The following is a 57,671-nucleotide window of genomic DNA, read 5'->3' as shown; positions in this document are numbered from 1 at the left end:
CGTTCAACACCTGCCGCGCGCGCAGGATCAGGTCGTCGAAATCCAGCCAGCCGCGCAACTGCTTGCGCCGTTCATATTCCGGCAGGAAGGCTGCGGCAAAGCGGTGCAGAACCGCGGTTTTCTGCGCCGCGACCAGCGCCAGACGTTGTTCACGCGCGGTTTCGATCCGCTGCATGAAGGCCTCGATCTGCGGCATCCGGTCGGCCAACACACCTTCGCGCAGGGGTTTGGTGGGAAAAGCGTTGAGTTTGGCCGTGAAGGGTTCCTTTGCGCCCTTCCCTGTCAGAAACACGCTTTCCAACATGGGTAGATGTATCAATCTGGCTTCGTTGAATGCGGCCAGTTTTGCAGCGGCCTTGGCATTGTTGCCTCCGCTTTCGGTCAAAGCGGGCAGTATGGACTGGATGAGTTCGACTTCGCCACCAAGAAAAACCCGGGCAAGCAGCGCTGTTTCGTCAAAACCGGCGGGCAGACCGAAGCGTTGCAGCAGATCGGACCATTCGAGCGGCTGCGCAAAAAGACTGCGTTTTTGCGTGATCGCAGCGGTCAGTTTATCAAACCCCGTGTCCGTGACGAACCGGGCCACATCTTCAATCAACCCGGCCTGCGGGCCCGCGGCGAAATCCTCGACAATTTCCTCTTGCAGCAAGGCTGCTGCGCGGTCTTCCATTTCGGTGAACTGCGGGCTAACGCCAGCCTCCAGCGGAAAGCGTCGCAACAATGACGCGCAGAACGAGTGGATGGTCTGGATTTTCAGACCACCCGGCGTTTCGATGGCGCGGGCAAACAGGGTGCGTGCTTGCGCCAACCGGTCCGAGCCGATTTCGCCGGGTACACCCAGGTCGGTCAGCTCCTCCAACAAGGGGGTATCATCCAGCATGGCCCATTCGCCAAGGCGCTTGAACAACCTGTTCTGCATCTCGCTGGCGGCGGCCTTGGTGTAGGTCAGGCACAGAATGTGCTGAGGCTGGACCCCGCCCAGCAGCAGACGCGCCACACGGTCGGTCAGAACCCGGGTTTTGCCGGACCCGGCGTTGGCCGCCAGCCAGGTCGAGGCATCGGGGCGCGCGGCCTGTACCTGCCGTTCGGTTGCGTCGTTGCGCGGGCTCATGTCAGATCCTCGGGGTATGTTTCCGATGTCCGGTCCCATTCGCCGAACCGCGCCAGGTGATCATAATCACCCATATCCGTATCCTTGTGCAGCATGCGCCGGGACGAAAACCCCTGATCAGGCTCTAAATAGGCGGAAATCAACTCTTTCAGTTCGGCAAGAACCTTGTCGGTCGGTTCTTTCGCCAGGGGCGCCGCAACCTCCTTATAGCTGCCACCCATACCGATGAAGATGGCTTCGGCCACGCTTGTCGGGTCAAGGCCCTCAATCCCGCCCTGCTCGGCCATGGCCGCCTCGATCAGCAACTGCTTGTCAAATTTGGATTGCTGGCTTTCCGTCGGTGGTGCGCCGGTTTTATAGTCGATGATGCGCAACGCGCCCCGGCTGTTGCAATCGATTCTGTCCGCGCGCCCGACAATGGTGAAATCCAGGGGGCGCAGCGCCAGTTTCATCACCGCCTCAAATGCGACGGGGCCACCATCCTTCCGGCGCGCGAGCTCTGCCCCGAGGAAATCATCCGCGATCCGCTCAAGCCGGGCCAACCACAGTTTACGGGCCGTCGGCCAGGCGACGTGTTGATCCAACAGAGCATGCGCCCGTTTCAGGAAATTGTCCCGCGTCAGCAAAGCGCTGTCGAGGACGCTGTCCTTGATGAAATGCTCGAGGATTTCGTGAATCACAATGCCTCTCAGCAAAGCATCGGGGGCCTGTACAAGCGGATCTAGCGGTTTCAGCCGAAGCACATGTTTGGCGTATATCGCGTATGGATCGCGGATCAGCCTCTTTATCTCGGTCACAGACAGACGGCGCGGACGTGCGGCGGCCGGTGGGCGCGGAGAAGGACGCGGTGCGGGGTCGATCGGCGGCGCATCTTCCAGTGCCTTGGACCAGTTCAACCATTTTTCGCCGTGAGCGCGCATTTTGGCCAGAGCTTCGGGGCCACCCTGACCCGGCAAACCCTGCAAAAGGTTGGTCAGTCGGTTCAGCCAGCGCGACGGAACCGTCTCGGCATCATCCGAGCGGATCGCGCGGGACAACCATACTTCGGGTGCGCCGATGGCCTGCTGGAAGTCATGCGCAGACAGGCCGATCCGGCGTTCGGGCAGCAACAAGCCGGCTTTGTCACGCATCTGCCGGTTCAACCAGGGATCGGGCGTTGGCGCCTCTGGCCAACTTCCTTCATTCAACCCGCCAAGGATCAGCAGGTCGGCGCCCTGCACCCGTGCCTCGAGCGTGCCCCAGATCATGATATGCGGATGCGGCGCATCCCGGTCACGAACCTCTTCACCCGCAAGGAGAGCACCCAGCAGATCGGCAAAGTCATGGGCCGTCATCAGGCCGCCATGCTGCGCCTCGGCCCTGAGAGAACTCAGCACCTCCAGCGCCTTTTGGCCTGCGTTTTTGTCCCACAGAGTACCTGTTTCACCCGTGCTGCCGGCCGAGATCGCCTCGGCCAGTGTCATCAAACGCTCCACCCAGTCTGCGAGGTGTAGTTCACTGGTGATCTGCTGTTCGCAGAAATGCTGCTCGACCCATTTCACCCAGCTTTCCTGGGCCTCTTTACGCACCGCAAAAGCCGCAAGGCTTGCACTGTCAGGAAAGGGCGGGCCGTGACGGCGCAAGTCAAGTTCCAGGTCACGCGTGTGAAGCAAATGAATTCCGCGATCACCGCCATCATGACATAGCGGGTGCTTCAAAAGGGTCAGCAGCGCCTCGCCTTCCAGACGGCGTGTGAACAGGTTGGCCACATGGCGCAGAAAACGTCCCGGCGGGGAAAGTTGTAGCGGCAGGCCCGCACTGTCGTCCGGCACGATGTTCCACCGATCCAGCGCGGCGCTGACCTGGCGGGTCAACATGCGATCCGGCGTGATCAGAGCGGCGGTCTGTCCTGTTTCCGCCGCTTGCCGCAGGCGCAGGGCGATGGCCAATGCCTCGGCGCGAGGCGATTGAGCCTCGACCAGCGTCAGGCCGTCGGTTGCGCCTTTTATATCGGACAGTCCGGGGCCTTCGGTCATCCAGGCGTCAGTGACGGGCGCCGGACGTAAAGATAGTGATATCAAGCGGTTACGCGAGGGTGAGGGGGCCGATAAGTCCGTCCATGGGGTGATCTGACCCGGTGCAAGTTCCAGCGCGCGCATCAACTTGCGGAAACGGTATTGTGGGTGATCTTCAGACGTCAACGCATCATCCAACCCCTGCCAAACGTGATCCGGCTGGTCGAAATCAAATCCGGGCAGCACCAATGCCCCTTGCGGCAGGCGCGCGATGGCTTCCATCAACATCAGGGTGGTGCCACGGGACCCGGTAGAGCCCGCCAGAATGACCGGGTGTTGCGGGGGGGCAATCTGCCATCGCGTGGTCAGGTTTTCGACCACGCGGCGCTGGCGGGCCTGTGCATCCATCGCCTGCCTGCCGGTGTCGATGAATTTATCCGCGATGCCGATAAAGGCTTGTGCCCGCGACCAGTGTCCGGACATGTCGCTGACGTCCAGCTGCCGGATCGCTTCGGGCGATACGCCTTCGCCCTGCATTTCGTCAATCAGCGCGGCCAGACTGTCGGACAGGTCAAAGATCGATGACCGGGCGGCAAGGTCCGGCTGTTGCTCCAGCAGTTTGGATACAAGCTGAGTCAACTCAAGACGCCGCCGCAGAGGCGGGATAGCAGGCGGGATCCGCGCCAGATCAACCCTTTCACCCAAGTCCGTCACCAACGATAGACAGGGCAGAAGGCAAGGTGGCCCCTGATTGAACAGATCGCGGACGCGCCGTTCCATGCGTCGTGTGTTCAGCACCAACTCTACCCGCGCCAAAGCGTCGGGCGGGCCCGAACAGCGCTGCCGCAGGCCATCGACCAATGCCTTGGGGAAATCCGTGCCGGGAGGCACGGCAAATACACGGGGTAAGGTGCCGGATTCAAACATCAGCCAGCAAACCCTCGGCCAGCGCGATGCCTTCCGGACGACCTACATCGCACCAGCGTCCCGGGTATTCGACCGCAAAAAGCCGACCTTGATCAAGCATCTGGTTCCAGAGCAGGTTGAGTGAAAACGCAGTTTGCGAGAACGAATGCAAACCCTGGGCCCTGAGGATCTGGGCCCCGCCGTAAACCAGACCAGGACCGCGCGTGATCCGTCCATCTTTTCCAGCGGTGAAATCACCCGATCCAATATGACCAACGGTTCGCGCAACTGGAACACACATCAACAGCGCATCCATACGACCCGGGTCCCAGGCGTGCTGCAACAGGGTCAAAGGGTTTGGTCCGGACCAGATCGCGTCCGTGTTCAACGTGAATACGGGGTCGGTGCCCAGCATCGGCAAAGCTGCCCGCAATCCGCCACCTGTTTCCAGAATTTCAGGGTCTTCCCGAGACAGCAGAACGCCCTTGGGGCCGAGATGCGCCGCGAGTTGATCAGCGTGATAATGCAGGTTGGCAACGGTACGGACGGGATCAAGATCTTCGACAAGACCCAGCGCATGATCAATCAGTGGTCGCCCCGCCACTTCGATCAATGGCTTGGGCCGGTCTTTGGTCAGCGCGCCCATACGGGTGCCGAACCCGGCTGCGAACAGCATTACGGCAAATGGCGATCCGGTCATTGCGTTCTCAACTTGGCCAGGTTGTCCGGTGTGGGTCTGGGCAAAGCTTCGTGCAGCAGGGACGCCACCGAAACCAGGGCAGGGTGATCCAGATCGCGCATCAGATGTGCCCAGACGGCCGGGATCATGTCCACATAGTGAGGCTTGCCATATTCCGTCGCCAGACGTGCGAAGACGCCAAGGATACGCAGGTTTCTCTGGGCCCCCAAAACACTGTAGGCCGTGCGGAATTCATGGTCGTCCATACCTGACGCAGAGATATAGTGGTTGATCATCTGCATTTCGATCCCGGCCGAGACATCTCGGCGTACATCCTGTAGCAGAGACACCAGATCGTAGGCCGGGTGCCCCAGCATGGCCAACTGAAAGTCCAGCAACCCGACGCGCTTCACGCCTTCGCGCTGCGGCAGCCACAACAGGTTTTCTGCGTGATAATCCCTGAGAATGACCACTTTCGAACCGGATGTTTCACGATGCAGGATATCCGCGAACCGGTGCTCGAACCGGGACAGGGCGTCTTCATCACATATTCCCAGGATACCGGCCGCATACTTGGTGAAAGCCAATGCCGCCAGTTCCGTCATCAGGGACGGATCATAAGACGGCAAGGCAAGAGAAGGCGCCCGATGCAGGTGGAGCAGCACGTCGGTGGCGGCGCGGTACAATTCGCGCTCTTTGCCCGGGTCTTTTTTCAGGACGCGCGCAAAAAGGTCATCACCCAGATCTTCCAGCAACAGAAAACCGTACTGGGCATCTTCGGCGTAGATTTCCGGCGCGCTCAGACCAACCGATCGGAGGTATTCGGCGACCCGCACAAAGGGTTCAACATTATCACTTTTTTCAGGTGGCGCGTCCATCAAAACCGCAGTGCGCCCGTCGGTTGGATCAATCAACCGTTCGTATCGCCGGTTCGAAGCATCGCCTGCCAATGGCGTACGTGTTGCTCCGGCCCAGGGTGTTTGTGCAATCAGGGCCTCGGCCAGGACCGTCCTGTTGGTCATGCAGTTCTCTCCAGTTTTTCCGCCCATTTCGGAGCAGTCCAAGACAGGGTCACACAGCGGAAATCGATATTGTTAGGGTCTGTTTCAAAGGTCAACGTCAACGCACCTTGGGGCGCCAACGGGCCCAGCTTGTCCGGCCATTCCACAAGGCAGATTGCGGTATCGAAAGCGTCCGTCAGGCCCAGTTCGTCAACTTCTTCGGCCGCGCTCAGACGATACAGGTCGCAATGCCATATTTCCCCTGATGGCGTGTCGTAAGCCTGGACCAAAGTGAAAGTTGGCGAGGGCACATCTTCGGGTTCTGCCATCAATGACTGAATGAGGTTGCGCGCGAAATGCGTCTTGCCGCTGCCGATCGGGCCCTCCAGCAGAACAACATCGCCCGGGCGCAGTGATGTTCCCAGTTGGCGTGCGAAAACTGCGGTTTCTTCGGGCGATTTGAAAGTCAGAGATCGGGCGGTCTGTGTCATGCCGCCACAATGGCCTTGCGCCTGACCGGCTGCAACCCGGTTCAGGAGCTGATCTGTTCCATCGCGGTGGATTTCGAGGGAAACTCGGATTGCGTAAACCGCACGATTGTCGCGCCGTTATGAACCGGTGTGACGGTGCAATCCACGGTTATGCCGGTTCTCATCTGGATTTCAGCTGTCCATTCGGCGCGGTTTTCCCGCATTTCGACAAAATCCCGTACCTCACCCAAAACCGGCGTCGCAATACATAGGTCTTGCCAGCGTCGCGTGACATCGGTGACCGTTTCGCTTTGGAACCCGACCTCGTGCGCGTCTCCCCACAGCTTTTGATACGCATAGTTGGTGAAGGCCAGCGTACCGTCATCTGCAAAGACGGCAATCGCGTCCGCCAGTTTGTCCAGGATGGACTGCATCAGATCCATTTCTGATCGAAAGCGCCGCGTCAGGGTGATTTCGGCTGTGATATCCTCGAATAGAAACGCCACTGCGCCGTCCGGGTGAGGGCGGCCGCTGACGGAATAGACCGATCCGGATGGCAGCGACCACGTCTCGTGGTAGTTTCCATCTTCAGCCGCTTCGAGAAGGTCGTTCATCTGACGCCGCCAGCTGCGGTAATTCTTCGGTTCGGGCATCATGTGTTGATCCCGCAAGCGGTCGAAGAAACTGCTCAGGCTGGGGCGGCAACTGAGGAAATCGGGCGGCAACGTGGTCAGATCGATCAGGGCCGGGTTGAACAGGGCCAGTTGCCGATTGCGGTCAAAAATGGCGAGACCAATGGACAACTGGGCAAAGGTCTTGGTCATGGTCTGCACGAATTTGCGCTGGGCGGTTTCCGCCTCGACAATCGCGTTGACGTCAACGGCATAGCATAGATGACCGTTCTCGTGTTCGATCCGAGTCAAATCGAACCAAAGCTTGCGATCAGTATCTGCAACATCCACCGACACGCGGGTTTTTCCGGTAGGTCTTGTGGCATCCTCCGGGCTTTCAAAAAGCGGCGCAGTCAGATCGGTGTCCTGATCACGCGCCTTTTGAACAAGTGCGACATAGGCGGCATTGCACCATTGCACCCGATTGTCGTTATCCGCCAACCATACAGGGTAAGGGGCCAGATCCATTGCCAGACGAGTCGGTTCGCCTGGGGTAACCGATCCGGCCGAGGAGGTCCTGGCGCATTCGCAAAGTCGAACGCGGACGATACCGTCGATCCACTCACACACGACTTCTCGTTCAATCGTGCAGTCAATGGCCGATACCAAGATTTTGCCCTGATCGCGCACTTTGTCGGAAGTTTCGGGAAAGGTGGGGAAATCCCTTTGCAACAAGCGCCGCAGGTCCAGCCAGTTTTCAATATGCTCAAACCCGGCCAGTGCGAAATCAGAATGGCTGATCAGTTGGTTGCCATCGAACAGGAATACGGCATCAAACAGCGAGGTGTTCGAAAACAAACCAAAAGCCTTGTCGCGCTGAGCCCGGCGTGGCAACAGCCACAGAACGGCGAAACAGCACGAAACAAGACTGATCGCGGCCAGAATAATCCAATCGGCCATCAAATTCCCCAAGCCTGAACGATACAAGGACAGACTATGCGTGGGATTGGTTAACGGTCTCTTAATTCACACCTGGATGCGCGTGTTGGATCCCGACGGGACCGGGGTGTCACCCTTCTGTGCATCGATCAGTTTGCGTGGCCAGGTCACCTTGACGATTGCCCCGCGCCGTTCAGGATTGTCGGTCAGATGCTGGTAGGGGTCCGAACCATTGGCGAATTCCAGTTCGGCGCCGCTGCGTTCCAGCAGGGTTTTGGCGATGAACAATCCCAGGCCCATCCCTTCGTATTCCGGGCGTGCTCTCTGATCGGATTCTGCCCGTCTTCGGCGCATAAACGGATCGCCGATGCGTCCGATCATGTGGGGCGGATATCCCCGCCCGTCATCCATGATGCTGACGGTGATCCTGCTGTCGGTCCATTCGGCCTCGACCCAGACATTTGCGCGGGCGAAATCCACGGCATTCTGAATCAGGTTGCGCAAACCGTGAATGATCTCGGGTTTGCGCAGGATCGAGGGCTGCTGAACATCCCCGTCCTGCGCGGGGCCTTCAGAGAAATGAACCTCTTTGCCGCGACCGACATGTGGTTCGGCCGCTTCGTTCACCACTGTCGAAAGCGGTGCCTGCCGCAGGTGCAGATCATCTTTGCCCGCCCGCCCCATGTCGCGCAGAATGTCACGGCAACGGTCTGCCTGCTCGCGGATCAAAGCGGCGTCATCTTTCAGGTCCGGACGGTCGTCCAGTTCTTCGATCAGTTCCGCGCTGGTCAGTTTTATCGTCGCCAGAGGCGTGCCTAGTTCATGCGCGGCAGCGGCGACGACGCCGCCCAGATCGGTCAGCTTCTGTTCGCGCGCCAGCGCCATATGCGTGGCGGCCAGCGCTTCGGACATGGATTGGACTTCGGAACTGACGCGGTGGGAATAGGCGCCGATGAAGACGATGGCGATGATGATCGCGGCCCAGTTTCCAAACAGAAGGATATCGGGGATATCCAGAACAAGCCCCAGACTTGTCCGCAACGGAAGGTGAAATTCCGCCAGCACAGTTGTCAGAACGATTGCGACGGCGCCGACAATCAGGGTTGATCGTGTGCTCATGACATTGGCTGAAATCGTGACCGGGCCCAGCAGAAGCAGCGCAAACGGATTGTTCAGCCCGCCAGTCAAGTACAGCAGAATTGACAATTGCAGCAGGTCGAACAGAACCATCAGGAAGTTTTCAAACTCGGTCAGGCGCTTGTTTTGCGGAAACAGCAAAATGGCGGTCAGGTTGCCCATGACCGAGATTCCGATGGCCAGGTAGCACAGGCCCAGTTCCAGCTGCACGTCATAATATCGCTGGGCCACCGTGATTGCGGTGAGCTGGCCGATGATGGCCACCCATCGCAAAAGGATCAGGGTTCGCAGGCGAATCCAGCTGCTGCGTTCCTGGCCGCGCCAAAAAGTCTGATTGGATTCTGCCATCGGTCGCTTATGTCCTGTTGCATCGGCTGGTCATCTTGATAGGTGTCCCGGCCGGAACGATCAACAACCCCCTGAGACCGGATAATCGAAATGACCCGCCTTCTCGCAATTCTCGCAACTCTTGTTCTGGCTATCGGACTTGGGGCCATGTGGATTCTGACACGGGGTGGCGGGTCCGATGACAAGTTCGCACAATGTCGGTCCAGCCAGATCGCCGGGGGTGCCGCCGCAATTGGTGGACCATTTGAACTGGTGAACGGTAAAGGCGAGACGGTTACGGACAAAGATGTGATTACCGAACCGACGCTGGTTTACTTCGGATACACGTTCTGCCCGGACGTTTGCCCGTTCGACATGTCCCGCAACGCCGAGGCTGTCGATATTCTGGCTGAACGCGGGCTGTCGGTGACACCTTTGTTCATCTCAATTGACCCGGATCGCGATACGCCCGAAGTCATGGCCGACTATGCTTTCAATCTCGGGGGCAAGACGATCGCCCTGACCGGCTCGCCCGAACAGGTCAAGGCGGCCAGCAAGGCCTACAAGACCTATTACAAAGCGCATGACAAAGGCGACGAATTCTATCTGGTTGACCATTCCACCTTTACGTATCTGGTTACACCCGAAAATGGATTTCTGGAGTTCTTCAAGCGCGAAGACACGGCCGAACAGATGGCGGACAAGGTTGCATGCTTCCTGGAACAGGCCGCGTCGTAACAAGGTTGTTTGACCTTTGTTCCCGCGCTGCTATTACTCATGTTCGAGCCAAAGGCATGAAATAGCGAAAGACCTAACATATGGCAGACACTTCTCAGCTTGACATCGGCCCTGACAAATCCCTGCTTTTGGTTGATGATGACGAGCCGTTTCTGAGACGTTTGGCCAAGGCCATGGAAAAGCGTGGCTTCGAGGTTGAGACAGCAGGATCCGTCGCGGCAGGGCGCGCGATATCCACCGCCCGGCCCCCGGCTTATGCCGTCGTCGATCTGCGGTTGGAGGATGGCAACGGATTGGACGTTGTCGAGGTATTGCGGGAAAAACGCCCCGACAGCCGAGTTGTTGTTCTGACCGGATATGGTGCGATCGCGACCGCCGTCGCGGCAGTCAAGATCGGCGCGACCGACTATTTGTCAAAGCCAGCGGATGCCACCGACATCACGAACGCATTGCTGGCAAAGGGTGACGAGATGCCCCCGCCGCCGGAGAACCCCATGAGCGCGGACCGTGTGCGCTGGGAACATATCCAGCGCGTCTATGAGCTGTGTGACCGGAATGTCTCCGAAACCGCGCGACGGTTGAATATGCATCGGCGGACGTTGCAGCGGATACTGGCGAAACGCAGCCCGCGTTAGGTCTGCCGGCCGCTCGATGACGGTTTAGTGACTTGTAACCTTGGACCCTGTCGAGGACTGTTCGGCACATCTGGAATCTTTTGTCAGAACAGGACCACTTTATGATCGGATATGTAACCGTTGGCGTTTCGGACATGGCGCGCGCCAAGGACTTCTATACCAAGCTTTTCGCGGACAAGGGCGCGAAAGTGGTTATAGACGCAGGCCGGATCGCGTTCATCGGCAACAAACCCGACGCGCCGATGCTGGCGGTGTGCGAGCCCTATGACGGCAATGTCTGCGCCGCCGGAAATGGCAACATGGTCGCCTTTGCAGCCGACTCCAAGGATGAGGTCAAGGAACTGTATGACAAGGCAATCAGCCTGGGTGCGGTGGACGAAGGCGAACCTGGTCAACGAGTGCCCGACAGTTTCTATGGTGCCTATGTGCGTGACCCGGATGGCAACAAACTGTGCTTCTACGTCTTTGGCTGAAACAGGGCGAACACAAACCCTGCCTAAGTTTCAGACAGGTCTGCGGGCAGCGGAGCTGACCGTACCCATTCAGTAGCTTCAGGGTGAGCAGGAGATTTCTGCGCAGAGCTGCCGCGCCAGCTGACGATATCCGGTTGCGTTGGGATGCAACCCGTCCGATGTCCAGTCGGCGGTTTTTTCGGCGAACCCGTCCGGCGGGGTCAGAAACGTGCAGTTCGCCATATCCTGACAGGCCTGTTGTGCAGCCGAATTGAAGGCCGTTCGAAACGCCTCTTGTTCCGCGGTCCAGTTAGCACCGGTGACGGGCAACACAGCACGCCAGATCAACCTGTCAGCAGGCATGAACAGGGCCTTCAACTGTGCGACATAGCCTGCAATCTTCTCTGGCGGTGTGGCCGTCAGAGCGTCATTGACCCCGATTCCCAGATACCATGTCGGGACATGGGCAATCAGTTCCGGTTTTGCTCTTGCGATCAGGCCCGGGGTGGTGTCGCGGCTGATCCCAAGGTTCAGCGCGTTGGGCAGGACGTTGCTGGTCAACCACCCTTCGATTATGGAATCGCCGATGAAAGCGATCTGAATATCCGGTGAAGCGAGCGCCTGAGAAATCGGCCGCTCGTGCAGCCAGACCATGAGCTTGTAGTGATCGGTTTCCGTGACCGGGACATATGTGCCCGAGATTTTTCTGAGCGCCTTCGAGACATACCCGGTTTCGACCAACGCCGCCGCAAGACCAAAAGTCAGCACGACGTTGACGACAAGCAAAACTCGGGTTCCAGTCTTTGTTTTCATCTTTCTTCCACCAGTTCCCCCGTACCACTCACCGCATTCGGAAAGCGCCTCTCAGATCTGAGCGATCAATTCTGCGTGCCGCGCCGTAAAGGCGTGCCGCACCTCGACCGGGGGGCGCAGCCTGATCTGTAAACCCGCCATGATCCCCCTGTCCGGGCGACCAAAGAATTTCGTGGCTTCGGCCTCGGAAAACCCGGCAATCTGTGTCGCCTCCATCCAGGCGCTGATCTTGTCGGCCTTCTTGATCTGGCGTTTCACCGTTTTCGGCACCTCAGCCGGAAGTCCAAACCGTATATGGATTGCTGCCGCCAGCCGGTCGTCCAACGCGCCATAATCTGGGCCGACGGCGGATTTCACGGGCGAGATCATATCGCCGATCACATATTCGGGCGCGTCATGTAACAGGGCCGCCAAACGCCATTTCATGGGTGTTTTTGGGGCAATACGGCCAAAAATCTCTTCAACCAGCAGGGAATGTTCGGCCACGGAATAAGCGAAATCGCCGTTTGTCTGACCGTTCCAACGAGCGACAAAGGCAAGGCCGTGTGCGATGTCTTCAATCTCGATATCCACCGGTGTCGGGTCCAGCAGGTCCAGCCTGCGACCCGACAGCATCCTTTGCCACGCTCTGGGTTGTGTTGCCATTCTGCCATGCCTTGTGAAGTTGGACACGTTCAATTCGCGTTTTTATGGTATGATGTACCTGTCTGGATCACACGCTGCCAACATTTTCTTGAGCGTTCGTGCTTTGAAACGGCGCGGTATGATCCCGACATTAAAGACTGAGGGGGGTGCATTCTCCTCCCAGTGTGCCCCTCTCGAACTGAAACACGTATCGAAAGGAGCACCCTATGTTCAAACGTTTATTCGCAATCGCACTGACCTTCGGAATGGCCGCCACCGCGCCGCCTGCCTTTGCCCAGAATTGTGCGGCACGGGATCACATCATATCCAGATTGCAGGAGAATTATGCCGAGGAATTGGCCTTTGGCGGCCTGCAAAAAACACGCGGCGCGCAATCGGTGATGGAGGTTTGGACCTCGAAAGAAACGGGAAGTTATACCGTTTTGGTAACCAATGCGAACGGTATCAGCTGTATTGTTGCCGTTGGCACCGATTTTTTTGAAGCGATACCAAAGATCGAAATTGAAGGCACACCAAGCTGATATTGGCCATATCGTTTCCGATCACAGTCTTCAAAGTTGCCACCTGCCCCAAGGAATGCTAGGGGCAGCCGGGACTGTGATTTACCGGAAAATGGAGCACCTGATGGCCGGGGACTATATCGTTAAAGACATTTCATTGGCTGGCTTTGGCCGCAAAGAGCTGGACATAGCCGAAACCGAGATGCCGGGCCTGATGTCCCTGCGCGCGGAATACGGCGACAGCAAGCCGTTGAAAGGGGCGCGTATCGTCGGGTCGTTGCACATGACCATCCAGACGGGCGTTCTGATAGAAACGCTGGTGGCGCTGGGTGCGGATGTGCGCTGGGCGTCGTGCAACATCTTCTCGACCCAGGACCACGCCGCCGCCGCGATTGCCGAGGCGGGTATTCCCGTCTTCGCCGTCAAGGGCCAGACACTGGAAGAGCACTGGGATTATCTGGACAAATCCTTCCTGTTCGAGGAAGGCCCGAACATGATCCTGGATGATGGCGGCGACGCGACACTGTACATCCTGCTGGGTGCCCGTGCCGAAGCGGGTGAGGACATCATCCCTGTTCCGGGTTCGGAAGAGGAAGAGGTGATCAAGAAGCAGATCGCCAAGCGTATGGCGGCAAGCCCGGGCTGGTTCACAAAGATGCGGGATCAGATCAAGGGTGTTTCCGAGGAAACCACCACTGGTGTGAACCGCCTGTATCAGCTGGTCAAGGAAGGGCATCTGCCGTTCCCGGCGATCAACGTGAATGACAGCGTCACCAAGTCGAAATTCGACAACAAATACGGCTGCAAGGAATCGCTGGTCGACGGTATCCGCCGCGCCACCGACACGATGATGGCCGGCAAGGTTGCAGTGGTCTGCGGTTACGGTGATGTGGGCAAAGGCTCGGCCGCGTCGTTGCGCGGTGCTGGTGCCCGTGTGAAAGTCACCGAAGTCGACCCGATCTGCGCCCTGCAAGCCGCGATGGACGGGTTCGAAGTGACCCTGCTGGAAGACGAAGTTGCCACCGCGGATATCTTCATCACAACCACCGGCAACAAAGACGTGATCCGCATCGAGCATATGCGCGAGATGAAGGACATGGCCATCGTCGGCAACATCGGCCACTTCGACAACGAAATTCAGGTGGCCAGCCTGAAAAACCACAAATGGACCAACATCAAGGAACAGGTGGACATGATCGAGATGCCCTCGGGCAACCGCATCATCCTGTTGTCCGAAGGCCGTCTGCTGAACCTGGGCAACGCCACCGGGCACCCGTCCTTCGTGATGTCGGCCTCGTTCACCAACCAGGTTCTGGCCCAGATCGAGCTGTTCACCAAGGGTGACCAGTACGAGAACAAGGTCTACATCCTGCCCAAGCATCTGGATGAGAAAGTGGCCCGCCTGCATCTGGATCGCATCGGCGTGAAGCTGACGCAGATGGATGCGGATCAGGCCGCTTACATCGGTGTCAAACCGGAAGGTCCGTACAAGCCGGAACACTACCGCTACTGATCGCAGTCTGGGTATGACGCAGAAATCTGGGCGCCGCCGGTATTTGTACCTGGCGGCGTCTTTCTTTTTCAGGCTGGCGGTTGTTGTGATCCTTTTGGGCGGTGGTGTCTGGTGGGTGTTGGCGCATCTCGAAACGCCGATACCGTCACATTGGAACCCGTTGCGTGATCTGAAGGTAACCGCCCCGATCACACCCGTCACCAAGCTCCAACTGAACCGCGCATTGGCGAGCGAAGCACAGTGCCGGGCCGCTCTGGAAGACGCAGGTGTTCGGTTTGAGGCGATGGCGGACCTGGTTGTCGATCAGAATTGCGGCATCGCTGGTCGGGGTCGTCTGACCAAATTGGTGACATCAGGGATCGAGGATGTTGAAACCAGTTGCGCCACGGCTTTGCGCCTGACCATGTGGGAATACCACGTCGTGCAGCCCGCCGCACGCGATCTGCTTGGGTCCAACGTTTCCCGATTGCGCCACATCGGCAGTTACAATTGCCGCCCCATGCGCACCGCGCAGGGTGAAAACGGTGGGTGGAGCAGCCATGCCCGCGCGGATTCGATAGATATCGTCGGTGTGGATACCGATGACGGTCGGACGCTGACCTTGTTGTCAAACTGGCAGGGCTCCGGACCGGAAGGCGCCTTTTTTCGACGGATCTGGCGCGGGGCCTGCGGTTGGTTTCGCGTGGTTCTTGGGCCCGGTTTCAATCGGTTGCACGCGGATCATTTCCACTTGCAAGGCCCGGGGTGGGGCTATTGCCGCTAGGCTTTTCAGCAAGAAACGTGCAGGCTGCGACCAAGGGGGAGAAATCGCAAATTTTTTTCCTTTTGGAAAAGCCTGCGACGCGGCTAGTCTTTCGATCATCGGTAAAAGGTGCCGGGTAAACGGATCAAGGAGACTAGGATATGGGCAAGCGCGACGAGCTGATCGCCAAATACGCAGAAGACCTGAAAACCAAATGCGGGATGGACCCCGATATGGACCTGCTGACCAAGGTCACCATCGGTTGTGGTCCGGCGATCTATGACGCAGATGCGGCAACTGTCGCGGCCAGCCAGGACTCGGAACTGGAAACCGTCAAGAACAACTTCCTGATCAAAAAGCTGGGTCTGGCAGATGGCCCCGAGCTGATGGAAGGGATCAACAAAGCCATGGAAACCTATGGCATGTCCGAGCGCAACAAGTACCGTGCCGTTGTCTATTATATTTTGACCAAGCATTTCGGAAAAGAATCCGTTTACAGCTGACCCGGTCGAAATCTACCAAGCGCCCGCCGAGATTCTGGCGGGCGTACTTAATTTGAGTTTCAATTTAAAGACTTGGCATTTGAAACCAAGGGTGCGGTTGCGCTAAGTTCAACCTGTGACCAGGACGGTCAGAACCAGATATTTCCATACGCGTGTGGTGAGTAGGGAGCACGCGGGGGTAGGGAAGGTTCTGTATCGTCAGAACCTTCCCTCGTTTCTTATCTGAGTTCGCCAAGAATACGCGCAATGAAATTGTCGAATGCCGTGGGCCTTGGGTCCGAATTCCTGGATGACGCGCCACCGCTGCCTGCCAAGTAGACTTCTATCCGCCCCGGACGGGTCTTGCTGCCCGAATTCGTGAAGTCCCTCAATATTCCGCCAAGAGCATCAGCTGCCAGCGCCGCGTTTTCAGCGTCGCTTGGATGGTAGAAACGAACCTGTGTTTCTCTGACCCGAAAACCCACGCGGTCTGTTGACACAACCGTCGCGCGGCCCTGTGTAAGCAGTTCCAAAGCCCGGCTGCTGGCGTCTTGTGACACTCTCAAGGGAACAAAAAGCGAGACTTCCAGATCAATGGGGGATTGTGCGGGCGAAAGCGGTTTAACCTCTGCATAAGACGGGGCTGCAGAAAAAGTGATCTCTTGCTGGACAGGGTCCAAAACCATCAAGGACGTCTGCGAAAAGCTGTCTTTGTTCGACCGGTTGGTGTGGCGCCACGGAGGTTCGGCAGAAGCTGGAAACAGGGTTTGAATATCCGCAGAAGAAGCGGTGGCCAAGATGGGTTCGAGCTGTGGCGGAATGAATATGGCTGGCGGGGACAAAGACACGACCGGTTCCGCTTCTGGGGTTGGGGGTCTTGGTTCCACCCTGTCTTGGTCATCCGCAGCCGAAATGCCTTCGGCAGGAACGGGTGGCGTCACGAGCGCCTCAACCGAGACGCTCTGGTCGCGAGATGCGCCTGTGATCGCATCCTCGGCCTCTTCGATGATCGGGGGGGTGGAAACGGGTGCGCCCTGCGAAGACGCTGGATCGGTGGGTTCTTCTGCTGCTTGTGTGTCTCGTGGGGCCAGTGGCTCATCAATTCTGACAATGGACGCTCTGTCTGAAAGCAGTTCCTCGATTTCAGGCAAAGTTTCCGTAGCCGCATCCCGGCTGGGTGGAGGCGTTCCACTGGTAGAGCGCCAAATTCCGGCAATATTGGTGACACCCCATTGCAGCACCGCGCCGCAAACCAAGGCGGCCAGAATCATACCTGCTCTAACTAGGGGTTTTTTCCTGTTTTTTGGTTCTTCCAAATGCAGGGAACGGACCCGGTCTGATACGATCTCTTCGATTTTGGTTTCGTCGGGCCGGGACAGATGCTCTGTCTCGGAAGGTTTCAGGGCGGGTTTTTCCTGCGCTTCACCCTGCGCCCCGCTGAGCACTCTGGCACGCTTTTCACGCGCCTCTTTCAGGCGCGCTTCCCAGTTTTTTGAATTCTTCGCAGCAACGGCGTCTTCGAATACCCCATTGCCGCCTTCTTCGTCAGACATGGGTCCATGCTTTCAAGAAAGACCGAACTTTATTCGAACACTGCCAAGTGTACGCTATTGCAGGATTAGCGATCGACAAGCCCCCACTCGGCAAAGCCCAAGGAAAGATACCATCTTGACAGGTGTTTGAGAAGTTCTGCACCTGACGACATGTTCCCATTCAGTCAGGCTGCGTTTCACCCAGCATGCAAATTATCCGCCATTCATCCTCGGTCACGGGTTGCACCGATAAGCGAGAGTTCTTCACCAGCACCATATTGGCCAGGCGCTCGTCCGCCTTGATCTGGTCCAGCGTTACGGGTTTGGAAAAAGGCCGCACGGCCTTGATGTCCACGCACTCCCACCGTTCGTCATCGGTGGTGCTGTCGGGGTGGGCCTCGGCGCAGACCTCGACAATGCCCACGACGGATTTGTCCTTTTGCGAATGGTAGAAGAACCCCCGGTCCCCAACCTTCATCTGACGCATGAAATTGCGCGCCTGATAATTGCGCACTCCGTCCCATTCCTCGCCCGCGTCGCCCTTTGCGACTTGCTGATCCCAACTCCAGGTCGACGGTTCTGACTTGAACAACCAATAGGCCATCAACCGATCACCTTTTTCCACGGGATCAGCTCAACCGATTGGAACAATCCTGCCTTTGCGTAAGGGTCGCCGTCGGCCCATGATTGTGCTGCGGCCAGGTCCTCCACATCGAGGATTATCAATGAACCGATCATGGCGTCACCGTTCAGCAACGGTCCGGCCTGTGACACGACGCCGGTTTCTTCGATATAAGCCAGGTGGGCCGAGCGGTTGTCCAATCGGGTTTGCAACGCGCCGGGTTTGTCACGAGCGATGAGGGCGATCAGCATGTTATTCCTCCTTGAGGGGTCGATTGAGCAGGTTTTGAATGGCCTCGGTGACACTGTAGGCGCCATGGCTCAGGTCCGCCACCGTGGTGCTGATGGGCGTATCCAGCCCTTCCTTGGCGGCTATGTCCGACATGGCGCGGGCGGTGGCGACGCCTTCGACCGTCGTTTGACTGTCGAAGGGCTGATTCAGACCCAAACTCAGGCCAAAACGATAGTTTCGGGACAGTTCGGACGAGCAGGTCAGCACAAGATCTCCTAGCCCGGACAAACCCATCAGGGTGTCGGGACGCGCGCCGCGCATCGCGGCAAAGCGTTGCATCTCGGCAAACCCGCGGGTCATCAAGGCCGCCCGGGCGCTGTCTCCCAGACCTGCGCCGATGACGGCCCCGCAGCCAATGGCCATGACATTCTTCAGCGCGCCGCCAAGTTCGGCGCCGACCGTGTCTGTGGTGCGATAGAGGCGCAGGTTCGCCGTCGTCAGTTCGGCCTGAAGCGCCTTGCCAAGTTCCGTATCCTCGCAAGCCAGCGTCAACGCGGTGGGCAGGCCGTGTGCAATGTCATCTGCAAAACTGGGCCCGGTCAGCAACGCGATGCGGGCATCCGGGACAACCTCTTTGATGACCGCGACAGGTCCAAGCCCCGAGGTCAGTTCAATTCCCTTGCAGCAGGCCACCAGAGTCTTGCCACGCAGGACCGGGGCGTGATCCTGCAAAGCGCTGCGCAATTTCTGCATTGGCACAGCCAACAAGAGCGTGTCAGCCCTCAGCGCCTCGGCGATATCCGCGGTCACGGTGATGCCCTTGGGCAAGGTTATGTTGGGCAGCCGGGTTGCATTTTCGCGCGTCTCGCGTATCTGCTGCGCCTGATCGGCGTTTCTTGACCACAGTGTCACTGGCCCGTTGCCTGCCAGTGAGATAGCCAGAGCAGTGCCAAACGCACCGGAGCCCAGAATGGATACACTCATGCCTTGGCCCCTTTCTTGCCGCCGCCCAGCATGGCCGGGCTGTGCTGATCCAGAGGCCAGCGAGGGCGGGCGGTCAGGTCCAGCCCGTCCCGCGCGCCGGTACGAAAGCGTTCCAGGCCAGCATAGGCTATCATCGCCGCGTTGTCCGTGCACAACGCCAACGGGGGGGCGGTGAATCTGGTGTTCTTTTCAGCACAAACAGACTCTAATGCAGACCGAATGGCCGAATTCGCGGCAACCCCTCCGGCAACGGCAATCACGGGTTCAGACGGAGAGGTTTCCAGATACAGATCAATCGCTCGCCGGGTCTTTTCGGCCAACGTGTCCACAATCGCCTGCTGGAATCCAGCGCACAGATCTGCGCGGTCCTGGCGCGTCAAGCCACCCTTTTCGTTCACGATCTGGTCGCGCATCCGCATCAAGGCCGTTTTCAATCCCGAAAAGGACAGATCGCAACCGGGTCGGTCCAGAAGCGGCCTGGGAAATCGAAAGCGTTTGGGATCACCGGCGCGCGCCTCGGCTTCGACGGAAGGGCCACCAGGTTGCGGCAGGCCCAGAAGGCGGGCGGTTTTGTCGAAGGCCTCGCCTGGTGCATCGTCGATGGTGCCGCCAAGGCGGGTAAAATGTTCGGGCTCGTGGGCGATCAGGAATTGGCAGTGGCCGCCAGACACCAGAAGCATCAGGTAGGGGAAGGCAATGTTGTCCGTCAGTCGTGGTGTCAACGCGTGACCGGCAAGGTGATTGACACCCACCAGCGGCAGACCGGTTGCCGCACTGATCCCCTTGGCGCACATGACGCCTGACATGACCCCTCCGATCAGACCCGGCCCGGCGGTGACCGCAACGGCGTCCACGTCCTTCAGGGAAAGACCAGCGGTGTCCAGCGCTTGCAGAACGCAGACATCCAGCTTTTCCGCATGCGCCCGGGCCGCGATCTCGGGCACGACGCCACCAAAAGGACTGTGCAGTTCGGTTTGGCCATGCACCACGGATGACAGGATTTCGGCCTTGGCGCCCGTCGTTTGACGCACGATGGCCGCGGCGGTATCGTCGCAGCTGCTTTCCAATCCCAGTACGGTAAGTGTTTGCACCATCACCCTGATCCGTTGCATCATGATCTAACGGCGGGGTATCACCCTGCGCGGATGCAAACAATCCTGAAGGGCCAAGGGGCCGCACGTTGTATTTGTTGATGACCCGCCCGCGCGCTGCCTCTGAACGGTTCGTCGCGCAGTTGCCGACCCGCACCAGAACTCGGGTTCAGGTCATCTATTCTCCGATCATGGAAATCCGGCCGCTGCCGGTCGAGGTTGAGACCGAGGGTGTGCAGGGATTGATTTTCACGTCGGCCAATGCGGTGAACGCGGCGGCCCTGAAAGGTGTGGACCGCAACGTGCCCGCCTTCTGCGTCGGACCGACAACGACCAGCACAGCGAAGGGTTGCGGCTGGCGGGCCGAAATGGTCGGGGCCACGGCGGAAGAACTGGTGGGACATCTGCTGAAGCGGAGGCCCAAAAGCCCGCTGTTGCATTTGAGGGGTGAGAACACGCGCGGCAATGTTGCCGGTCGACTGACCGAATCCGGCTTGACCGTGGGGGAACTGCCAGTCTACCAGCAATTGCTGTTGCCGCTAACATCCGAAGCGACCCGGGTGGCAGCTCTGGATTCGCCGGTAATCGCACCGCTTTTTTCACCAAGAACGGCGCGACATTTTGCCGATATTTGGACCGGATCCGCGCCTTTGTGGTTGGCCGCAATCAGTCAGGCCACGGCGGATCCCCTTTATTCGTTGGACTATGCGCGCCTGAAGATCGCAAAGAAGCCGACACCAAGGAAAATGCGTAAGGCTGTCAAAAAGCTTGTGAAACATGCGTTGCGGGTTGAGGGCGGCGCGGTCCCCGATTAACTTGACTGGGGCTGTTATTCATCTGAATTTGGATTCGATAAGGGGAATATTGCGGTGGCTGGTAAGAAAAAGTCCGAAGAAAAGCCGGTGGAAACCCCCAAGGCAGATGACGTCGTCGAACCCGAACTGCAACAGGAAGATACACCTGTTGACCCGACTGAGGCCGTAGAAGAAGAACTTTCCGAAGCCGAAGCCGAAGCCGAAGCCGAAGCCGAAGCCGAAGCCGAAGCCGAAGCCGAAGCGTCGATTGAAGATACTGCCCCGGCCGAAGAAGAAGTCGTCGAGCGTGTTGTTGAAAAGCGTGGCGGATTTGTTCCCGCTTTGCTGGGCGGCGCCATCGCTGCCGCCGTCGGATTTGCGCTGGGCAATGGCGGGTTGTTGTCAACTGGCTCGGACAGCTCGGATACCTTGGCAGCGTTGGAATCCAAACTGGCAGACCAGTCCGACCAGATTGCCAAGCTGTCTCAGGCGCTTGCAAACAGTCCGGATGTTGCTGGTTTGACGGATCAGGTCAAAGCGCTGTCCGACAAATTGACACCCGTGGAAAGTGACCTGAGCGCGATCAAATCCACAGTGGATACGCTGTCAGGCCAGATCGGACCATTGTCAGACCGCATTGCGACGCTTGAGAAAACCCCGATCGAATCCAGCGTGTCGCCCGAATCCATGGCCGCGTTCGAAGCTGAGCTGAAGAAGCTTCAGGACTCGCTGGCCTCGCAACGGGCCGAGGTTGAAAAAATGGTTTCCGACGCTCAGGCACTGGAGGCGAAAGCAACAGCCGATGCGCAGGCTGCGGCCAATGCCGCTGTTCTGTCCCGCTTGCATGGGCAACTGGATGCGGGTCAACCCTATTCCGATCTGGTTGCAGAACTGAAAGCAGGCGGTGTGGATGTACCGGATGCCCTGTCCGGGCCGGCTGAGAAGGGTGTTGAAACACTCTCTTCTCTGCGCGATAGTTTCGCGCCTGCGGCCCGAACCGCGCTGGCCCAAGCCCGTGAAGCCGACAAGGGCACCGGCCTGATCGCATTCCTGCAACGTCAAACGGGTGCACGCTCGGTCACGCCACAGGAAGGGGATGGACCAGATGCCATCCTGTCACGGGCACAGGCTGCGCTTGCGGACGGAGACCTGGCCAAAGCCTTGAGCGAACTGAAATCACTTCCCGAAGCGGCACAGGCTGCAATGTCCGATTGGGAACAGGCGGCCAAAACACGGGTCGCCGCCGTCGATGCGGCGAATACACTGGCTTCCAGCCTGAACTCGAACTGAAGGACCTGCCATGCTGTGGTCACTGTTTAAGATCCTCGTTTTTGTTGCGATTATCGGCCTGCTGGCGTTGGGCGGTCACTTCCTGATGCAAACCAGTGGCGGGGTTCAGATCACCGTCGCGGGCACGGAATTCACGCTCGGGCCGCTTCAGTCAGTGATCGCGCTGGCTGTGTTGGTTTTTGCGGTCTGGCTGTTTTTCAAGTTGCTCAGCCTGCTGATCGCAACGCTGAAATTCCTGAACGGTGACGAAACTGCCTTGTCCCGGTATTTTGACCGCAATCGCCAGCAAAAGGGATACCAGGCGCTGGCTGATGGTCTGTTGGCGCTGGCCTCGGGCGAAGGGCGCGTGGCGATGACCAAAGCCAGCAAGGCCGAAAAACTGCTGAACAAGCCCGAGCTTACCGACCTGCTGGTGGCACAGGCCGCCGAGATGACCGGGGACACGAAAAAGGCATCGGACACTTATAAAAAACTGGTGACCAACAGCGCCACCCGTTTCGTTGGCGTGCGCGGGATCATGAAGCAGAAGCTGGCCGAAGGTGATGATGAAACGGCCCGCAAACTGGCCGAGAAGGCCCTGGCGATCAAACCACGTCATGAAGAAACGCAGGACGTGCTGCTGAACCTGCAAACCAAGGCGCAGGATTGGGCCGGTGCACGTTCGACTCTGACGGCCAAGTTGAAGGCCGGGTACTTGCCGCGCGATGTCTTCAAACGGCGTGACGCGGTTTTGGCCTTGTCCGAAGCCAAGGGAATTCTGGACGAAGGTGCGACGGTCGAACAGCAGGAGCGCGCGATTGAAGCCAATCGCCTGTCGCCTGATCTGGTGCCAGCCGCTGCCATGGCGGCCCGCGCGTATATCGCCAAAGGCAAACCCCGGGCCGCAACCAAGATTCTGAAAAAAGCATGGGAGGCTCAGCCGCATCCGGATCTGGCCCATGCCTTTGCCGACATCGTGCCGGATGAAACCCCTGATCAACGGATCAAGCGGTTCACCGCGCTGACCCGGATTCACCCCGAAAACATGGAAACGCGTCTGATATTGGCCGAACTGAACATCGTGGCCGAGGACTTCCCAGAAGCCCGCCGTGCGCTGGGCGATGTGGTCGAAACGCAGGGAGATGCGCGCGCCTATACGTTGATGGCCGCTATCGAACGGGGCGAGGGGGCCTCGGACGCCATTGTGCAAGGCTGGTTGGCCAAAGCGCTGAATGCGCCGCGTGGTCCGCAATGGGTGTGCACCAATTGCCATGATATCCAACCTGAATGGGGACCGGTCTGCCAGAACTGTGGCAGCTTCGACACGCTCAGCTGGCAGACACCACGAACACCCGAAATCGCAAGCGCGACCGGCGTACATATGTTGCCTTTGATCGTTGGTGCGCTCGAAGATCAATCCGAAGAGCCTGAAGTCATGGAGCCCGCGGACGAGGATGATGTGGTCGAAGTGACACCAGAGTCGGCAGAGGTGGCAGACGAAGGCGAGGTTCAAAAGCAGGCCTGAGCCCTGCAACGCCTTTTTTGCAGCCGGCCTGATCCTCCGCATTCCAAGGGTCAGGATGTTGGTGACGGCGTCGGGCCGTCAGGCATTTCTGGGCAAAACACATGATCCGCCACAGCGGTGCCATTGACAGTGTTGGTGCCTCTTCGCCGGTCTTTCGCGGTTTTCGGCCCAGATCCTGACGGTACGTGCATTTGTTCGTAGTCAGCGCCTCTGGCTGCGCTGATTGCGCGCCCTCTTTCGCCGCGTTGTCCCTGCGTAGGGTTGATACAGCTCTTCCCAAAAATGGGTTTCCGCCGTGACAACCACCCACTTGTCCGTTGGCGGGACGTCCACGACTCCGAACATGATCACATCTCTTACCAACCCGCCGTGATTTCGCTGATTGTATGCTGACTTCGTCAACTCCAGCCCAAGCAGGTCAAGTGAGAGAAGGCCGCGTGTCGGGCCGAAGCTTTGTATCCGCGTCAGTTCGATTGCTTCCTTCAAGCATGTTTTTGCCTGGTTCCATTCATTGAGATTGATGTGGTGCCGCGCTTTTTGGTGAAGCCAAACCGGAAGCCAGCGGTCCGAAGGGTCAAGCTCTTTCGTCTCACTCAGCAGTTTGTCGACGCGTGCCTTGTCGCCCTTCTGACGAGTCGCTTCAAGCGCGTCCCGGAACCAAACGCCCTCCAGCGCAGTTCCCTTTGCGATTGCCGCGAGTCGGTTCGTCGAGGCGGCCCGGATCACGTCAGGAATGTTCGCATCCTGCGCAAGACTGTTCAGAAACCAAAGGCGCGTTTCCCTTTCTATTTCTTCCACGGCAGCCTGACGATCCAGTCTTTCACAATGCCACTGGTGATCCTGAAATTCGGCCACGACGTTTTTTAATGACTGGTTTTCGCGTTCAAAGATTTTTCTGAACGCGTCGCGATCCCCGGAACCGGGGATGTAAGCCTGTAGTCGATCACCGTCTTGTATCTCGGAAAAGCGTCGGCTCAGGCGTTCACAGATACCTGCGCGTGTTGCATCCGGATACCGGAAATTCGAGGGCAAGATTGTCGCAAGCGCACTCACCATCCAAGGAACGCAAGCCTTCAGTTTGGCCTCGAAATGTTGGTCCTGAGCCCATATTCCCTCCCCAGCCGTGTTGCGATGGGCTTCCAGCGTCAGGTTGTAGACCAGCTTGAAGATGTGGGTCAGTTCCAGAATGCGGTTTTCACGGGGATCGGCGCATGTGGGCTGAACATCCGGGCAAAGCAGTTTGAGAAGGCGCAGGTAACCGTCCTGCATCGCGCGCGCGAACAACAACATTTGGCGAATGGTCTTCATGCTGCGCCGCGCGAAGCGCCGACTTACAAGAAAGGTAAATCTTGCCTTTTCGTCCTCCGGCGGATGCCCATTCAGGGCGCGGCTCAGGGCGTCTTCTGAAATGTCCAGGTCAAAACGCAACCGTGGGATGGTAAGATTCCGGGCCTGAATGAAGTTCCGGGCCGACTGGTAGTTGTATTCCAGATCTTGGCCCGTGTCGTATTCCCAGCATCCGGAAAACGGTAGTCGGGATCCCAAGTTTGGTCCTGTATCCCCGGACTTAGTCAACCTGTCGGGAAATGTGCGTGTGATACTGTCCTGGTCAGGAAGAGCCATGCCTTGTTGCCAGCGATAAAGGGCCCGCGCGATTTTTGCTTTGGGGTCTTTGTCCGGGTTGCAGATTCCATTTTCGATATGATCTTCCGCCAAACGAACAGCGTAGCCCTCAACTGACAGACCGATCAGATCGAAGGCCCAATCCAGAACCTGTTGAACCGGAAGCCGAAGCCTTGATGGGTCTGCGGGATCCGGTTCCGGCAAAAACCAAAACCGCCCGTCCGGCAAACCGTCATCCGAACGGTCGTCGATCATCCAGAATGCGGCCCGTCGGGCAGCGCCCGGCACGTACAGGTGAATCAAAAGCTCCCAGACTATATGTTGGATCGGCGCATCGAATGCCCAAAGCTCCTGCTCGATCCGCCAAAAGGACATTACCACTTCCCAGATATTTTGTTCGGCATCACGGACCGCGCTCTCATCAAACTCAAGAGCAACAAAGAGCTCCCTACAACTTCTACGATGCTCTTTTTCGATCTGCTTCATCGAAAGCTCTCGCCGAAGAAGGCGCGTCTTTTCGTGCTTACCCATTACTGAGCCAAAGAAAGACCGGGACAGTTCGACAAAGATGGCTTCTGGTGGAGGTACAAGTGCCAAGAGAACCCTCGTAATCAGCGTAAATATTTGGCAATAAATGTTATTATTTAGTAGTGCAATTCCGGAAAATTGGTTTGCACGCTTCATATCAGATATTTTGAAGCGCGCCGATGGCAGGTTCGAATCATGTAATGAACATGGAGAACCTAACGTGGAAACTTCCCTGAAACACAGCATCGACCAAATGGTCATCAATTGGCACGTCAACGAAACTTGCAACTACCGGTGCGTGTATTGCTATGCCAAGTGGGAACGACCGCCTTCAGTGCGCGACGTGATCCGCCAGCCGGAAAACACAGCCAATTTGCTGAGATCGCTCTGGGCTTTTTTTGATCCTGCAAATTTGAAGAACCCTTTGAAGGACACTTTGACTTGGCGGCGTGTCCGTCTCAATTTTGCAGGGGGTGAGCCATTGTTGTGTCGCGCTGACTTGATCCGTGGCGTTGAGCTGGCCGCCCAGATCGGGTTTGATGTTTCGATCATTACCAACGGCAGCAGGCTTGATTCAGAAACCATGTCTGCCCTGGCGCCGCATCTCGATTGGCTTGGAGTAAGCCTGGATGCAGCTGACATGCGCACGAACAAGGCGATCGGCCGCGAAGATCGTCGCTCTCGGCAGTTGGATCCAGAGGCTTTGAGGGACAGCGTCGCAACGGCACGCTCAAACAACCCTGACCTGAAGCTGAAGATCAATACGGTTGTGAGTTCTCAGAATCACGAGGCGGACTTGACTCGAGTCATTGCGAGACTGTCACCCCACAAGTGGAAGATCCTCCGGGCGCTGCCAATGACAACCACGGCCGGCATGGTGACGGATGAGCAGTTCCGGGCCTTTGTGCACAGGCACCGCTCGTTGACGGACATCATACGCGTTGAAGACAACGCAGACATGCTGAAGTCGTACCTGATGATTGATCCCAAGGGCCGTTTTTTTCAGAACCACAATGATACCCTGAAGGAAGGGTACCGATACAGCAGACCCATACTGGATGTTGGGCCGGGTGCGGCCTTGGAGTCCGCCGGATTCTCGGCGTTCGGTTTCGCCAACCGTTATCGATGAGCTTTTCGATGCAGAAGTATTGCAGCGTTAAGGACGTAAACAAGGTGATCGGGAAGCTTCCGGAGGCTGACAGGGCCGTCAAACGCGGCCGGGTTCATGGGCGGCAATATGCGCGTTCTGCTTGAGCAATTAACCCGACAGATAACGGCAGATGTGATGCGTTCCTTATCTTCTCAGCCCGTCAGCGGCGACCAAGCTGCTGAATCTGCGCGCAAATGATGGGTTGGCATTGACGCCTCAGCAAAGGTGGGTTTGTCCGGTTTCACCGTTCTTCGAACCGGATCAACCTGCCAAAACCGTCAGATGAATGCTTCGAGCCCATGACGGAGGTGCTGTGGCGCCACTTTTGGCCAACACAGAACTCTATCCACTGAAGTCCCGCACCGTCGTGCTGACCACAAAGCGGTTGATCTTTCGGCTCAGGCATTCAACGTGCACCCGCTCGCGCCAAGAGTCTTGGCAAGACCTGGCCCGTCGACTGAAGGCCAGAAACTCAATCAATTGTAATCGCGCATTTCGTATCGTATTCAAAGGGCATCATTCCAGATGCAGGGCAGCCGGTATGAGAGACTTGCATGAAAGCTTCAACGAACTGACCGATGCCGATTGGCTTCAGCTATGGCTGGCTAAAGCTGAAAACAAAGGAGGCGAGCTTGCAAGCGTTCTGCCCGACTTTCCTCCAAATGATATTCAAGTCGAATATGTCGGAAGCGCGCTTTCCAGTGCAATCAGAGAAGCGTATGGTTTTTACGTGCACGCAAAGCAGATGTTTTCAACGCACGGCGAAAACCCGAGCAAGAACGATTGCTTTTTGGATTTCGGATGTGGTTGGGGACGGTATATTCGCCTGTTTTCTAAAGATTATCCAAGTCGATCAGTGTTCGCGGCAGATGTAAATGCCAACATCATTGATGAGTGCCGGAAAAGAGATCTGCCAGGCGAGTTCATGCAAATTTCGCCATTGGGCGCGTTTTCGCTGCCCGACGGCAAGATTTCGTCTGCAATGGCGTATTCAGTTTTCACGCATCTGCCAGAGGATGTTCATTTGCATTGGCGTAACGAGCTGGCGCGCGTTACCAAACCCGGCGCTGTACTGGTGATCACGGTCCAGCCGAGGCGGTTCCTGAGATACATTGAAAATCGCGGACGCGAAATATTGGGCCCGAGAATACTTGGAAACAGAATAGGTTTGCTTCGTCACTTCCAACTTGGAAAACGAAGAGGTTCGAACGCTTGGCACAAGCTACTCGCAGAGTCCGCAGACAGGGTGCCCGAGTTTGCCGCGCGTTATGACAGCGGCGAACTGGTCTTCATGGAAGGTACCGATGGCAACAAGACTTACGGCGATGCGATCGTGCCCGTTTCCTATATCGAGGAGAACTGGGCCCCGGACTTCAAAGTTGTTGACGTCATAGATGACAAATCCAGGTTTGCTCAATCGGTCATCACGCTCAAACGGATTTGAACGCCAAGCAATTCACACAGGTTTTCGATCCGGACAAAGCAGTCAGATCCCGGGTTGCAGCGTTCAACGCGGGCGCAAAAGCAATTGCCGAGAAAACAATCTTCGGCGTTGTCCCGCGTTGCAGGCATTCGCCCAGGCCTCCTGACCGGTAAACCGGCTGCTGGTGCGGCAGGACGTTGCCACGCGTTCGACAAATCCCCAGATGACGATAATTCCATTCCCATAGTCCTGAGCCACTTGGTTTCGCCAATGCGAACAAGCCGCCAGCATCAGCCAATTTGAATGGCTTTGGACTTCGCCATGCCGTTCGAATCTAAAGATCGGAAAGTGCCATTGGGGGCATCAAGCTCGTGTTTTTGAGGTAAAGCCCCAACCAAACCCTCACATGTCGTGTTTTCTGCGGGTATCGAGCGTTCCACCACGTTCCGGGCGATAACCGAGAATCGGTAAAACACTCAATGAAATTGAGTGTTTATGAGCATCTATGTTCGGAAGAAATGGTGCCCAGGAGAGGACTCGAACCTCCACGTCCATACGGACACTAGCACCTGAAGCTAGCGCGTCTACCAATTCCGCCACCTGGGCAGGTGTCGTGGAGGGGCGTTTAAGCCTAGTCGCGGGGGGCGTCAACCAGATTCGGTGAGATTTTTTAAAGTTTTTTGAGTTCGGTTCCCGGCCGGTGTTTTTCGCGCATGGTTTTCAACACCGTCGCGGCGAATTAGTGCCTTGTTTGACTGGCCTGCGGGCGCTAGTTCTAGGGCGCAATTTCTCAGCAGGAGCCCTCTCATGTCGAAACTGGTGACGATTTTTGGCGGATCGGGATTTGTCGGTCGCTACATCGCGCGGCGCATGGCGAAAGAGGGGTGGCGTGTCCGGGTGGCTGTACGTCGTCCGAACGAGGCCATGTTCGTCAAACCCTATGGTGCCGTGGGTCAGGTCGAACCGGTGCTGTGCAATATTCGGGATGACGCCTCGGTGGCGCTGGCGATGCAGAGCGCCGATGCGGTTGTGAACTGCGTGGGTGTGCTGAACGAACTTGGCAAGAACGGGTTTGATACCGTGCAGGCCGAAGGAGCTGAACGCATCGCGCGTTTGGCGGCCGAGCAGGGCATCAAGCGGATGGTTCATATCTCGGCCATCGGTGCGGATGCGAATTCAGCCAGCGCGTATTCCCGGACCAAAGCACATGGTGAAGCGAGCGTGTTGAAACATATGCCAGACGCCGTGATCCTGCGTCCTTCGGTGATCTTTGGAACCGAAGACCAGTTCTTCAACCGTTTCGCCGGAATGACCCGCATGGGACCGTTCCTGCCTCTGGTCGGGGCCGACACAAAATTCCAGCCGGTTTACGTAGACGATGTGGCGCAAGCTGCCGTCAAAGGCGTTCTGGGGCAGGCAGAGCCGGGTATTTACGAGCTTGGTGGCCCCGAGGTTAAGACCTTTCGTGCCTTGATGCAGCAGATGCTTGAAGTGATTCACCGTCGCCGCGTCATCATCGGCCTGCCGTTCTTTGCCGCGCGGATTATGGCGGGTGTGCTGGATATCGTTAAATTTGTCAGCTTCCAGCTGTTCCCCAACAACATTCTGACGCGCGATCAGCTTAAGAACCTGCGTCACGACAATGTTGTCGCCGAGGGCGCAAAGTCTTTTGCAGACCTTGGGATCGTGCCGACCACGCTGGAATCGGTGTTGCCGGAATACCTGTGGAAATTCCGCCCCTCAGGTCAGTATGACGACATTCAGAACTCGGCCAAAAACCTGCGTATCTGATCAGCTGTAGGCCATGATCAAAAGTACTACGCCAAGAATGACGCGGTAGATGACGTAGGGTGTGAAACTGACGCTGCGCAGAAGCCGCATCATCAGGCTGAGCGCCAGCAGGGCCGAAAGAAAGGCAAACAGCGCTGCAACGGCCCCATCCCGGGCCAGTTGCATATCGGCGTCGCGCACCACATCCAGTGCCAGCAGTGTGCCCGACGCCAGGATTGTCGGGATCGACATCAACATCGCGATCCGCGCGCCGTCTTCACGGGTATATCCCAATTGCCGCGCGCCGGTTATGGTTATCCCGGAACGGGACGTGCCTGGGATCAGGGCAAGAACCTGCCACAGACCCATGATGAGCGCGTCGCGTATTCCCCAGTTTTCGGTCCCTTTGGTTTCAGGAGCCCTCTGATCCACCCAATACAGCAGCAGACCGAAACCCAGCATTGTCCATCCGATGACCGTGATCGAGCGCATGGCCTGGCTCAACCCGGTGACATGCAGAATGAGGCCCGCGATCACGGTAGGAACAGTTGCAACGATCAGGCACAGAGCAAGCTGGGCCTGCGGTGTGTCACCCCGCCCGGTCAACGCGCGCGGCAACCCGGCAAGGGCCTGTTTTACATCCGACCAGAAATACAGCACCACGGCGCCCAGGGTTCCCACATGCACCGCGACATCAATGGCTTGACCCTGGTCCTGCAACCCCGACAGGTTGGGCAGCAGGATCAGGTGACCAGATGAGGATATGGGCAAAAACTCAGTGATTCCCTGAATGATTGCTACGAGAATCAGGTGAAACAAACTCATCTGCCCTGCCGTGCTGCTGCCACGTGTTCTTTGTGGGTTATGGGTATAAGGGCGATGAAAAAAAGGAAAGCGCGCATATAGGTCCGAATCGGATCTAAAATTTCCAATTATTTTCCACTTTTCTTGAAGGCACGCTGCTTTTTTTCAATTTAGGTCAGTTTAATTGACTTTTCATCCAAAAGCGCATCCCGTAAAGAAACGGAACCTAGCCAATTCATGGAGTCTGACCCGTGGCCAAGCAACCGATGCTGAAATTTGTGCAGATCGACCGCGTCATGCCGGAAAAGCGTGCTGCCAATGACCGCAAGGACGACTTTGACGAGATCTATTCCGAGTTCGCCGCTGAAAAAGCAGCCGAGCAGGCGAGTCGGTGCAGCCAATGCGGTGTTCCTTACTGCCAGTCGCATTGCCCGTTGCACAACAATATTCCCGACTGGTTGCGCCTGACTGCGACCGGACGCCTGGAAGAAGCCTATCAGGTAAGTCAGGCCACCAATACTTTCCCTGAGATCTGCGGGCGCATCTGTCCGCAGGACCGCCTGTGCGAGGGCAACTGCGTGATCGAACAGTCGGGCCATGGAACGGTCACGATTGGTTCGATCGAGAAATACATAACGGATACCGCATGGGAAAAAGGCTGGGTCCAGCCGGTTGCTCCATCGGCCGAACGCGCTGAAAGCGTAGGTATCATTGGTGCAGGCCCTGGTGGATTGGCCGCTGCGGACATGCTGCGCCAGGCTGGTATCCAGGTCACGGTATACGACCGCTATGACCGGGCCGGTGGCCTGCTGATGTATGGCATTCCGGGGTTCAAACTGGAAAAAGACGTTGTTCAGCGCCGCAATGACCTGTTGGCTGATGGTGGGGTCGAGTTTGTTCTGAATTGCGACGTGGATGCGGCCAAGTTCGAAGAAATCCGGGCCAGGCATGATGCCGTTATCATTGCGACCGGTGTCTACAAGTCGCGCGACCTGGCAATGCCGGGCAGCGGTCTGGCCGGGATCGAAAAGGCGATCGACTTCCTGACAGCCTCGAACCGGAAAAGCTTTGGCGACGAGGTCGAAGAATTCGACAACGGTCGCTTGAACGCCGACGGCAAAAAAGTCGTCGTGATTGGCGGCGGTGACACTGCGATGGATTGCGTGCGCACTTCGATCCGTCAGGGCGCGACTTCTGTCAAATGTCTGTATCGCCGGGACCGGGCCAACATGCCGGGGTCACAGCGTGAAACGCAGAATGCCGAAGAAGAAGGCGTGATCTTCGAATGGCTCAGCGCACCCAAAGGGTTCACGGGTGAAGACACGGTCAAAGGTGTTATCGTTCAGAAGATGCGCTTGGGACAGCCAGACGCATCCGGTCGTCAGGCCCCCGAAGTGATTGAAGGCGCGGACTATGTCGAAGACGCCGATCTTGTGATCAAGGCGCTTGGATTCGAACCTGAAGACCTGCCGACGCTGTTCGGACAACCTGATCTGCCAGTCACCCGCTGGGGTACGATCAAGGCGGCGTTCCAAACCGGCGAGACCGAAATGGACGGAGTCTATGCAATCGGTGACATCGTGCGCGGTGCCTCGCTGGTGGTCTGGGCGATCCGGGACGGTCGTGACTGCGCTGATGCGATCATCGAACGCTTCAATGCTAAATCTGCCGTTGCGGCCGAATAATCCCGGCGATCAGGAGGCTTCGAAATGCCTGAATTGCAAGGCCAATGCATGTGTGGCGCAGTTACGGTGACGGCAACTCCGGCGCGGGATGCGCTGGGGGCCTGCCATTGCGACCAGTGCCGGCGCTGGACCAGTTCCATGCTGGTGACGTTTCAGGCCGAAGAAGGCTATGCCGCGCTTGGACCGGTCAAAACTTTCACTTCCTCTGACTGGGCCGAGCGCGCCTTTTGCGCCGATTGCGGCTCGGCGCTTTGGTATCGGATCACGCTCCCGGGCGAGATGCACGGCCAGACGCAAATGGCGGCGGGTCTGTTTGACAACGCCGCAGGCAACCCGCTGAAACTTGAACTTTACATCGACAAAAAGCCCCAGGGCTACGCGTTCGCAGGCGAACGCCGGCAGATGACCAAAGCCGAGGTCGAAGCCATGTACGCCCCCTCTGACGAAGGAGACAGCCAATGACCAAATATGATGCCGATTGGGTGCGGGCCGAAGAAGCCAAGCGCAAATGGATGGCTGAAAATGGTCTCTATTCTCAGGAAGAAGAGCATTCTTCCTGCGGTGTGGGTCTTGTTGTGTCCGTGGATGGGAAAGCGTCGCGCAAGGTTGTGGACGCCGGTATCGACGCGCTCAAGGCGATCTGGCACCGCGGCGCGGTTGATGCTGACGGCAAGACCGGTGATGGCGCGGGCATTCACGTGCAGATTCCGGTCTCGTTTTTCTACGATCAGATCAGGCGCACAGGCCACGAGCCTAAATTGGACGAACTGATCGCTGTTGGTCAGGTTTTCCTGCCGCGCACCGACTTTGGCGCACAGGAACAGTGCCGGACCATCGTGGAAAGCGAAGTTCTGCGCATGGGCTATTACATCTATGGCTGGCGTCACGTGCCGGTCGATGTCACCTGTCTAGGTGAAAAAGCCAACGCCACCCGGCCCGAGATCGAGCAGATCCTGATCTCGAATTCCAAAGGTGTGGACGAAGAGACCTTCGAGCGCGAGCTCTATGTCATTCGTCGCCGAATTGAAAAGGCCGCCTCAGCTGCCGGTATTTCCGGGCTGTACCTGGCGTCGCTGTCGTGCCGTTCGATCATCTACAAGGGCATGATGTTGGCCGAGCAGGTTGCCGTCTTCTATCCCGACCTGATGGACGAACGGTTTGAATCCGCCTTCGCAATCTACCACCAGCGCTATTCCACCAACACTTTCCCGCAATGGTGGCTGGCGCAGCCGTTCCGCATGTTGGCCCATAACGGCGAGATCAACACGCTGAAAGGCAACATCAACTGGATGAAAAGCCACGAGATCCGCATGGCGTCCTCGACGTTTGGGGATTATGCCGAGGATATCAAGCCGATCATCGCCGGAGGATCGTCGGATTCGGCCGCATTGGACTCGGTTTTCGAAGTTCTGGTGCGCGCGGGCCGCTCGGCGCCCATGGCGAAAACCATGCTGGTTCCGGAAAGCTGGTCGAAACAGGCGGTGGAACTGCCGCAGGCCTGGCGCGACATGTATTCCTACTGCAACTCGGTGATGGAGCCGTGGGACGGCCCCGCCGCGCTGGCCATGACGGATGGCCGCTGGGTCTGTGCTGGACTGGACCGCAACGGCCTGCGTCCGATGCGTTACGTCGTGACTGGCGATGGTCTTGTCATTGCGGGATCCGAGGCCGGCATGGTGCCGATTGATGAGTCCACAGTGACCGAAAAAGGCGCGCTGGGCCCCGGTCAGATGCTGGCTGTCGACATGAAAAAGGGCAAGCTGTATCGCGACACCCAGATCAAGAACAAGCTGGCGAGCGCATTGCCGTTTGGCGAGTGGGTCGGCAAGATCAACGATCTGGACGAGGCGCTGGCAGGTGTGACCGAAAAGCCGATATTCTCGGGCGAAGATCTGCGCAAACGCCAGATCGCGGCAGGCTATTCGGTCGAAGAGCTGGAGCAGATTCTTGCGCCCATGGCCGAAGACGGCAAAGAGGCGCTGGCGTCCATGGGTGACGATACGCCCTCGGCGGTTCTGTCCAAGCAATACCGCCCGCTCAGCCATTTCTTCCGGCAGAATTTCAGTCAGGTCACAAACCCGCCGATCGACAGTTTGCGCGAATACCGCGTCATGTCCTTGAAAACCCGGTTCGGAAACCTGAAGAACGTGCTGGATGAGGACAGCAGCCAGACCGAGATCATCGTTCTGGAAAGCCCCTTTGTCGGAAACGCACAATGGAATGAACTGGTTGGGCACCTCAACGCTCCGCTGGCCGAGATCGATTGCAGCTTTGAGCCCGGTCAAGGTGCGCTGAGCGCTGCTTTGGCCCGTGTCAGAGCCGAAGCTGAAGAGGCGGTACGGTCTGGCGCCGGGCATCTGGTGCTGACCGACATGAACTCGGGTGAAGATCGGGTGGCGATGCCGATGATCCTTGCCACCAGCGCAGTGCACTCACACCTGACCCGTCAGGGCCTGCGGACGTTCTGTTCCTTGAACGTACGCTCGGCTGAATGTGTCGATCCGCATTACTTTGCGGTTCTGATCGGCTGTGGCGCGACCGTTGTGAACGCCTATCTGGCCGAAGACTCGCTGGCCGATCGTATCGATCGTGGGCTGCTGGACGGTACCCTGACCGAAAATGTCGCGCGCTATCGCGAAGCCATCGACCAGGGCCTGTTGAAGATCATGGCCAAGATGGGGATCTCGGTGATCTCGTCCTATCGCGGCGGTCTGAATTTCGAGGCTGTTGGCCTGAGCCGCGCGATGGTGGCCGAGTATTTCCCGGGTATGACCAGCCGTATTTCCGGCATCGGCGTCAAGGGTATCCAGGCAAAGGCCGAAGAAATCCACGCCAAGGGCTGGAACAGTGGTCTGGACGTGTTGCCGATCGGTGGTTTCTACAAGGCACGGAAATCGGGTGAAACCCACGCGTGGGAAGCGACCTCGATGCATATGATGCAGATGGCGTGCAACAAGGCGTCCTATGAGCTGTGGAAACAGTATTCTGCCAAGATGCAATCGAACCCGCCGATCCATCTGCGCGACCTGATGGATTTCAAACCATTGGGTAAACCGGTGCCGATCGAAGAGGTTGAATCGATCACCTCGATCCGCAAGCGCTTTGTCACGCCGGGCATGTCGCTGGGCGCGCTGTCGCCTGAGGCGCACAAGACGCTGAACGTGGCGATGAACCGGATCGGTGCGAAATCCGACAGTGGTGAAGGGGGTGAAGACCCGGCGCATTTCGTGCCGGAGCCGAATGGTGACAACCCCTCGGCCAAGATCAAGCAGGTGGCCTCGGGCCGGTTTGGTGTGACCGCCGAATATCTGAACCAGTGCGAAGAGCTGGAAATCAAGGTTGCCCAAGGGGCGAAACCGGGCGAGGGCGGTCAGCTGCCGGGCATGAAGGTCACTGACCTGATCGCGCGTCTGCGGCACTCGACCAAGGGCGTTACGCTGATCTCGCCGCCGCCGCATCATGACATCTACTCGATCGAGGATCTGGCTCAGCTGATCTATGACCTGAAACAGATCAACCCGCGCTGCAAGGTGACGGTGAAACTGGTGGCGTCTTCCGGCGTTGGCACGATCGCTGCCGGTGTGGCCAAGGCGAAGGCCGATATCATCCTGATCTCGGGGCACAATGGCGGTACGGGTGCCTCACCCGCGACCAGCATCAAATATGCCGGTCTGCCATGGGAGATGGGCCTGACCGAGGCGCATCAGGTTCTGGCGATGAACAACCTGCGCGACCGGGTGACTCTGCGCACTGATGGCGGCCTGCGTACCGGGCGCGACATCGTCATGGCGGCGATGATGGGGGCCGAGGAATACGGCATCGGCACCGCCGCCCTGATCGCGATGGGCTGTATCATGGTGCGTCAGTGCCAGTCGAACACCTGCCCGGTTGGTGTCTGTACGCAGGACGAATCCCTGCGCGCCAAGTTCACCGGCAACGCCGACAAGGTGGTGAACCTGATCACCTTCTACGCGCAGGAAGTGCGCGAGCTGCTGGCCAGCCTTGGCGCGCGTTCCGTGGATGAAATCATCGGTCGGGCCGATCTGCTGGCGCAGGTTAGCCGGGGTTCGGCGCATTTGGACGATCTGGATCTCAACCCGCTGCTGATCACCGTCGATGGTGCGCATAACATCGTGTACAATCGCGACAAGGATCGGAACGCCGTGCCCGACACGCTGGATGCCGAGATCGTGCGCGATGCGGCGCGGTTCCTGAAGGATGGCGAGAAGATGCAGTTGTCATATGCCATCCAGAACACGCACCGCACCGTCGGAACCCGCATTTCCAGCCACATTGTGCAGAATTTTGGCATGCGGAACACGTTCCAGGATGACCACCTGCACGTGAAACTTCAGGGTTCGGCCGGTCAGTCCTTGGGGGCTTTCGCGGCTCCGGGTCTGAAGCTGGAAGTGTCGGGGGATGCCAATGACTATGTTGGCAAGGGCCTGTCTGGCGGCACGATCGTTGTGCGCCCGCCGCAGGTCAGCCCGCTGAAGGCGGACGACAACACGATCATCGGCAACACGGTTCTCTACGGTGCAACTGACGGCCATCTGTTCGCGGCTGGCCGCGCGGGTGAACGATTTGCCGTGCGCAACTCGGGTGCCAAAGTTGTGGTTGAAGGATGTGGCTCGAACGGGTGTGAGTACATGACCGGCGGCGTGGCCGTGATACTTGGTGACATCGGGGCCAATTTCGGTGCCGGGATGACCGGTGGCATGGCATATCTGTATGATCCCGAAGGCAAGGCCGAAGCGTTGATGAACAAGGAAACGCTTGTGACCTGCCCGGTCACCGTGGACCATTGGGTGGATCAATTGAAAGCCCTGATCACGCGTCACGCCGAGGAGACCTACAGCCGCAAGGCCGCGGATATTCTCCAGCATTGGGACGTGGAAAAGGGCAACTTCCTACAGGTTTGTCCCAAAGAAATGCTCAACAAACTCAGCCACCCGCTGAGCGAAGAAGTCACGGCAGTTCCGGCCGAGTAAGCCTAAATTCCATCAAAATACTGGCCCCGCGTGCTATTTACAGCACGCGGGGCCCTGATTATTGTGAGGTTTCAGTGGAATTCTTGCCTGCTCTCCCGAATTTCGCCATGCTTTCTTCACCTTGTAGTGTTAGCCATGGCCTGTTTCGGTTTCTAATGGTGACAGAGTAGGGGCAACAGGATGCCAACGACATATCGCGATCAGTTCTTCACCTTTGATCCTGCAAGCCCGCCACCAGCGGGGACGGCCGTCGCGGTCAGCAATTTCACCCTGACTGATGCGAATGATGACAATCTTATTGACGCACCCAGTGGTGACACGGTCAACGGGCAAGACGTTACAAATTCCTGGCCAGGCGATACTGTAACGATCAACGTGTCAGGCGTTGGGAACGTGACCTATACAGGAACCACTTTCTACCTGGCCGATGGGTCTCGGGCTTTCACCCCCACAGACGGCCAGGTGCTGCAGCCCGGAACGCTGGTGTCGACCACTTTTGTTAACACGTCAGGCCCGCTGAATGTCGGTAACCTTGGGCCGCCGTGCTTTACGGCCGGGACCATGATCGCCACACCGGAAGGTGAGCGCGCGGTTGAGGATTTGAAGGTTGGTGATCTGGTCATCACGGTGGATCACGGACCACAACCCTTGATCTGGGTTGGGTGTACAACCGTCGCAGCCGAAGGCAAACTGGCTCCAATCCGTTTCGATGCCGGGGTGTTCGGTCTGGATCGCCCCTTGCTGGTTTCACCGCAGCACCGGATGCTGATCGAAGACTGGCAGGCGTCCTATCTGTTCGGCCATACCGAAGCGCTGGTTCCGGCGCATACTTTGGTCAACGATGACACCGTGACACGGGTCGAGGGCGGTGAGGTTGAATATTTCCATCTGTTGTTCAAACAGCATGAAATCGTTTTCGCCAACGGAGCGAAAAGCGAAAGCTATTATCCCGGGCACGCGTTGTCGGCTTCGGATCGCGAAACACAAAGCGAAGTGCTGCACTTGTTTCCCGAGTTGACCGGGCTTGATCCGATGTCGCTGAAAACCGCGCGCCCGATCGTTCATCCGCGCGAGGCGCGCGCTTTCGCGATTTAGGCCGTTTCAAACCGGAACCTTGCGTCGTATAGCTGAGACATGGCGAAGAAAGCAGCCCGCAAATCCGGCGGAAAAAAACGCAAGGCATCCAGAAAGAAGGAACCAGTGGCGCGGCAGATTCGCCGCTGGGCAACGCGAGCGGTCATGGCGGTTCTGGGCCTCGTGGTTGCTCTGGTCCTGATTTATTCGGTGGTGAACCCTCCTGTCACCCACACCATCTGGTCGGAATGGCGCCGGCTGGGAAAGGTTGAACGCGAATGGGTTCCGATCGAAGACATGGCACCGATCATGGCAAGATCAGTTGTTGCAGCCGAGGACGCAAATTTCTGCCTGCATTGGGGCTTTGACGTCGAAGCCATCCGCGATGCGCTTGAGGATGGCGGCAATCGTGGTGCCTCGACCATCACGCAACAGGTGGTGAAGAATGTGTTCCTCTGGCAGGGTCGCAGCTGGGTGCGCAAGGCTTTGGAAACCTCGATCACGCCGGTGGTTGAAATATTCTGGAGCAAACAGCGTATTCTTGAGGTGTATCTGAATGTCGCCGAAACCGGAAATGGCGTATTCGGGGTCGAAGCTGCGGCGCAACGCTATTTCAACACTAGCGCGGCAAAGCTGACTTCGGTCCAAGCGGCGCGGATTGCGGCAATCCTGCCGTCCCCGCGCAACCGATCGGTCACGGATCCGACTGCGCGCACCCGCAGACGGGCGGCTTCGATCCTCGATGGGGCGGCCACCATCCGCGCAGATGGTCGCGCAGATTGTTTCGAGGATTGAAACCCGCTATCTGCCAAGGCTAAATCTGTCGGGTATTCACTGGTTCGAATGGAAGTTCATGGCGCGTCTGTTTCACGTTCCCCTCTCTCCGTATTGTCGTAAGGTCCGTCTGTCGCTGGCGGAGAAGAAGATCGAGGTTGAGCTGGTAGAAGAGCGATACTGGGAACAGGATCCTGATTTTCTGCGGCGCAACCCGGCGGGAAAAGTGCCCGTATTGCGTCTGGACGGGCAGATCATGTCGGAAAGCGCGGCTATCTGCGAATACATCGAAGAAACCCGCCCAGAGCCACCTTTGATGCCGAAAACCCCCGAAGCCAGATTCGAAGTAAGACGCCTTGTCGGGTGGTTCGACGACAAATTTCACCACGAGGTGACATCGAAGCTGTTGTACGAGCGAGTGAACAAAAAGGTGACAGGACAGGGGTATCCGGACAGCAAGAATGTCAAACAGGGTGCCAAGGCGATCAAATATCATCTGGATTACATGGCGTGGCTGCTGGATCACCGCCGTTGGTTGGCGGGGGATCAGATGACATTGGCGGATTTTGCGGCCGCGGCACATCTGTCTTCGCTGGATTACATCTCGGACGTGGACTGGAACCGCAGCCAGGTGGTCAAGGACTGGTATGCCAAGATCAAGTCTCGACCGGCATTTCGGTCAATACTGGCGGATCAGGTGCCAGGGTTCCGACCGCCGCCCCATTACGCTGATCTGGATTTCTGATAGGGTGCGCAAGGGGGGCTGTCTGCCCCCCATCGCGCCATGGGCGCGATTCCCCCCGAGGATATTTTTGGCCAGATGAAGAGCGGATCGGATCTTAAGGAAAAGCTGGTGCAACAAGCCCAGGCAGAGGGGTTTGTTGCCTGTCGCGTGTGCCGCCCTTGGGATGTTCCACAGGTGCCGAAACGCTTGCGGGCCTATCTGGACGCCGGGTACCACGGGCAAATGGGATGGATGGCCGAGCGCACGCATTGGCGTGGCGATCCTGCCGCCCTTTGGCCCGCGGCGCAATCGGTGGTCATGTTGGCCGAAAGCTATACGCCGGAACATGACCCGACGGAGATCTTGAAGCACCCGGATCGTGGTGCAATTTCCGTCTATGCGCAGAACAAGGACTATCATGATCTTGTCAAGAAGCGGCTGAAGCGGTTGGCGCGATGGCTGATTGCCGAAGCCGGAGGCGAGGTGAAAGTATTTGTCGATACCGCGCCAGTTCCCGAGAAGGCGCTGGGATATGCCGCCGGATTGGGGTGGCAGGGCAAGCACACCAATCTGGTAAGCCGCGAATGGGGAAATTGGGCCTTTATAGGGTCTGTTTTCACTACTCTGGACCTGCCGACAGACAATTCAGAGATCGATCATTGCGGGTCGTGCCGCGCCTGTCTGGACAGCTGCCCGACCGATGCGTTTCCGGCCCCGTATCAACTGGATGCACGGCGGTGCATTTCATATCTGACCATTGAACATAAGGGCCCGGTGGACCATGAGCTGCGCGGTAAGTTGGGCAATCGGATCTATGGCTGCGACGATTGTCTGGCGGCCTGTCCATGGAACAAGTTTGCCGTCGCAGCGAGCGATATGCGCTATGCCGCCCGTGACGATCTGAAAGCGCCCGGCTTGGAAGAACTGGCGGCGCTGGACGATGCCGCTTTTCGCGCAAAGTTTTCGGGCTCGCCGATCAAACGTATCGGCCGGGACCGGTTCGTGCGCAATGTTCTGTATGCCATTGGAAACTCGGGACAGCCAAAACTGAAAACAGTGGCTCAGCGTCTGTTGGAGGACCCGGATGAGACCGTGGCAGAGGCGGCGCGCTGGGCGGTGGAACAACTGTCATAATTGCCGCAAACAGGCTGGACGTGTCGTGCATAACCGCTAAACCCATCCACAGCGAACAGACAGGAGGACCCGATGACGTTGTCTTTGGGGGTAGATACGGGCGGGACCTATACCGACGCGGTGTTGATCAGGGATGAGAAAGAGGTCATCGCCTCGGCCAAGTCGCTGACCACTCGGGCGGATCTGGCGATTGGTGTGGGCAAGGCGATCTCGTCTGTGTTGGCAGAGGCGCAGGTCACACCGGATCAGATCTCGATGGCGTCATTGTCGACGACGCTGGCCACGAATGCTCTGGTCGAGGGGCAGGGTGGCCGTGTCGCGTTGATCTATATCGGGTTCAAGGACAGTGATCTTGAAAAACACGGGCTGAAAGAGGCGCTGAAGGGCGATCCGGCCCTGGTGATTGCCGGTGGGCATACCCATTCCGGTGGGCAAGCTGCCGCTTTGGATGTCGCAGCGCTTGAGGCCTTTTTGGATTCGCATAAGGGAATTTCCGGCTTTGCGGTTGCTGCTCAGTTCGCCACCCGCAACCCGGTGCATGAGTTGGAAGCGGCGCGCATAATCTCGGAAAGGACCGGGGCGCCGGTAACCTGTTCGCATCACTTGTCCGCCAAGCTCAATGGTCCGAAACGCGCGGTGACGGCTGTGCTGAATGCGCGGCTGATCGGGATGATCGACCGATTGATCGGGCGTGCACAGGATCAGCTGCATGCGCTGGGAATATCGGCGCCGATGATGGTGGTGCGTGGCGATGGCGCCCTGATGAGCGCGGAACAGGCCCGGGAACGGCCGATCGAGACTATTCTGAGCGGGCCTGCGGCTTCTATCGTCGGGGCGCGATGGCTTACCGGAGCGGACAATGCGCTGGTCTCGGACATCGGGGGAACGACCACTGATGTGGCGCTTATCCGGGACGGAAAGCCCGCGATCGATCCGGCCGGGGCGCAGGTAGGTGGGTTTCGCACCATGGTCGAAGCCGTGGCGATGCGAACCCACGGTCTGGGCGGTGACAGCCAGGTGCATGTTGTGGCCGAAGGGTTGCGGGGCGGTGTGTTCCTGGGCCCGCGTCGCGTGTTGCCCGTTTCGCTGATCGCGTCAGAAGCGCCCGACGTTGTGCATTCAGTACTGGATGAACAATTGCGGGCCACGACTGTGGGCGAGCATGATACGCGTTTTGCCCGCCGCGTGCCCGGCATCCATGCCGAAGGAGTCGGTGCGCGGGAAGAAAGCCTGCTGGAGAGGCTGGGAGATCGCGTTCTGCCCCTGAGCGCCTTGCTGCGGTCGCGGATGGAGAACGGGGCGCTGATGCGCCTGGTCGATCGCGGAATCATCCAGGTGTCTGGGGTTACGCCATCTGATGCCAGCCACGTGTTGGGGCGGGTTCGTGCCTGGGATGTCGATGCGGCGCGCAAGGCATTGGAACTGATGGCACGCAAACGGGTCGGGTCAGGGGATATGTTGGCAAACTCTCCCGAAGCGTTGGCACAGATGATCGTGGATCAATTGACGGAACAGACCAGTTTGACCTTGTTAGAGGCTGCTTTTGACGAAGAGCAGGTTGGTTTTGGTCTGCCTTCGCAAGACTTGGCGTGTCATGTGCTGACACAGCGCGGGTTGGCACAACACCGTGGGTTGCTGTCGCTGAGCGCTGCTTTGAATGTGGATGTGGTTGGCCTTGGGGCGTCGGCCCCCAGCTATTACCCTGCGGTGGGTGAACGGCTGCACTGCCGAATGATCTTGCCGGAACATGCGGGCGTGGCCAATGCGATTGGTGCTGTCGTGGGGCGGCTGACCCTGCGTCGCTCGGGCACGGTCACATCCCCGGCGGAAGGGCGATATCGTGTGCATCTGGAGGATGGCCCGAAGGACTTCGCCGCGTCAGAGGACGCCTTGGCCCTGTTGGAAAAGGTTTTGATGTCCGAAGCAGAGGGCGCAGTACGAGAAGCCGGCGCAGAAGACATTCGCGTGATCGTGGATCGTGACATCAAAACCGCGCGAGTCGAGGCAAAGGACGTTTTTGTCGAGGCCCTGATCACGGTCGAGGCAAGCGGGCGCCCGAGGGTGGCCGCAGGCTAGCCCCCCTGAAAGCTTCAGAGGGGCCGGGCAGGTGGTGCTTTATTCTGCTGCGCTTGAGCGTTTGGGCAGGACCCAATCCTGACGCGGGAAGTGGCAGGTATAGCCGTTCGGAATCCGCTCCAGATAATCCTGATGCTCTGGCTCGGCTTCCCAGAAGTCTCCGACAGGTTCGACCTCGGTCACGACTTTTCCGGGCCACAAGCCGCTGGCATTTACGTCGGCGATGGTGTCCAAGGCCACCTGTTTCTGGGTGTCATCCACGTAGTAGATCGCGGATCGATAGCTCATGCCGATATCGTTGCCCTGACGGTTGACCGTGGTCGGGTCATGGATCTGAAAGAAGAATTCCAGCAGGTCGCGATAGCTGATCCGAGACGGATCGAACCAGATCTCGATCCCTTCCGCGTGGGTGCCGTGATTGCGATAGGTCGCGTTGGGCACGTCACCGCCGGTATAGCCGACACGCGTACGCGACACGCCCGGCAGTTTGCGGATAAGGTCCTGCATCCCCCAGAAGCAGCCCCCGGCCAGTACAGCGCGTTGCTCGGTCATCAGATATCCTCCACATGAATCAGGTATTCGCCATAACCTTCGGCTTCCATCTCATCCCGATGAATGAACCGAAGCGAGGCAGAGTTGATGCAGTACCGCAAACCGCCATGTTCACGCGGACCGTCCGGGAAGACATGCCCCAGATGGCTGTCGCCGTGTTTCGAACGAACCTCGGTTCGGATCATGCCATGCGTGGTATCGCGGAACTCTTCGACATGTTCGTGCACGATCGGCTTGGTGAAACTGGGCCAGCCACATCCGGATTCGTATTTGTGGGTCGAGGCAAACAGCGGTTCACCCGATACGATATCCACATAAATGCCGGGTTCCTTGTTGTTCAGGTATTTCCCGGTGCCCGGACGTTCCGTACCACTGCGCTGGGTGACGTGAAACTCTTCGGGCGAAAGCGCAGCAATGGCCGTGGGGTCTTTGGTATAGCGAGTCATGGATCCTCCGGCTGAAGTAGTGTTTGCGCCATTATCTGGGGGCTGCGGGGTGGAAAGCAAAGCGATATTTCAAACCGCTCTCGCAGTCGTGCAAGTGATCTGAACAGCAAAGTCACGCGTATCTGAATAAAAGGGAGGACAAGACATGATGAGATTGCTGCTTTTGACTGCCCTGATCTTGCTGGGCCGCGCCGTTCAGGCGGCGCCGCTGACCGGTGAGTTCGACTCGATCGACGGAGGCACATTGGCCATCGAAGAGTGGCGCGGCCAACCCATCCTGGTGGTCAACACCGCGTCCCAGTGTGGGTTTACCGGGCAATACAAGGCTCTGCAAAGGGTGCATGAGGACTATTCCGGCAAAGGGCTGGTCGTTCTTGCGGTTCCGTCGGATTCGTTCAATCAGGAACTTGGGTCCGCGGAAGAGGTGAAACAGTTCTGCGAGATGAACTATGGGCTGACCCTGCCGATGACGGATATCACTCCGGTCAAAGGGGCTGACGCTCACCCGTTCTACAAGGCCGTTGCCGCGCAGACCGGGTTCACGCCCAAGTGGAACTTCAACAAGATCCTGATCAATTCTGAGGGTGAGGTCGCAGCGACCTTCGGGTCAAATGTCAAACCCGATTCCCGCAAACTGCTGTCTCAGGTCGAGGCCTTGCTGCCTTGAACGGGTTGGCGTGAAAGCTGAACCGCAAGAATGCCAAGGGTTGTAACGGTGACGCCAACCGCATCCATGGCGCCGAGTTTCTCGCCCAGCAGGATCGCCGCGATGGTGACCCCGAACACGGGGTTCAAAAAGTGGAAGGTGGCGGCTCGTACGGCTCCGATCCGGTTCAACAGCAGGAACCAGATCAATGTCGCCAGCAAACCGGGGAAAAGGGTTGTGTAGGTAAAGGCCAGCGCCAGTGGCAACGTCGGGTGGATGTAAATGGTTTCAAAGACCGGAGCAGCCGCAAACAGCGCGGCTGAACCAACCAGCATCTGCAGGCCGACGACCATCATGAAATTCCCGCCGGATGTTGCACCGCGAACGGCCAACGTTGCGAAGGTCAAGGCAAGAGCACCCACACCGCAAAGCGCGACGCCGAACATATCAACGCCCGCGCTGATCCGGCTGATCATGATAAGGGCGACTCCGGCGAAACCGGCGAACAGACCCAAAACACCCAGTGGCCGCAGCTTTTCGCCGAAAATCAACCACCCCGCCAGCGCCACCAACAAGGGCATGGTGGATGCGATTATGGCCGCGACCGAAGCCTCGACCGTTTGCATCGCATAAAAATTTAGACCCAAATACAGGGCATTTTGGCAGATCCCGAACAATATCGTTGCGCGCCACTGGTTTCGGGTCAGGTGCCAGCTTTGCCCCATCGCGCGTGCAATCATGACCCCCAGAACACCAGAGATCAGAAACCTCAAGGCCAGCGAAAACAGAGGGGACGCATCCGCCACGATAATACGCGCCGAGGTAAAGGCAGATGACCAGATCAGGGCAAATGTCAGCCCCATGGTTATGGCGCGCAGATCCATGGAGACCCCCTGTCACTTTGCGCGGACTGTTCCTGATTTTGGGATCGGTCGCAAGCGGTGCGCGTCAAAAAAGACACATGCGTGATGCAAGAAAAGTCTTGCGCATGTTTATATTGATTGACCAGCCAATTAAAGATATCGGCGGCAGGACCTGACATATCAAGGGAGGTTTGTCGGTGCTTCTGGAGTACATTCTATCGTTCGGCGTCCTGCTGGCATTGGGGCTGGTCGCTTTCTTCGTCGTGAAATGGTGGAACCTGCGCTGTGTCGGCGTGACACCGGTTCATCTGTTCACGTTCATCGCGATTCTGTTCACATCCGGCCTGGATGTCGGCCTGATCATGTTTCCACTGACCGAATTCGGAGGATACGCCGATGACCCGGCCTATGCCTTTGCCAACCCGCTGGCGATCGAGTTCGGATTCTGGGGTTTTCTGATCTGGGCCTTCTATTTCCTGACGGCCTTCTACTTCTGCGTGATCGAACCCCGCGTGAAGTTCTTTGAGATCCCGCTGGTCAAGCTGATCAACAACGTGGTGATCATTGGCACCTGTGCCTTCACCGCCAGCCTGTTCCTGATCTACCTGCCCGGCTATCTGCCCGAGGTCGGCGATGGTGAATCCGTCGTTACCACCTTCTACATCATCGTGTTTGTCGTCATTCTGGCGGCGGCCTATTCCTCGACCGATCTGAAATACGTTCGCATCCTGTCCGTCGGTTCGACCTTTTTGTTCCTTGCCCTGATTCTGGGCATGTGGGCAGCCGCAGGTATGGGCGTGACCGGGTTTGTGGAAACCGGCAGAAATATCGGCGCCTATTTCGCCAACCTGCACAAGTTCGTCCTGCCATTGACCGACTATCACGCGTTCTACCTGTTCTGGTGGTTTGCATGGTCGATCATGATCGGACAGTTTACGTCGCGCTTTGTGGGTGGCCTGACCACGTGGCAGTTGCTGGCGGCGCTGTTGATCTTCCCGTCGATCCCGCTGGGGATCTGGTTCACCGTTCTTTACTATTACCACCTGAACGACATCAGTACCGCTGGCATCACCAACATTGCGATGGTGATCGTGGGTGTGACGTTCGTGATCAACTCATTGGACTCGCTGATCCGTCTGTACACAGACAACCTGAACCTGACCGTCGAGCGGTTCGGAAAGGCGATCTACGTGGCGGGCAACGTCGCACTGCTGTTTGTCCTGACCCTGTTGTTCCAAAGCCAATGGCTGCAAATCCAGTGGATCGGAGCAGTCGTGGTTGGACTGTATCTGGCTTGCGTCGTCTATATCCTGATCACCAAACGCCAAGAGGTATTGAGCATCGACTCGATGCCAGAAGATCGTGATCTGGACTTCCACAAGGTTGAAACGGTCCACTGACCGGACCAGAGACACGGAACAGAAACGGGCACCTCTGGTGCCCGTTTCAATTTTTACCGACAATATCGCAGCTTTGGACAATCTGCGGGCTTTTCAACCGCGCGACATCCCAACCCGGGCGGCGGCCGCCTTTACGGTACGATCAAAAGGAATGTTGCCCGCGCTGCGATCAACTCAACCGTGAAATGAAGTTGGGCAAGGCTATTCGTCAACCGCCGGATAGATGAACCCGTTTACAGGGTAGGGATTGCCGTAGTGGCCCGGTTGGCTTTCAACCCGAACCAACGTCCAGTCATTGTTTTTGGAGACGTCCCTGACGCCCATCTTCAACGACACCTTGTTTCGGTGCCAGTTGGCATGATTCACGATGACTTCCCGGTCGGTGACGATATCGGATACGACAGCCACATGGCCCAGGGGCATTCCTCGGGTCGCCCGAAACGACATAACCGCACCAACAACCGGTTCCTTGCCGCGCTCAAACACTTGCTGCGCCCGTCCCCACCAGTCTTTCGCATTGCCGCGAATTTCAATACCGCTGAGGTCTCGGGCGTAGGGCACGCACCATACTCTTTGACCTCTGGCCCGCTTTTTCGAGACCTCTTGCAGCGCCATCAACTGGCGTTCAGGGTCGAGATTCGCATTGGTGGTGTTTTGCGCGCAGGCAGAGACAAGAGTGATAAGACCCACCGCAATCGCGGAACGGGCGCTGCCGGACAAGCGCGGCCAAGTTGTTTTCTTTTTACAGACGCTGTTTTGCAAGATATTTCATTGCCGGTTCGAAGACTGACGAAGTTGTAAGGTGATCAGACAAGTCTTGAAAAGAGGCCCGCAAACACCATGGCAAGATTTTGCCAGTTCTCTGACCCAGGTTCAGGTCAATGGCTGCCCTTGAAGGCGCATTCTCACCTTGGTGGCGAATACCGGGCCGAAATATGTTGTGCGAAACGGGTTCAAAACCCGCAGGCACAGAATATTCAAGACGATAGAAAAAAGAGCCCCCCAAAGGCGGCCCTTTATCGTTGGCTAAAAAGTTGAAATCAGCCGTTTACGCTGTCTTTCAGTGCCTTGGCGATGGTCATTTTCACAACCTTGTCGGCTTCCTTGGTGAAGGTTTCACCAGTGGCCGGGTTGCGGACCTGACGCTCGGGCCGCTCGCGGCAGTAGATTTTGCCGACGCCGGGCAGGGTCACTGCGCCACCGGCCGAAACTTCGCGGGTAATCAGGCCGGTGATGGCCTCCAGCGCAGAGTTTGCGGATTTCTTGTCGGTTCCCATTTCCTCAGCGAGAGCAGCAACCAGCTGAGTCTTTGTCATAGGCTTTGCCATTTCTTGGTCTCCTTAACGTGCCCGATCTATAGGGCCTCACCGCGTAACTGTAACGGGATATTGTGGCCAAACACAACGAATAGTAGCGCTGAAACCCCTAAAAATATGGGGAAAACGTTGCTTTTTTGCGTCAGAGGAAGGCCGTTTCGTCGAAGGAGCGCAGTTTCCGGCTGTGCAAACGCTCCAACGGCATGCCGCGCAGATGCTCCATCGCTTTGATGCCGATGGCCAGATGTCGGCTGACCTGAGTGGTATAGAACGAAGACGCCATGCCCGGCAGCTTCAATTCTCCGTGCAGGGGTTTGTCCGACACGCACAGCAAAGTGCCATACGGAACGCGGAACCGATAGCCGTTCGCGGCAATGGTGGCACTTTCCATATCCAGCGCGATTGCCCGGGATTGGCTGAGTCGCTGGACCGGGCCGGACTGATCACGCAATTCCCAGTTTCGGTTGTCGACCGAGGCCACAGTGCCCGTCCGCATGATCCGTTTAAGCTCATACCCTTCCAGTTCCGTCACCTCGGCCACGGCGTGTTCCAGCGCCACCTGAACTTCTGCCAGAGGCGGGATCGGCACCCAGACGGGCAGATCGTCATCCAGAACCTTGTCCTCGCGCAGATAGGCGTGGGCCAGAACGAAATCGCCCAATGCCTGCGTATTGCGCAACCCGGCGCAATGGCCAACCATCAGCCACGCGTGCGGGCGCAGAACGGCGATATGGTCGGTGGCGGTTTTTGCATTGGATGGGCCAACACCGATGTTCACCAAAGTAATCCCCGAACCATCTTTGCGCTTCAGGTGATAGGTCGGCATTTGCGGCAGTTTCAACGGTTGTTCGATAGGTGCTTTGGGGTCCGTGATTTCGGCATTGCCGGTTGAAACAAAGCTGGTATAGCCGCTGGCAGGGTCCGCCAATTGTTCTCGAGCGTAGTTTTCGAATTCCGAGACATAGAACTGGTAGTTCGTAAACAACACGTGATTCTGAAAGTGACCTGCATCGGTGGCGGTGTAGTGCGCCAATCTGGCAAGCGAATAATCCACGCGCTGGGCGGTGAAAAGGGACAAGGGCCCAACAGCATCCTCATGGACATGCACGCCATTGACGATGTCATCATTGGTGGTTGTCAGGTCCGGAACATCAAACACATCGCGCAGGGTGAAGTCGGCTGCGCCCTGATGAGGCACGACCAGATCGGGATTGTTTGCCACGGCAAAATGCACCGGAATCGGTGTGTCCGACGCCGCAATTGTCACAGGCTGACCATGGTTCTTGATTAACAGGGCAATCTGTTGGGTCAGGTAGGATCTGAACAGATCCGGGCGCGTCACCGTCGTGGCATGAACACCAGGTTCAGACACATGGCCAAAGCTCAGGCGGCTGTCGACTTGGGAATAGGTCGAGGTTCTGATGCGAATTTCCGGATAATAGGCTCTGAATCGTGCGGCAGGTGCCCCATTTTCCATGGCGTCCGCAAAGCTGTCGCACAGGAAATTGGTCGCCTGCACGTACAGCTCTTCCAACCGGGCGACAGCGGCGGCGGGATCGGTAAACTGTTCTGGCGCGGGTGCTTGTGGTGTCAGGAGTGTCGTCATGCCAATGGTTCCAGAAGTTCTATTTTTTCGAATGTGCGTACGTCGACCAACCCGAGATCCGATATTCGAAGCTCGGGAATCACGACCAGCGCCAGCAAAGAATGCTGCATGTACGCGTTGTTCAGATGGCAGCCGCAGTCCTGCATCGCCTGCACCATCCTGTCGGCCTTGGCCGCGACTTCGGCGGCGGGACTGTCGGACATCAGGCCTGCGATCGGCAGTTCGACCAGCGCCAGTTCCTGCCCGTCCCGGAACAAGGTGATGCCACCGCCCACTTCGGCCAGACGGTTGGCGGCCAGCGCCATCTGATCGCGGTCCGTACCGACGACGATCATGTGATGACTGTCATGCGCCACGGTCGAGGCCATGGCCATTTTTCCCTGATAGCCAAAGCCCGAAACAAAAGCGTTGGTGACGCCCCCGGTGGCCCGGTGCCGCTCGACCAGCGCGATCTGGCACACCTCGCCTTCGCCCTCGACCAGCCCGCCAATGATCGGCAATTCGGCCTTCAACGCCTTGGTCGGGGCCTGGTTTTCCACCACGCCGATGACGTTGGCCTGAACTTTGTTGGCCCCTTCCGGTGCCTTGATCTCAAAATCGGCCGACGTCAGCGCATGCCCCAGATGAACGGTATGGCGCGATTTTTCGGGCCAGTTCAGATGTGGACAATCCACTTTGATTGCACCGTTTTCCGCGACAACCTGCCCGCGGGCTATCACCATCTCAACCGGCAGTTCGGCTAGATCCGAGCTGAGGATGATATCCGCCCGCCGCCCCGGAGTAACGGAACCGATCTCGCGTTCCAGCCCGAAATGCGTTGCCGTGTTGATCGTGGCCATTTGCAGCGCGACCAGGGGGTCGCATCCGCAAGCAATGGCATGGCGCACGACGCGGTTCATATGCCCGTCATTCACCAATGTGCCGGAATGACAGTCATCTGTACAAAGAATGAAGTTGCGCGGATCCAGCCCTTTTTCTGTCACGGCCGTAATCTGGCTTTCCACATCATACCAGGCCGATCCCAGACGCATCATCGAGCGCATCCCCTGCCGAACCCGTGCAATGGCGTCGGCCTCGCATGTGCCTTCGTGATCATCCGCCGGGCCACCCGCCACGTAAGCCGCAAAATCAGGCCCTAAATCAGGAGAAGCATAGTGCCCTCCGACCGTTTTCCCGGCCCGTTGAGTGGCTGCAATCTCGGCCAGCATCTTGGGATCACCATGGATCACGCCCGGGAAATTCATCATCTCGCCCAGCCCGATGATACCCGGCCAGTTCATCGCCTCGGCCACGTCTTCGGGCGTGATTTCATAGCCTGTCGTCTCCAACCCCGGTGCGGAAGGCGCGCAGGATGGCATCTGAGTGAAAATATTGACCGGTTGCATCATGGCTTCGTCATGCATCATGCGCACGCCGTCCAGACCCAGCACATTGGCGATCTCATGCGGATCGGTGAACATGCTGGTCGTTCCATGCGGGATGACGGCACGGGCGAATTCGGCTGGGGTGAGCATCCCGGATTCGATATGCATATGCGCATCACACAAGCCGGGCAGAATGTAGCGCCCTTGTGCTTCGATGATTTCCGTATCCGGCCCCACGCAATGCGAGGCATCCGGTCCGACGAATGCTATGCGCCCGGCAACAATCGCCACAGAATGATCCGGCAGCAATTCGCGGCTGTGTACGTTCACCCAGGTTCCGCCCTGAATGACCATGTCCGCCGCCTCGCGTCCGGCTGCAACTGCGATCAATTTGGGGGCGACATCGGGCCAGCTTGGGAAAGGTGTGTATTCCATGGCTCAACTTTCACGAATGCGTCAGCGGGTGCAACCCCGGTTCTTCGATGTTGGGGATTCCTCATACATGTTGGGCACGTCTTTTGGTTCTTGCGCGTGCGTTTCCTATTACACCTCAGACCCGATCTCACGCCGCATCCAGTTGGCAAAGGCCACGGCGCCGGGTGTGTCCTCGGCCTGCGGGGACAGCAGCAGATAGTAGGACTCGGGCATTCGCGCACGGTGCTTGAACGGCGCGACCAGCTGACCGCGCTTGATCAGATGACTGGCGATCGTGTCATGTGCCAGGCAAAGACCACCGCCAGCCATGACCGCTGACAGGCAAACCAGATAGGTCGTCGCGTAGGTTATCGACGGATTTTCCCAATTCAGACCCTGATCTTCCGCCCAGCTTGGCCAGTTGGACAGCAAGTTGGAGCAGTCGAACAGTGGCTGTTCCTGGAGGTTTTCCAAGCATACCGAATAGTCTGGTGCGCAGACCGGATAATAGTGTTCGGTGCGCAGAATTTCGGTTCGGACCGTGTCGGACGGACGAAGCGAGAACCGAATCTCGACCGCTGCGCCTTCGGCCATTTCGCGCGGTTCCCAAAGCTCGGTGAAGACGTTCAATTGAACATGCGGATGTTCCGCCCGAAATGCCGGCAGGCGCGGGGCCAGCCAGTTGACGGCAAAGCTGATGTTGCATTGCACTTGAACCGCGTTTGGTTGCGCACCGGTAACCGCCCGGGTTCCGCGCATCAGTGTCCGGAAAGCCTCTCGCACGACTGGCAGATAGGTGATTCCGGCCTCGGTCAGTTCCAGAGCTTTGGGGCGGCGCAGAAACAGTGGCTGCCCCAGATGCCCTTCCAGAGATTTAATCTGCTGGCTGACGGCGCTTTGCGTCATGTTCAGGTCTCGTGCCGCGCCGGTAAACGAGAGATGGCGCGCGGCGGCTTCGAAAGTGCGCAACCAGCCCAGCGGAGGAAGCGAGTTCTGCATCTACATAACCTCGGCATAAGTTCAGCTAATGGGATAGTTGCGTTTTTTTCGTTGGTCAAACTGCCAGGCCCCATGCAGGTTTGGCCACGACCAGCCGCGAAAGGAGCCAAGCATGAGCCTCACCAGTCTTCGTCCCAATATCGACCATTGGTCCGAGCGCGTGGATATGGCCGCCACCTTCCGCTGGACTGCCCGGCTGAACATGCATGAGGCGGTTGCCAACCATTTCAGCCTGGCGGTCAACGATGACGGCACGCAATTTCTGATGAACCCCAATCAGGTGCACTTTGCGCGCATTCGTGCTTCGGATCTATTGTTGCTGGATGCCAATGACCCGAATGTGATGGAACAACCTGGCGCGCCGGACCCGACGGCCTGGGGGCTGCACGGTTCAATCCACCGCCACTGCCCGCATGCGCGTTGCGTCATGCATGTGCATTCGATCTTTGCGACTGTTCTGGCCTCTTTGGCCGACAGTTCATTGCCGCCGATCGATCAGAACACGGCGACCTTTTACAACCGTTACGTGGTAGATGAAGAATTCGGAGGTCTGGCCTTTGAAAGCGAGGGTGAGCGCTGCGCCGGGATGCTGTCCGATCCCAGGAAGAAGGTCATGATCATGGGCAATCACGGTGTTCTGGTCATCGGCAGCGACCCTGCGGATGCCTTCAACAGGCTTTATTATTTCGAACGCGCGGCCGAAACCTACATTCGTGCCTTGCAGACCGGGCTGCCCCTGCGCGTCTTGTCGGATGAGATTGCCGAAAAAACAGCGCAAGAGCTGGACGACTATCCCGATCAGGCCGAAGCGCACCTGCGTGAGATCAAAGCGATCCTTGATTCTGAAAGTTCGGACTACGCGACCTGAGGCAAAGCGATGCGCATGGTCGAGGCGGGTGGCCTGATTGTATCCGAATAACCGGTTTCAAACCCGTTCAAACAAAGCGATCAAAGCGGTGTCATCCTTGTTGGGGCCAGCCGCGAGATCTCCGTATATGCGGACTTCGGGCAGGGTCAGGTTGCGAATCTGATCCTGTTCCAATTCACGGAAAGCGTCGGCAAAACCCAGTTCCTTGAAATGGCGCGCATTGATCGAAAGGGCAAACTGCGCCCCGTGCCGGGCCACGCGTAACAGCGCGGGCAACACCTCGGGGCCCAAATGACCATGTGTGAACGTACCGGATGAAACTATGCCGGAATAGCTGTGGCGCGGAACGGGGATGCCCTGTGTCAGATCAGCCTCGATCGCGTCCCGGTAAATATCCTTGCGCATCGCCTGATCCAGCATCTCTGCGCTGATGTCGGTTGCATCAATGGGTCCGACGCCAAGCGCCGACAGCACCGCGCCGCACAGGCCGGTTCCTGCTCCGACATCCAGAACGGGCCCCTGACCACCCGCGCCGACAAATGCCCGCGCCGTGTGTGTGTGAAGCTGATAATCTTCGCGCGCGGCGAAACCGTCATCATAATCTCCTGCCCATTCCGCATAGAGCTGCCTGTTCTCGTCCGGAGAACTCAGCGCATAGGCCGAATGCAGGTCAGGTGTCTTTTTGCTCATGGCCAACAGAAAGGCGCAATCGAAGATTCGATTCAAGTGCGTCCATGCGGCGCTTGCATCCCGGTACGACGCAGATCATCAAAGGGGCATGACCAAGACACTCTTTTCATTCGGCCATGGCTATTCTGCCCAAGCCCTGTCCCGAAACCTTGCCCCGAAGGGCTGGAAAATTTTTGGCACGACGCGAGACCGTGAAGGGACGGATGCAATCCGGGCCTCTGGCGCCGAGTCGCTGATCTGGCCGGGTGAGGCACCGAACCTTGATGGGGTGACCCATTTGCTGATCTCGACGGCGCCAGATGAAGCGGGTGATCCAGTGTTGGCGGTGCTGGGCGATGAAATCGCCAAGCGGTCCGGTCAGTTCGATTGGGTGGGCTACTTGTCGACAACGGCCGTCTATGGCGACCATCAGGGTGGCTGGGTGGATGAGGACACGCCGCCCACACCGACCGCCAAGCGCGGAAGATGGCGTATGCTGGCCGAGGAGCAATGGTCGGCCATTCCGGGCCTGCCTGTTCATATCTTCCGTCTGGCGGGTATCTATGGGCCGGGGCGCGGTCCGTTTTCCAAGCTCAAGCGTGGTGGATTGCGGCGCATTATCAAACCGGGGCAGGTGTTTTCGCGCATTCATGTGGAAGACATCGCGCAGATCCTCGAAGCCTCGATGATGAAGCCGAATCCGGGAAGCATCTACAATGTATGTGACGATGAACCGGTCCCGCCGCAGGATGTCATAGGATACGCAGCCGAGTTGCAGGGTTTGCCCCTGCCTCCTGCGGTCCGGTTCGACGACGCCGATCTGACGCCGATGGCGCGCAGTTTCTACAACGAAAACAAGCGGGTTCGAAACGACCGGATCAAGGAAGAACTGGGTATTGATCTGATCTATCCCAATTACCGTGTCGGGCTGGAAGCCCTGATGAAAGGCAAGTAACGTCTTTACATCGCCGCCGCTTTGATCATGTCCGCCGCTTTTTCGGCAATCATGATGGTGGGTGCGTTTGTATTGCCCGACACCAATGTCGGCATCACCGAGGCATCGACGACCCGCAGGCCTTCAAGCCCGCGCACGCGAAGCTGGGGGTCGACGACCGCCATTTCGTCCGCGCCCATTTTGCAGGTGCCCACGGGGTGATAGATCGTGTCGGCGCGGGCGCGGATGTGCTCCTCCCAATCCTGATCGGTCTGGGCGGTATCAGTGCCGAAAAGCTCTTTGTGCCGGTACTTGGCCAAAGCCGGCGCGTTGAGGATATCCCGCGCCATTCGCGCTCCTTTGATCATGGTTTCCAGATCGCGTTTGTCCGACAGAAACGCCGGATCGATGGCGGGCGCCGCCGTGGGGTCTGCGCTGTTCAGGCCTACGGCCCCCCGACTTTCCGGCCGCAGCTTGCAAACATGGCAACTATACCCGTACCCGTAATGCAGTTTGCGGGCATGGTCATCGACCATAGCGATGGTGAAATGCAGCTGAATGTCGGGACGCTCCAGATCGGGGGTGGTTTTCAGAAACGCTGCGCCTTCGGCAAATGGCGTAGCCGCCATCGAGACGCCCGTCTTGCTCCACCGTTGAATATGTCGCAACAACCGCGCTGCCCCTGCCGGGCCGATACCAAAATTGTCGGTGTCTGTGGTTTTGAAGATCAACGCGAAATCCAGATGATCCTGCAAGTTTCGTCCCACGCCAGGCAGCTCGTGGTGAACCGCGATTCCGTGCGGATCAAGGTCGCTTTTTGCGCCAACACCTGAAACCTGAAGCAGTTGCGGCGTTTTCAAGGCCCCTGCGCACAGCAGGACTTCGCGTTTCGCCCGAATTGTGATGTCTGCGCCCTTGCCTCTCACCCGGTATACAACGCCCGTTGCGCGCTTGCCCTCAAAGCACAGCCTTCTGGCATGTGCATGCGTGATGACCGTCAGGTTCGGTCGGCCGGAAACCGGGAAAAGATAACCAGCTGCCGCGGAACACCGTTCCCCATTCTTTGCCGGGTCGTGAAACTGGGTAACCTGATATAGACCGACGCCTTCGTTGTCGCCCCGGTTGAAGTCTTCGGTATGGCGGTGTTGCAACTGCTGTGCGGCTTGAATGAACGCATGGGTGATTGGACGAGGCTCTTTTTGCCGTGAAACCTGCAACGGCCCGCTGTCACCATGCACGCTGTCGGCGCCAAGCTCATTGTTCTCGGCCCGTTTGAAGTAAGGCAATACACTGTCCCAGTCCCAGCCGTCGCAGCCCAGATCGGCCCAGCCATCATAGTCCTGCCGCTGACCTCTTACATACAACATGGCGTTGATCGCGCTCGAGCCGCCGAGTGCCTTGCCGCGCGGTTGATATCCTCTGCGCCCCTTCAGACCGGGCTGCGGGACCGTTTCAAAGGCCCAGTTGTTGATTCTGGGACGCCCCGGAAGTGCGGTAACAACAGCCGCAGGCATTCTGACGAAAAGGCTTTTCCCACCGCCACCTGCTTCAAGCAGGCAAACACTTGTGGATGGATCTTCGCTCAGGCGGTTGGCCAGAACCGATCCGGCCGAACCGCCGCCTACGATGATATAATCGAAATCCATGCTGTCTTGCGCACCTCTTGCGGCGTTTTCGTTTCTTTGACTGGTCGGGCAGGGTTACCACCTTCCCGGTGAGAGTGCGTTAATGGAGCAAAAAAACAACTGTGACCCAAAGTCAGTATTTGCGTAACCCAGCCTTTTCTTGATGGTCAGATCCGGGCTGTACGCAAGGTGCAGAAAGGTTTTGCAGATCGTTTCTGTCTGCCGAACCCCTCGATTCCCCCGCAAGGGCAAGTTTTGGGGTTCCTTCCTGGGATATCCGCACGTTCCAGGCGGTCTGAAGATCTTGATTTGTTAATGTAACTTACTGTTTTAATTAACAAACACAAGAAATCGATGCGAAATGCAAAGTTTTTTGAAAATGGGGGTTGCAGGTCTCAGGCCTAATCCGTAAATACCCCTTCACCGGCGCTGCTGAGGCGCTGGGACGCGGCGGAAGCGGCGGTTACGCT

The 57,671-nt window shown here is 57.9% G+C and carries 51 protein-coding genes and 1 tRNA gene (1 of these 52 running past the window's edge); 25 read left to right on the top strand and 27 right to left on the bottom strand.

From position 1 onward, the window contains the following. The 7 genes from addA to I9185_RS11400 all read right to left on the bottom strand — a co-directional run. Positions 1-1,111 carry the 5' end (the start) of a double-strand break repair helicase AddA gene (gene addA, locus I9185_RS11430; protein ID WP_210093118.1) on the bottom strand. The gene continues 2,246 nt to the left of window position 1, outside the view, so only the first 1,111 of its 3,357 coding nucleotides appear in the window; the start codon lies at positions 1,109-1,111; its stop codon lies beyond the left edge, outside the window. Further along, a complete protein-coding gene (gene addB, locus I9185_RS11425; RefSeq protein ID WP_210093117.1) occupies positions 1,108-4,032 on the bottom strand; it encodes a double-strand break repair protein AddB in 2,925 nt (974 codons plus the stop codon). Before addB ends, addA begins: the two co-directional genes overlap by 4 nt. Further along, a complete protein-coding gene (locus I9185_RS11420; protein WP_171723988.1) occupies positions 4,025-4,711 on the bottom strand; it encodes a nucleotidyltransferase family protein in 687 nt (228 codons plus the stop codon). Before I9185_RS11420 ends, addB begins: the two co-directional genes overlap by 8 nt. After that, complete coding sequence (locus I9185_RS11415; protein ID WP_210093116.1) at positions 4,708-5,712, bottom strand: phosphotransferase; 1,005 nt, start codon at positions 5,710-5,712, stop codon at positions 4,708-4,710. The genes I9185_RS11420 and I9185_RS11415 overlap by 4 nt, the downstream gene beginning before the upstream one ends. Further along, positions 5,709-6,182 (bottom strand): tRNA (adenosine(37)-N6)-threonylcarbamoyltransferase complex ATPase subunit type 1 TsaE, encoded by a 474-nt coding sequence (gene tsaE / locus I9185_RS11410; protein ID WP_171723986.1) that lies wholly within the window; start codon positions 6,180-6,182, stop codon positions 5,709-5,711. Before tsaE ends, I9185_RS11415 begins: the two co-directional genes overlap by 4 nt. Before the next feature lie 41 nt (positions 6,183-6,223). Beyond that, complete coding sequence (locus tag I9185_RS11405; protein WP_210093115.1) at positions 6,224-7,732, bottom strand: PAS-domain containing protein; 1,509 nt, start codon at positions 7,730-7,732, stop codon at positions 6,224-6,226. A gap of 66 nt (positions 7,733-7,798) precedes the next feature. Continuing rightward, the gene (locus I9185_RS11400) at positions 7,799-9,196 is read right to left on the bottom strand and encodes a sensor histidine kinase RegB (RefSeq protein ID WP_171635312.1); all 1,398 of its coding nucleotides are present in this window, start codon (positions 9,194-9,196) and stop codon (positions 7,799-7,801) included. Between the two features lie 90 nt (positions 9,197-9,286). Here I9185_RS11400 and I9185_RS11395 point away from each other — a divergent pair, with 90 nt between their 5' ends. The 3 genes from I9185_RS11395 to I9185_RS11385 all read left to right on the top strand — a co-directional run bounded on the left by I9185_RS11395 (position 9,287) and on the right by I9185_RS11385 (position 11,021). Further along, a complete protein-coding gene (locus tag I9185_RS11395; RefSeq protein WP_171723984.1) occupies positions 9,287-9,913 on the top strand; it encodes an SCO family protein in 627 nt (208 codons plus the stop codon). An 80-nt stretch (positions 9,914-9,993) separates the two neighbouring features. After that, the gene (locus I9185_RS11390) at positions 9,994-10,548 is read left to right on the top strand and encodes an ActR/PrrA/RegA family redox response regulator transcription factor (RefSeq protein ID WP_152459641.1); all 555 of its coding nucleotides are present in this window, start codon (positions 9,994-9,996) and stop codon (positions 10,546-10,548) included. A 101-nt stretch (positions 10,549-10,649) separates the two neighbouring features. Continuing rightward, complete coding sequence (locus I9185_RS11385; RefSeq protein WP_210093114.1) at positions 10,650-11,021, top strand: VOC family protein; 372 nt, start codon at positions 10,650-10,652, stop codon at positions 11,019-11,021. A 78-nt stretch (positions 11,022-11,099) separates the two neighbouring features. On the opposite strand, the gene I9185_RS11380 is transcribed toward I9185_RS11385, so the two are convergent. Both I9185_RS11380 and I9185_RS11375 read right to left on the bottom strand, forming a co-directional pair. Next, positions 11,100-11,813, bottom strand: coding sequence for a GDSL-type esterase/lipase family protein (locus I9185_RS11380; RefSeq protein ID WP_210093113.1), 714 nt, complete (start codon positions 11,811-11,813; stop codon positions 11,100-11,102). A gap of 51 nt (positions 11,814-11,864) precedes the next feature. Then, positions 11,865-12,458, bottom strand: coding sequence for an HD family hydrolase (locus I9185_RS11375; protein WP_171206515.1), 594 nt, complete (start codon positions 12,456-12,458; stop codon positions 11,865-11,867). A gap of 206 nt (positions 12,459-12,664) precedes the next feature. On the opposite strand from I9185_RS11375, the gene I9185_RS11370 reads away from it, so the two are divergent. The 4 genes from I9185_RS11370 to I9185_RS11355 all read left to right on the top strand — a co-directional run bounded on the left by I9185_RS11370 (position 12,665) and on the right by I9185_RS11355 (position 15,716). Continuing rightward, positions 12,665-12,979, top strand: a complete 315-nt coding sequence (locus I9185_RS11370; protein ID WP_171635301.1) for a hypothetical protein — start codon at positions 12,665-12,667, stop codon at positions 12,977-12,979. A gap of 103 nt (positions 12,980-13,082) precedes the next feature. Beyond that, positions 13,083-14,471 (top strand): adenosylhomocysteinase, encoded by a 1,389-nt coding sequence (ahcY, locus tag I9185_RS11365; RefSeq protein WP_171116646.1) that lies wholly within the window; start codon positions 13,083-13,085, stop codon positions 14,469-14,471. Positions 14,472-14,484: 13 nt separating this feature from the next. Next, complete coding sequence (locus I9185_RS11360) at positions 14,485-15,234, top strand: extensin family protein (protein ID WP_210093112.1); 750 nt, start codon at positions 14,485-14,487, stop codon at positions 15,232-15,234. 140 nt (positions 15,235-15,374) lie between these two features. Beyond that, positions 15,375-15,716, top strand: coding sequence for a DUF2853 family protein (locus tag I9185_RS11355; RefSeq protein WP_171171577.1), 342 nt, complete (start codon positions 15,375-15,377; stop codon positions 15,714-15,716). A gap of 218 nt (positions 15,717-15,934) precedes the next feature. On the opposite strand, the gene I9185_RS11350 is transcribed toward I9185_RS11355, so the two are convergent. From I9185_RS11350 to tsaD, 5 genes are all read right to left on the bottom strand, one after another. Beyond that, positions 15,935-17,248, bottom strand: coding sequence for a hypothetical protein (locus I9185_RS11350; RefSeq protein ID WP_210093111.1), 1,314 nt, complete (start codon positions 17,246-17,248; stop codon positions 15,935-15,937). 160 nt (positions 17,249-17,408) lie between these two features. Then, positions 17,409-17,831 (bottom strand): EVE domain-containing protein, encoded by a 423-nt coding sequence (locus tag I9185_RS11345; RefSeq protein ID WP_170345913.1) that lies wholly within the window; start codon positions 17,829-17,831, stop codon positions 17,409-17,411. Beyond that, on the bottom strand, positions 17,831-18,100 hold the full coding sequence (locus tag I9185_RS11340; RefSeq protein WP_171330705.1) for a YciI family protein: 270 nt from the start codon (positions 18,098-18,100) through the stop codon (positions 17,831-17,833). Before I9185_RS11340 ends, I9185_RS11345 begins: the two co-directional genes overlap by 1 nt. A 1-nt stretch (position 18,101) precedes the next feature. Beyond that, the gene (locus I9185_RS11335; protein ID WP_210093110.1) at positions 18,102-19,064 is read right to left on the bottom strand and encodes an NAD(P)H-dependent glycerol-3-phosphate dehydrogenase; all 963 of its coding nucleotides are present in this window, start codon (positions 19,062-19,064) and stop codon (positions 18,102-18,104) included. Then, entirely contained in the window at positions 19,061-20,158 is a 1,098-nt protein-coding gene (gene tsaD / locus I9185_RS11330; RefSeq protein WP_210093109.1) for a tRNA (adenosine(37)-N6)-threonylcarbamoyltransferase complex transferase subunit TsaD, read from the bottom strand. The genes I9185_RS11335 and tsaD overlap by 4 nt, the downstream gene beginning before the upstream one ends. Before the next feature lie 86 nt (positions 20,159-20,244). Between tsaD and I9185_RS11325 the strand changes: the two genes are divergently transcribed. Genes I9185_RS11325 through I9185_RS11315 form a run of 3 tightly spaced genes read left to right on the top strand, consistent with a single transcriptional unit; the run spans position 20,245 to position 23,743 of the window. Further along, on the top strand, positions 20,245-20,970 hold the full coding sequence (locus I9185_RS11325) for a uroporphyrinogen-III synthase (RefSeq protein ID WP_245223538.1): 726 nt from the start codon (positions 20,245-20,247) through the stop codon (positions 20,968-20,970). 54 nt (positions 20,971-21,024) lie between these two features. Continuing rightward, the gene (locus I9185_RS11320) at positions 21,025-22,239 is read left to right on the top strand and encodes a hypothetical protein (RefSeq protein ID WP_210093108.1); all 1,215 of its coding nucleotides are present in this window, start codon (positions 21,025-21,027) and stop codon (positions 22,237-22,239) included. 10 nt (positions 22,240-22,249) lie between these two features. Beyond that, entirely contained in the window at positions 22,250-23,743 is a 1,494-nt protein-coding gene (locus I9185_RS11315) for a heme biosynthesis HemY N-terminal domain-containing protein (protein WP_171635285.1), read from the top strand. 201 nt (positions 23,744-23,944) lie between these two features. On the opposite strand, the gene I9185_RS11310 is transcribed toward I9185_RS11315, so the two are convergent. Beyond that, positions 23,945-26,155: a hypothetical protein gene (locus I9185_RS11310; protein ID WP_210093107.1), complete on the bottom strand. Its 2,211-nt coding sequence runs from the start codon at positions 26,153-26,155 to the stop codon at positions 23,945-23,947. Between I9185_RS11310 and I9185_RS11305 the strand changes: the two genes are divergently transcribed. Continuing rightward, entirely contained in the window at positions 26,148-27,023 is an 876-nt protein-coding gene (locus tag I9185_RS11305; RefSeq protein ID WP_245223544.1) for a viperin family antiviral radical SAM protein, read from the top strand. The genes I9185_RS11310 and I9185_RS11305 overlap by 8 nt on opposite strands. Before the next feature lie 562 nt (positions 27,024-27,585). Further along, positions 27,586-28,488 (top strand): class I SAM-dependent methyltransferase, encoded by a 903-nt coding sequence (locus I9185_RS11300; protein WP_210093105.1) that lies wholly within the window; start codon positions 27,586-27,588, stop codon positions 28,486-28,488. A gap of 498 nt (positions 28,489-28,986) precedes the next feature. Here I9185_RS11300 and I9185_RS11295 read toward each other — a convergent pair. Further along, positions 28,987-29,073, bottom strand: a tRNA-Leu gene (locus I9185_RS11295). Positions 29,074-29,274: 201 nt separating this feature from the next. Here I9185_RS11295 and I9185_RS11290 point away from each other — a divergent pair. Next, a complete protein-coding gene (locus I9185_RS11290; RefSeq protein WP_209835594.1) occupies positions 29,275-30,258 on the top strand; it encodes a complex I NDUFA9 subunit family protein in 984 nt (327 codons plus the stop codon). On the opposite strand, the gene I9185_RS11285 is transcribed toward I9185_RS11290, so the two are convergent. Continuing rightward, entirely contained in the window at positions 30,259-31,062 is an 804-nt protein-coding gene (locus tag I9185_RS11285) for an undecaprenyl-diphosphate phosphatase (RefSeq protein ID WP_209835595.1), read from the bottom strand. Positions 31,063-31,292: 230 nt separating this feature from the next. Between I9185_RS11285 and I9185_RS11280 the strand changes: the two genes are divergently transcribed. From I9185_RS11280 to I9185_RS11245, 8 genes are all read left to right on the top strand, one after another. Continuing rightward, positions 31,293-32,726: an NAD(P)-dependent oxidoreductase gene (locus I9185_RS11280; protein ID WP_210093104.1), complete on the top strand. Its 1,434-nt coding sequence runs from the start codon at positions 31,293-31,295 to the stop codon at positions 32,724-32,726. Positions 32,727-32,750: 24 nt separating this feature from the next. Next, a complete protein-coding gene (locus tag I9185_RS11275) occupies positions 32,751-33,188 on the top strand; it encodes a GFA family protein (protein WP_152459664.1) in 438 nt (145 codons plus the stop codon). Beyond that, complete coding sequence (gene gltB / locus I9185_RS11270; RefSeq protein ID WP_210093103.1) at positions 33,185-37,717, top strand: glutamate synthase large subunit; 4,533 nt, start codon at positions 33,185-33,187, stop codon at positions 37,715-37,717. The genes I9185_RS11275 and gltB overlap by 4 nt, the downstream gene beginning before the upstream one ends. A 180-nt stretch (positions 37,718-37,897) precedes the next feature. Beyond that, positions 37,898-38,812: a Hint domain-containing protein gene (locus tag I9185_RS11265; protein WP_171723967.1), complete on the top strand. Its 915-nt coding sequence runs from the start codon at positions 37,898-37,900 to the stop codon at positions 38,810-38,812. Between the two features lie 39 nt (positions 38,813-38,851). Continuing rightward, positions 38,852-39,586, top strand: a complete 735-nt coding sequence (mtgA, locus tag I9185_RS11260; RefSeq protein WP_171723966.1) for a monofunctional biosynthetic peptidoglycan transglycosylase — start codon at positions 38,852-38,854, stop codon at positions 39,584-39,586. Positions 39,587-39,644: 58 nt separating this feature from the next. Next, entirely contained in the window at positions 39,645-40,310 is a 666-nt protein-coding gene (locus I9185_RS11255; protein WP_171635778.1) for a glutathione S-transferase family protein, read from the top strand. A gap of 75 nt (positions 40,311-40,385) precedes the next feature. Beyond that, a complete protein-coding gene (gene queG / locus I9185_RS11250) occupies positions 40,386-41,423 on the top strand; it encodes a tRNA epoxyqueuosine(34) reductase QueG (protein ID WP_210093102.1) in 1,038 nt (345 codons plus the stop codon). A gap of 72 nt (positions 41,424-41,495) precedes the next feature. Then, positions 41,496-43,499 carry a hydantoinase/oxoprolinase family protein gene (locus tag I9185_RS11245; protein ID WP_171635257.1) on the top strand — a complete coding sequence of 668 codons (2,004 nt, stop codon included), beginning with the start codon at positions 41,496-41,498 and terminating at the stop codon, positions 43,497-43,499. 39 nt (positions 43,500-43,538) lie between these two features. On the opposite strand, the gene msrA is transcribed toward I9185_RS11245, so the two are convergent. Together msrA and msrB are read right to left on the bottom strand one after the other, a co-directional pair. Next, positions 43,539-44,051 carry a peptide-methionine (S)-S-oxide reductase MsrA gene (msrA, locus tag I9185_RS11240; protein WP_171635256.1) on the bottom strand — a complete coding sequence of 171 codons (513 nt, stop codon included), beginning with the start codon at positions 44,049-44,051 and terminating at the stop codon, positions 43,539-43,541. Continuing rightward, positions 44,051-44,497 (bottom strand): peptide-methionine (R)-S-oxide reductase MsrB, encoded by a 447-nt coding sequence (gene msrB, locus I9185_RS11235; RefSeq protein ID WP_170345953.1) that lies wholly within the window; start codon positions 44,495-44,497, stop codon positions 44,051-44,053. Before msrB ends, msrA begins: the two co-directional genes overlap by 1 nt. Before the next feature lie 145 nt (positions 44,498-44,642). On the opposite strand from msrB, the gene I9185_RS11230 reads away from it, so the two are divergent. Then, on the top strand, positions 44,643-45,164 hold the full coding sequence (locus tag I9185_RS11230; protein WP_171635255.1) for a glutathione peroxidase: 522 nt from the start codon (positions 44,643-44,645) through the stop codon (positions 45,162-45,164). Here I9185_RS11230 and I9185_RS11225 read toward each other — a convergent pair. Beyond that, positions 45,140-46,027 carry a DMT family transporter gene (locus tag I9185_RS11225; RefSeq protein ID WP_210093101.1) on the bottom strand — a complete coding sequence of 296 codons (888 nt, stop codon included), beginning with the start codon at positions 46,025-46,027 and terminating at the stop codon, positions 45,140-45,142. The two genes, I9185_RS11230 and I9185_RS11225, sit on opposite strands and share 25 nt — an antisense overlap. 182 nt (positions 46,028-46,209) lie before the next feature. On the opposite strand from I9185_RS11225, the gene I9185_RS11220 reads away from it, so the two are divergent. Continuing rightward, positions 46,210-47,406, top strand: coding sequence for a BCCT family transporter (locus I9185_RS11220; protein WP_171635777.1), 1,197 nt, complete (start codon positions 46,210-46,212; stop codon positions 47,404-47,406). Positions 47,407-47,607: 201 nt separating this feature from the next. Here I9185_RS11220 and I9185_RS20600 read toward each other — a convergent pair whose 3' ends face one another. The 5 genes from I9185_RS20600 to I9185_RS11195 all read right to left on the bottom strand — a co-directional run bounded on the left by I9185_RS20600 (position 47,608) and on the right by I9185_RS11195 (position 53,105). Further along, a complete protein-coding gene (locus I9185_RS20600) occupies positions 47,608-47,967 on the bottom strand; it encodes a CHAP domain-containing protein (protein ID WP_348539561.1) in 360 nt (119 codons plus the stop codon). A gap of 479 nt (positions 47,968-48,446) precedes the next feature. Next, positions 48,447-48,734, bottom strand: coding sequence for an HU family DNA-binding protein (locus I9185_RS11210; RefSeq protein ID WP_117871130.1), 288 nt, complete (start codon positions 48,732-48,734; stop codon positions 48,447-48,449). 130 nt (positions 48,735-48,864) lie between these two features. Then, positions 48,865-50,328 carry an AMP nucleosidase gene (locus I9185_RS11205; protein WP_171635253.1) on the bottom strand — a complete coding sequence of 488 codons (1,464 nt, stop codon included), beginning with the start codon at positions 50,326-50,328 and terminating at the stop codon, positions 48,865-48,867. Continuing rightward, positions 50,325-52,127, bottom strand: a complete 1,803-nt coding sequence (gene ade, locus I9185_RS11200; RefSeq protein ID WP_209835602.1) for an adenine deaminase — start codon at positions 52,125-52,127, stop codon at positions 50,325-50,327. Before ade ends, I9185_RS11205 begins: the two co-directional genes overlap by 4 nt. A gap of 108 nt (positions 52,128-52,235) precedes the next feature. Beyond that, on the bottom strand, positions 52,236-53,105 hold the full coding sequence (locus tag I9185_RS11195) for a LysR family transcriptional regulator (RefSeq protein ID WP_210093100.1): 870 nt from the start codon (positions 53,103-53,105) through the stop codon (positions 52,236-52,238). A gap of 112 nt (positions 53,106-53,217) precedes the next feature. Between I9185_RS11195 and I9185_RS11190 the strand changes: the two genes are divergently transcribed. Next, positions 53,218-53,973: a class II aldolase and adducin N-terminal domain-containing protein gene (locus I9185_RS11190; protein WP_171723960.1), complete on the top strand. Its 756-nt coding sequence runs from the start codon at positions 53,218-53,220 to the stop codon at positions 53,971-53,973. A gap of 57 nt (positions 53,974-54,030) precedes the next feature. Here I9185_RS11190 and I9185_RS11185 read toward each other — a convergent pair whose 3' ends face one another. Then, entirely contained in the window at positions 54,031-54,663 is a 633-nt protein-coding gene (locus I9185_RS11185) for a class I SAM-dependent methyltransferase (RefSeq protein WP_171635247.1), read from the bottom strand. An 88-nt stretch (positions 54,664-54,751) separates the two neighbouring features. Between I9185_RS11185 and I9185_RS11180 the strand changes: the two genes are divergently transcribed. Then, positions 54,752-55,597: an SDR family oxidoreductase gene (locus I9185_RS11180; protein ID WP_171635245.1), complete on the top strand. Its 846-nt coding sequence runs from the start codon at positions 54,752-54,754 to the stop codon at positions 55,595-55,597. A gap of 5 nt (positions 55,598-55,602) precedes the next feature. On the opposite strand, the gene I9185_RS11175 is transcribed toward I9185_RS11180, so the two are convergent. Continuing rightward, entirely contained in the window at positions 55,603-57,222 is a 1,620-nt protein-coding gene (locus I9185_RS11175; RefSeq protein WP_171635243.1) for a choline dehydrogenase, read from the bottom strand. Between the last annotated feature and the right edge of the window lie 449 nt (positions 57,223-57,671).

Source organism: Ruegeria sp. HKCCSP346, from assembly GCF_017872595.1.
Classification (GTDB): domain Bacteria; phylum Pseudomonadota; class Alphaproteobacteria; order Rhodobacterales; family Rhodobacteraceae; genus Ruegeria.
Note: the sequence above shows the minus strand (reverse complement) of the source record. Positions and strands in the feature narration are given on the sequence as shown.

What these genes read in the sequence shown, in the direction of transcription:
- addB (WP_210093117.1), bottom strand. Translation starts at nt 4,032, where the DNA reads ATGTTTGAATCCGGCACCTTACCCCGTGTATTTGCCGTGCCTCCCGGC.
- I9185_RS11420 (WP_171723988.1), bottom strand. Translation starts at nt 4,711, where the DNA reads ATGACCGGATCGCCATTTGCCGTAATGCTGTTCGCAGCCGGGTTCGGC.
- I9185_RS11415 (WP_210093116.1), bottom strand. Translation starts at nt 5,712, where the DNA reads ATGACCAACAGGACGGTCCTGGCCGAGGCCCTGATTGCACAAACACCC.
- tsaE (WP_171723986.1), bottom strand. Translation starts at nt 6,182, where the DNA reads ATGACACAGACCGCCCGATCTCTGACTTTCAAATCGCCCGAAGAAACC.
- I9185_RS11405 (WP_210093115.1), bottom strand. Translation starts at nt 7,732, where the DNA reads ATGGCCGATTGGATTATTCTGGCCGCGATCAGTCTTGTTTCGTGCTGT.
- I9185_RS11400 (WP_171635312.1), bottom strand. Translation starts at nt 9,196, where the DNA reads ATGGCAGAATCCAATCAGACTTTTTGGCGCGGCCAGGAACGCAGCAGC.
- I9185_RS11395 (WP_171723984.1), top strand. Translation starts at nt 9,287, where the DNA reads ATGACCCGCCTTCTCGCAATTCTCGCAACTCTTGTTCTGGCTATCGGA.
- I9185_RS11390 (WP_152459641.1), top strand. Translation starts at nt 9,994, where the DNA reads ATGGCAGACACTTCTCAGCTTGACATCGGCCCTGACAAATCCCTGCTT.
- I9185_RS11385 (WP_210093114.1), top strand. Translation starts at nt 10,650, where the DNA reads ATGATCGGATATGTAACCGTTGGCGTTTCGGACATGGCGCGCGCCAAG.
- I9185_RS11380 (WP_210093113.1), bottom strand. Translation starts at nt 11,813, where the DNA reads ATGAAAACAAAGACTGGAACCCGAGTTTTGCTTGTCGTCAACGTCGTG.
- I9185_RS11375 (WP_171206515.1), bottom strand. Translation starts at nt 12,458, where the DNA reads ATGGCAACACAACCCAGAGCGTGGCAAAGGATGCTGTCGGGTCGCAGG.
- I9185_RS11370 (WP_171635301.1), top strand. Translation starts at nt 12,665, where the DNA reads ATGTTCAAACGTTTATTCGCAATCGCACTGACCTTCGGAATGGCCGCC.
- ahcY (WP_171116646.1), top strand. Translation starts at nt 13,083, where the DNA reads ATGGCCGGGGACTATATCGTTAAAGACATTTCATTGGCTGGCTTTGGC.
- I9185_RS11360 (WP_210093112.1), top strand. Translation starts at nt 14,485, where the DNA reads ATGACGCAGAAATCTGGGCGCCGCCGGTATTTGTACCTGGCGGCGTCT.
- I9185_RS11355 (WP_171171577.1), top strand. Translation starts at nt 15,375, where the DNA reads ATGGGCAAGCGCGACGAGCTGATCGCCAAATACGCAGAAGACCTGAAA.
- I9185_RS11350 (WP_210093111.1), bottom strand. Translation starts at nt 17,248, where the DNA reads ATGTCTGACGAAGAAGGCGGCAATGGGGTATTCGAAGACGCCGTTGCT.
- I9185_RS11345 (WP_170345913.1), bottom strand. Translation starts at nt 17,831, where the DNA reads ATGGCCTATTGGTTGTTCAAGTCAGAACCGTCGACCTGGAGTTGGGAT.
- I9185_RS11340 (WP_171330705.1), bottom strand. Translation starts at nt 18,100, where the DNA reads ATGCTGATCGCCCTCATCGCTCGTGACAAACCCGGCGCGTTGCAAACC.
- I9185_RS11335 (WP_210093110.1), bottom strand. Translation starts at nt 19,064, where the DNA reads ATGAGTGTATCCATTCTGGGCTCCGGTGCGTTTGGCACTGCTCTGGCT.
- tsaD (WP_210093109.1), bottom strand. Translation starts at nt 20,158, where the DNA reads ATGGTGCAAACACTTACCGTACTGGGATTGGAAAGCAGCTGCGACGAT.
- I9185_RS11315 (WP_171635285.1), top strand. Translation starts at nt 22,250, where the DNA reads ATGCTGTGGTCACTGTTTAAGATCCTCGTTTTTGTTGCGATTATCGGC.
- I9185_RS11305 (WP_245223544.1), top strand. Translation starts at nt 26,148, where the DNA reads ATGGTCATCAATTGGCACGTCAACGAAACTTGCAACTACCGGTGCGTG.
- I9185_RS11310 (WP_210093107.1), bottom strand. Translation starts at nt 26,155, where the DNA reads ATGACCATTTGGTCGATGCTGTGTTTCAGGGAAGTTTCCACGTTAGGT.
- I9185_RS11300 (WP_210093105.1), top strand. Translation starts at nt 27,586, where the DNA reads ATGAGAGACTTGCATGAAAGCTTCAACGAACTGACCGATGCCGATTGG.
- I9185_RS11290 (WP_209835594.1), top strand. Translation starts at nt 29,275, where the DNA reads ATGTCGAAACTGGTGACGATTTTTGGCGGATCGGGATTTGTCGGTCGC.
- I9185_RS11285 (WP_209835595.1), bottom strand. Translation starts at nt 31,062, where the DNA reads ATGAGTTTGTTTCACCTGATTCTCGTAGCAATCATTCAGGGAATCACT.
- I9185_RS11275 (WP_152459664.1), top strand. Translation starts at nt 32,751, where the DNA reads ATGCCTGAATTGCAAGGCCAATGCATGTGTGGCGCAGTTACGGTGACG.
- gltB (WP_210093103.1), top strand. Translation starts at nt 33,185, where the DNA reads ATGACCAAATATGATGCCGATTGGGTGCGGGCCGAAGAAGCCAAGCGC.
- I9185_RS11265 (WP_171723967.1), top strand. Translation starts at nt 37,898, where the DNA reads ATGCCAACGACATATCGCGATCAGTTCTTCACCTTTGATCCTGCAAGC.
- mtgA (WP_171723966.1), top strand. Translation starts at nt 38,852, where the DNA reads ATGGCGAAGAAAGCAGCCCGCAAATCCGGCGGAAAAAAACGCAAGGCA.
- I9185_RS11255 (WP_171635778.1), top strand. Translation starts at nt 39,645, where the DNA reads ATGGCGCGTCTGTTTCACGTTCCCCTCTCTCCGTATTGTCGTAAGGTC.
- queG (WP_210093102.1), top strand. Translation starts at nt 40,386, where the DNA reads ATGAAGAGCGGATCGGATCTTAAGGAAAAGCTGGTGCAACAAGCCCAG.
- I9185_RS11245 (WP_171635257.1), top strand. Translation starts at nt 41,496, where the DNA reads ATGACGTTGTCTTTGGGGGTAGATACGGGCGGGACCTATACCGACGCG.
- msrA (WP_171635256.1), bottom strand. Translation starts at nt 44,051, where the DNA reads ATGACCGAGCAACGCGCTGTACTGGCCGGGGGCTGCTTCTGGGGGATG.
- msrB (WP_170345953.1), bottom strand. Translation starts at nt 44,497, where the DNA reads ATGACTCGCTATACCAAAGACCCCACGGCCATTGCTGCGCTTTCGCCC.
- I9185_RS11230 (WP_171635255.1), top strand. Translation starts at nt 44,643, where the DNA reads ATGATGAGATTGCTGCTTTTGACTGCCCTGATCTTGCTGGGCCGCGCC.
- I9185_RS11225 (WP_210093101.1), bottom strand. Translation starts at nt 46,027, where the DNA reads ATGGATCTGCGCGCCATAACCATGGGGCTGACATTTGCCCTGATCTGG.
- I9185_RS11210 (WP_117871130.1), bottom strand. Translation starts at nt 48,734, where the DNA reads ATGGCAAAGCCTATGACAAAGACTCAGCTGGTTGCTGCTCTCGCTGAG.
- I9185_RS11205 (WP_171635253.1), bottom strand. Translation starts at nt 50,328, where the DNA reads ATGACGACACTCCTGACACCACAAGCACCCGCGCCAGAACAGTTTACC.
- ade (WP_209835602.1), bottom strand. Translation starts at nt 52,127, where the DNA reads ATGGAATACACACCTTTCCCAAGCTGGCCCGATGTCGCCCCCAAATTG.
- I9185_RS11195 (WP_210093100.1), bottom strand. Translation starts at nt 53,105, where the DNA reads ATGCAGAACTCGCTTCCTCCGCTGGGCTGGTTGCGCACTTTCGAAGCC.
- I9185_RS11190 (WP_171723960.1), top strand. Translation starts at nt 53,218, where the DNA reads ATGAGCCTCACCAGTCTTCGTCCCAATATCGACCATTGGTCCGAGCGC.
- I9185_RS11185 (WP_171635247.1), bottom strand. Translation starts at nt 54,663, where the DNA reads ATGAGCAAAAAGACACCTGACCTGCATTCGGCCTATGCGCTGAGTTCT.
- I9185_RS11180 (WP_171635245.1), top strand. Translation starts at nt 54,752, where the DNA reads ATGACCAAGACACTCTTTTCATTCGGCCATGGCTATTCTGCCCAAGCC.
- I9185_RS11175 (WP_171635243.1), bottom strand. Translation starts at nt 57,222, where the DNA reads ATGGATTTCGATTATATCATCGTAGGCGGCGGTTCGGCCGGATCGGTT.